Source organism: Pseudomonas sp. 2835 (assembly GCF_050435905.1).
GTDB lineage: Bacteria > Pseudomonadota > Gammaproteobacteria > Pseudomonadales > Pseudomonadaceae > Aquipseudomonas.
The window spans coordinates 1-56,687 of record NZ_JBNDLE010000013.1 but is presented as its reverse complement, the minus strand read 5'-3'; the positions used below and the strand labels follow the sequence as shown (position 1 = coordinate 56,687).

52 protein-coding genes and 2 pseudogenes (1 of these 54 running past the window's edge) are annotated in these 56,687 nt (G+C 63.7%); 30 read left to right on the top strand and 24 right to left on the bottom strand.

The window, feature by feature from the left end; genetic code table 11:
* The 5 genes in view from ABIE20_RS18610 to pilG are tightly spaced (at most 42 nt apart) and all read right to left on the bottom strand, a layout consistent with a single transcriptional unit that may run on beyond the window.
* Positions 1–5,258, bottom strand: the 5' portion of a protein-coding gene (locus tag ABIE20_RS18610; protein WP_429506452.1) for an Hpt domain-containing protein. Its footprint begins 52 nt before the window's first position; 5,258 of the gene's 5,310 nt are visible here — the first part of the coding sequence; its start codon is at positions 5,256–5,258; the stop codon falls past the left edge of the window.
* Between the two features lie 25 nt (positions 5,259–5,283).
* Entirely contained in the window at positions 5,284–7,329 is a 2,046-nt protein-coding gene (locus tag ABIE20_RS18605; protein WP_429506450.1) for a methyl-accepting chemotaxis protein, read from the bottom strand.
* A gap of 15 nt (positions 7,330–7,344) precedes the next feature.
* Positions 7,345–7,899, bottom strand: a complete 555-nt coding sequence (locus tag ABIE20_RS18600) for a chemotaxis protein CheW (protein WP_429506448.1) — start codon at positions 7,897–7,899, stop codon at positions 7,345–7,347.
* Entirely contained in the window at positions 7,896–8,261 is a 366-nt protein-coding gene (gene pilH / locus ABIE20_RS18595) for a twitching motility response regulator PilH (RefSeq protein ID WP_429506446.1), read from the bottom strand. Before pilH ends, ABIE20_RS18600 begins: the two co-directional genes overlap by 4 nt.
* Before the next feature lie 42 nt (positions 8,262–8,303).
* A complete protein-coding gene (gene pilG, locus ABIE20_RS18590) occupies positions 8,304–8,714 on the bottom strand; it encodes a twitching motility response regulator PilG (RefSeq protein ID WP_429506444.1) in 411 nt (136 codons plus the stop codon).
* Positions 8,715–9,028: 314 nt separating this feature from the next.
* On the opposite strand from pilG, the gene gshB reads away from it, so the two are divergent.
* The 16 genes from gshB (at position 9,029) to ABIE20_RS18510 (ending at position 24,700) form a co-directional block, all read left to right on the top strand.
* Positions 9,029–9,982: a glutathione synthase gene (gshB, locus tag ABIE20_RS18585; protein ID WP_429506443.1), complete on the top strand. Its 954-nt coding sequence runs from the start codon at positions 9,029–9,031 to the stop codon at positions 9,980–9,982.
* Between the two features lie 109 nt (positions 9,983–10,091).
* A complete protein-coding gene (locus tag ABIE20_RS18580) occupies positions 10,092–10,997 on the top strand; it encodes a TonB family protein (protein WP_429506441.1) in 906 nt (301 codons plus the stop codon).
* A gap of 139 nt (positions 10,998–11,136) precedes the next feature.
* Complete coding sequence (locus tag ABIE20_RS18575; RefSeq protein ID WP_429506440.1) at positions 11,137–11,628, top strand: hypothetical protein; 492 nt, start codon at positions 11,137–11,139, stop codon at positions 11,626–11,628.
* 156 nt (positions 11,629–11,784) lie between these two features.
* Positions 11,785–12,768: an ankyrin repeat domain-containing protein gene (locus ABIE20_RS18570; protein ID WP_429506439.1), complete on the top strand. Its 984-nt coding sequence runs from the start codon at positions 11,785–11,787 to the stop codon at positions 12,766–12,768.
* A gap of 71 nt (positions 12,769–12,839) precedes the next feature.
* Positions 12,840–13,409: a YqgE/AlgH family protein gene (locus tag ABIE20_RS18565; RefSeq protein ID WP_429506551.1), complete on the top strand. Its 570-nt coding sequence runs from the start codon at positions 12,840–12,842 to the stop codon at positions 13,407–13,409.
* A complete protein-coding gene (gene ruvX, locus ABIE20_RS18560) occupies positions 13,409–13,840 on the top strand; it encodes a Holliday junction resolvase RuvX (RefSeq protein WP_038997540.1) in 432 nt (143 codons plus the stop codon). The genes ABIE20_RS18565 and ruvX overlap by 1 nt, the downstream gene beginning before the upstream one ends.
* Before the next feature lie 62 nt (positions 13,841–13,902).
* Complete coding sequence (gene pyrR, locus ABIE20_RS18555) at positions 13,903–14,421, top strand: bifunctional pyr operon transcriptional regulator/uracil phosphoribosyltransferase PyrR (protein WP_429506438.1); 519 nt, start codon at positions 13,903–13,905, stop codon at positions 14,419–14,421.
* Positions 14,422–14,433: 12 nt separating this feature from the next.
* On the top strand, positions 14,434–15,438 hold the full coding sequence (locus tag ABIE20_RS18550; protein ID WP_010221491.1) for an aspartate carbamoyltransferase catalytic subunit: 1,005 nt from the start codon (positions 14,434–14,436) through the stop codon (positions 15,436–15,438).
* Positions 15,435–16,706 carry a dihydroorotase gene (locus ABIE20_RS18545; RefSeq protein ID WP_429506437.1) on the top strand — a complete coding sequence of 424 codons (1,272 nt, stop codon included), beginning with the start codon at positions 15,435–15,437 and terminating at the stop codon, positions 16,704–16,706. The genes ABIE20_RS18550 and ABIE20_RS18545 overlap by 4 nt, the downstream gene beginning before the upstream one ends.
* Positions 16,707–16,907: 201 nt before the next feature.
* Positions 16,908–17,438: an ATP-dependent protease subunit HslV gene (hslV, locus tag ABIE20_RS18540; protein WP_028945572.1), complete on the top strand. Its 531-nt coding sequence runs from the start codon at positions 16,908–16,910 to the stop codon at positions 17,436–17,438.
* Positions 17,439–17,515: 77 nt separating this feature from the next.
* The gene (hslU, locus tag ABIE20_RS18535; protein ID WP_045193855.1) at positions 17,516–18,853 is read left to right on the top strand and encodes an ATP-dependent protease ATPase subunit HslU; all 1,338 of its coding nucleotides are present in this window, start codon (positions 17,516–17,518) and stop codon (positions 18,851–18,853) included.
* Positions 18,854–18,950: 97 nt separating this feature from the next.
* Positions 18,951–19,328: a gamma-butyrobetaine hydroxylase-like domain-containing protein gene (locus tag ABIE20_RS18530; RefSeq protein ID WP_429506435.1), complete on the top strand. Its 378-nt coding sequence runs from the start codon at positions 18,951–18,953 to the stop codon at positions 19,326–19,328.
* A gap of 350 nt (positions 19,329–19,678) precedes the next feature.
* Positions 19,679–21,358, top strand: a complete 1,680-nt coding sequence (gene phaC / locus ABIE20_RS18525) for a class II poly(R)-hydroxyalkanoic acid synthase (protein WP_429506433.1) — start codon at positions 19,679–19,681, stop codon at positions 21,356–21,358.
* Between the two features lie 60 nt (positions 21,359–21,418).
* Positions 21,419–22,270 carry a poly(3-hydroxyalkanoate) depolymerase gene (gene phaZ, locus ABIE20_RS18520; RefSeq protein ID WP_038997548.1) on the top strand — a complete coding sequence of 284 codons (852 nt, stop codon included), beginning with the start codon at positions 21,419–21,421 and terminating at the stop codon, positions 22,268–22,270.
* Between the two features lie 119 nt (positions 22,271–22,389).
* Positions 22,390–24,072 (top strand): class II poly(R)-hydroxyalkanoic acid synthase, encoded by a 1,683-nt coding sequence (gene phaC / locus ABIE20_RS18515; RefSeq protein WP_429506431.1) that lies wholly within the window; start codon positions 22,390–22,392, stop codon positions 24,070–24,072.
* 13 nt (positions 24,073–24,085) lie between these two features.
* Positions 24,086–24,700 carry a TetR/AcrR family transcriptional regulator gene (locus ABIE20_RS18510; RefSeq protein ID WP_429506430.1) on the top strand — a complete coding sequence of 205 codons (615 nt, stop codon included), beginning with the start codon at positions 24,086–24,088 and terminating at the stop codon, positions 24,698–24,700.
* 116 nt (positions 24,701–24,816) lie between these two features.
* Here the strand turns inward: ABIE20_RS18510 and ABIE20_RS18505 are convergent, their stop codons facing one another.
* The 3 genes from ABIE20_RS18505 to ABIE20_RS18495 form a co-directional block, all read right to left on the bottom strand.
* A complete protein-coding gene (locus ABIE20_RS18505; protein ID WP_429506429.1) occupies positions 24,817–25,629 on the bottom strand; it encodes a phasin family protein in 813 nt (270 codons plus the stop codon).
* A 10-nt stretch (positions 25,630–25,639) separates the two neighbouring features.
* A complete protein-coding gene (locus tag ABIE20_RS18500) occupies positions 25,640–26,059 on the bottom strand; it encodes a phasin family protein (RefSeq protein ID WP_429506428.1) in 420 nt (139 codons plus the stop codon).
* Positions 26,060–26,272: 213 nt separating this feature from the next.
* The gene (locus tag ABIE20_RS18495; RefSeq protein ID WP_045193867.1) at positions 26,273–26,548 is read right to left on the bottom strand and encodes a polyhydroxyalkanoic acid system family protein; all 276 of its coding nucleotides are present in this window, start codon (positions 26,546–26,548) and stop codon (positions 26,273–26,275) included.
* Positions 26,549–26,672: 124 nt separating this feature from the next.
* Here ABIE20_RS18495 and ubiE point away from each other — a divergent pair, with 124 nt between their 5' ends.
* From ubiE to ABIE20_RS18440, 11 genes and pseudogenes are all read left to right on the top strand, one after another.
* Entirely contained in the window at positions 26,673–27,443 is a 771-nt protein-coding gene (ubiE, locus tag ABIE20_RS18490; protein ID WP_429506426.1) for a bifunctional demethylmenaquinone methyltransferase/2-methoxy-6-polyprenyl-1,4-benzoquinol methylase UbiE, read from the top strand.
* Positions 27,443–28,066 (top strand): ubiquinone biosynthesis accessory factor UbiJ, encoded by a 624-nt coding sequence (locus ABIE20_RS18485; RefSeq protein WP_429506424.1) that lies wholly within the window; start codon positions 27,443–27,445, stop codon positions 28,064–28,066. The genes ubiE and ABIE20_RS18485 overlap by 1 nt, the downstream gene beginning before the upstream one ends.
* Positions 28,063–29,670 carry a ubiquinone biosynthesis regulatory protein kinase UbiB gene (ubiB, locus tag ABIE20_RS18480; RefSeq protein WP_401288574.1) on the top strand — a complete coding sequence of 536 codons (1,608 nt, stop codon included), beginning with the start codon at positions 28,063–28,065 and terminating at the stop codon, positions 29,668–29,670. Before ABIE20_RS18485 ends, ubiB begins: the two co-directional genes overlap by 4 nt.
* 72 nt (positions 29,671–29,742) lie before the next feature.
* Positions 29,743–30,135 carry a phosphoribosyl-AMP cyclohydrolase gene (gene hisI, locus ABIE20_RS18475; RefSeq protein WP_429506423.1) on the top strand — a complete coding sequence of 131 codons (393 nt, stop codon included), beginning with the start codon at positions 29,743–29,745 and terminating at the stop codon, positions 30,133–30,135.
* Position 30,136: 1 nt separating this feature from the next.
* The gene (locus tag ABIE20_RS18470; RefSeq protein WP_010222337.1) at positions 30,137–30,472 is read left to right on the top strand and encodes a phosphoribosyl-ATP diphosphatase; all 336 of its coding nucleotides are present in this window, start codon (positions 30,137–30,139) and stop codon (positions 30,470–30,472) included.
* Positions 30,473–30,497: 25 nt separating this feature from the next.
* Positions 30,498–30,767: a twin-arginine translocase TatA/TatE family subunit gene (locus ABIE20_RS18465; RefSeq protein ID WP_045193875.1), complete on the top strand. Its 270-nt coding sequence runs from the start codon at positions 30,498–30,500 to the stop codon at positions 30,765–30,767.
* 3 nt (positions 30,768–30,770) lie between these two features.
* On the top strand, positions 30,771–31,154 hold the full coding sequence (tatB, locus tag ABIE20_RS18460; protein WP_429506421.1) for a Sec-independent protein translocase protein TatB: 384 nt from the start codon (positions 30,771–30,773) through the stop codon (positions 31,152–31,154).
* Positions 31,151–31,942: a twin-arginine translocase subunit TatC gene (tatC, locus tag ABIE20_RS18455; protein WP_045193879.1), complete on the top strand. Its 792-nt coding sequence runs from the start codon at positions 31,151–31,153 to the stop codon at positions 31,940–31,942. The genes tatB and tatC overlap by 4 nt, the downstream gene beginning before the upstream one ends.
* The gene (locus ABIE20_RS18450) at positions 31,939–32,646 is read left to right on the top strand and encodes a 16S rRNA (uracil(1498)-N(3))-methyltransferase (protein WP_429506420.1); all 708 of its coding nucleotides are present in this window, start codon (positions 31,939–31,941) and stop codon (positions 32,644–32,646) included. The genes tatC and ABIE20_RS18450 overlap by 4 nt, the downstream gene beginning before the upstream one ends.
* Before the next feature lie 24 nt (positions 32,647–32,670).
* Positions 32,671–33,786, top strand: a pseudogene (locus ABIE20_RS18445) (methyl-accepting chemotaxis protein); the annotation flags it as partial.
* The gene (locus ABIE20_RS18440; RefSeq protein WP_374045263.1) at positions 33,769–34,641 is read left to right on the top strand and encodes a methyl-accepting chemotaxis protein; all 873 of its coding nucleotides are present in this window, start codon (positions 33,769–33,771) and stop codon (positions 34,639–34,641) included. The pseudogene ABIE20_RS18445 and the gene ABIE20_RS18440, both read left to right, overlap by 18 nt.
* Positions 34,642–34,722: 81 nt before the next feature.
* On the opposite strand, the gene ABIE20_RS18435 is transcribed toward ABIE20_RS18440, so the two are convergent.
* The 14 genes from ABIE20_RS18435 to hutC all read right to left on the bottom strand — a co-directional run bounded on the left by ABIE20_RS18435 (position 34,723) and on the right by hutC (position 52,054).
* Positions 34,723–35,457: an amino acid ABC transporter ATP-binding protein gene (locus tag ABIE20_RS18435; protein ID WP_038999651.1), complete on the bottom strand. Its 735-nt coding sequence runs from the start codon at positions 35,455–35,457 to the stop codon at positions 34,723–34,725.
* Positions 35,450–36,412, bottom strand: coding sequence for an amino acid ABC transporter permease (locus ABIE20_RS18430; RefSeq protein WP_429506419.1), 963 nt, complete (start codon positions 36,410–36,412; stop codon positions 35,450–35,452). Before ABIE20_RS18430 ends, ABIE20_RS18435 begins: the two co-directional genes overlap by 8 nt.
* Before the next feature lie 76 nt (positions 36,413–36,488).
* Positions 36,489–37,289, bottom strand: coding sequence for a transporter substrate-binding domain-containing protein (locus ABIE20_RS18425; RefSeq protein WP_162195926.1), 801 nt, complete (start codon positions 37,287–37,289; stop codon positions 36,489–36,491).
* A gap of 251 nt (positions 37,290–37,540) precedes the next feature.
* The gene (gene mdoH / locus ABIE20_RS18420) at positions 37,541–40,114 is read right to left on the bottom strand and encodes a glucans biosynthesis glucosyltransferase MdoH (RefSeq protein WP_429506418.1); all 2,574 of its coding nucleotides are present in this window, start codon (positions 40,112–40,114) and stop codon (positions 37,541–37,543) included.
* Complete coding sequence (locus ABIE20_RS18415; protein ID WP_429506417.1) at positions 40,107–41,822, bottom strand: glucan biosynthesis protein G; 1,716 nt, start codon at positions 41,820–41,822, stop codon at positions 40,107–40,109. The genes mdoH and ABIE20_RS18415 overlap by 8 nt, the downstream gene beginning before the upstream one ends.
* A gap of 261 nt (positions 41,823–42,083) precedes the next feature.
* Positions 42,084–42,521, bottom strand: coding sequence for a D-aminoacyl-tRNA deacylase (gene dtd, locus ABIE20_RS18410; protein WP_429506415.1), 438 nt, complete (start codon positions 42,519–42,521; stop codon positions 42,084–42,086).
* Positions 42,518–43,489 (bottom strand): prolyl aminopeptidase, encoded by a 972-nt coding sequence (pip, locus tag ABIE20_RS18405; protein WP_123564864.1) that lies wholly within the window; start codon positions 43,487–43,489, stop codon positions 42,518–42,520. Before pip ends, dtd begins: the two co-directional genes overlap by 4 nt.
* Before the next feature lie 160 nt (positions 43,490–43,649).
* Positions 43,650–44,453 carry an N-formylglutamate deformylase gene (gene hutG / locus ABIE20_RS18400; RefSeq protein ID WP_429506412.1) on the bottom strand — a complete coding sequence of 268 codons (804 nt, stop codon included), beginning with the start codon at positions 44,451–44,453 and terminating at the stop codon, positions 43,650–43,652.
* A 10-nt stretch (positions 44,454–44,463) separates the two neighbouring features.
* A complete protein-coding gene (gene hutI, locus ABIE20_RS18395) occupies positions 44,464–45,669 on the bottom strand; it encodes an imidazolonepropionase (RefSeq protein ID WP_429506411.1) in 1,206 nt (401 codons plus the stop codon).
* Between the two features lie 15 nt (positions 45,670–45,684).
* Positions 45,685–47,088, bottom strand: coding sequence for an amino acid permease (locus ABIE20_RS18390; RefSeq protein WP_429506409.1), 1,404 nt, complete (start codon positions 47,086–47,088; stop codon positions 45,685–45,687).
* A gap of 112 nt (positions 47,089–47,200) precedes the next feature.
* On the bottom strand, positions 47,201–48,733 hold the full coding sequence (gene hutH, locus ABIE20_RS18385; protein WP_123564860.1) for a histidine ammonia-lyase: 1,533 nt from the start codon (positions 48,731–48,733) through the stop codon (positions 47,201–47,203).
* A 67-nt stretch (positions 48,734–48,800) separates the two neighbouring features.
* On the bottom strand, positions 48,801–50,480 hold the full coding sequence (gene hutU, locus ABIE20_RS18380; protein ID WP_429506408.1) for a urocanate hydratase: 1,680 nt from the start codon (positions 50,478–50,480) through the stop codon (positions 48,801–48,803).
* A 297-nt stretch (positions 50,481–50,777) separates the two neighbouring features.
* On the bottom strand, positions 50,778–51,347 hold the full coding sequence (locus ABIE20_RS18375; RefSeq protein WP_429506406.1) for a HutD/Ves family protein: 570 nt from the start codon (positions 51,345–51,347) through the stop codon (positions 50,778–50,780).
* Positions 51,344–52,054 (bottom strand): histidine utilization repressor, encoded by a 711-nt coding sequence (gene hutC, locus ABIE20_RS18370; RefSeq protein WP_184959372.1) that lies wholly within the window; start codon positions 52,052–52,054, stop codon positions 51,344–51,346. Before hutC ends, ABIE20_RS18375 begins: the two co-directional genes overlap by 4 nt.
* A gap of 143 nt (positions 52,055–52,197) precedes the next feature.
* Here hutC and ABIE20_RS18365 point away from each other — a divergent pair, with 143 nt between their 5' ends.
* Positions 52,198–53,562: a formimidoylglutamate deiminase gene (locus tag ABIE20_RS18365; RefSeq protein WP_429506404.1), complete on the top strand. Its 1,365-nt coding sequence runs from the start codon at positions 52,198–52,200 to the stop codon at positions 53,560–53,562.
* Between the two features lie 66 nt (positions 53,563–53,628).
* Here ABIE20_RS18365 and ABIE20_RS18360 read toward each other — a convergent pair whose 3' ends face one another.
* Both ABIE20_RS18360 and bamE read right to left on the bottom strand, forming a co-directional pair.
* Entirely contained in the window at positions 53,629–54,204 is a 576-nt protein-coding gene (locus ABIE20_RS18360; protein WP_429506402.1) for a lipocalin family protein, read from the bottom strand.
* Positions 54,201–54,455 carry an outer membrane protein assembly factor BamE domain-containing protein gene (bamE, locus tag ABIE20_RS18355; RefSeq protein ID WP_429506400.1) on the bottom strand — a complete coding sequence of 85 codons (255 nt, stop codon included), beginning with the start codon at positions 54,453–54,455 and terminating at the stop codon, positions 54,201–54,203. The genes ABIE20_RS18360 and bamE overlap by 4 nt, the downstream gene beginning before the upstream one ends.
* 234 nt (positions 54,456–54,689) lie before the next feature.
* Between bamE and ABIE20_RS18350 the strand changes: the two are divergent.
* Both ABIE20_RS18350 and ABIE20_RS18345 read left to right on the top strand, forming a co-directional pair.
* Positions 54,690–55,727 (top strand): annotated as a pseudogene (locus tag ABIE20_RS18350) (HAMP domain-containing protein); the annotation flags it as partial.
* Between the two features lie 24 nt (positions 55,728–55,751).
* Positions 55,752–56,582 (top strand): methyl-accepting chemotaxis protein, encoded by an 831-nt coding sequence (locus ABIE20_RS18345; protein WP_429506549.1) that lies wholly within the window; start codon positions 55,752–55,754, stop codon positions 56,580–56,582.
* Positions 56,583–56,687 lie beyond the last annotated feature (105 nt).

The window sequence follows — 56,687 nt, the reverse complement described above, 5'->3', positions numbered from 1 at the left end:
TGATAGGGCTTACCCAGGTAGTCGTTGACGCCGATGGCCATGGCCCGGTCGCGGTGTTTCTGGCCGGTACGCGAAGTGATCATGATGATCGGCAGGTCCTTGAGCTTGGGGTCGTGGCGGATCTGCGTGGCGACCTCAAAGCCGTCCATGCGCGGCATCTCGATATCCAGCAGGAGAATATCCGGGCGATGCTCCTGCAGCAGGGCCATGGCATCGACCCCGTCCTTGGCGGTCAGCACGTTCATGCCGTGGCGCTCGAGCAGGCGCCCGGTGACCTTGCGCACTGTCACCGAATCGTCCACCACCATCACCAGCAGCGGCCGCACCGGCTCGCTGCCGAGGTTGTCCCGGCGCTGGCCATCGCTGCCACGCTGATGCAACGCCAATTGCTGCTGCAAACCGCGCAACTGGCCGAGCAGATCGAGAATCAGCACCACCCGGCCATCGCCCAGCAAGGTTGCCCCGGACAAGCCCTGGACCGCGGCAAACTGCGGCCCCAGGCTTTTGACCACGATTTCGCGGCTGGCCGCCAGGCCATCGACCTGAACGGCATATTGCTGGTCGTGGGAGTGCACCAGCAGCACCGGCAGCGGCAGGCTCTGGCCCAACAGTTTCGGTTGCGCCGCGCCCTGCAGCAGCTCGCCCAGGTAACGCAGCTCGTAGCGGTGTCCGGCATACTGGTAGTGCGGCGGGTCGAGCTGGTAGCAAGCCTCGAGTTCGGCCGGCGGCACGCGGACGATGCCTTCGATGGTATTGAGCGGAATCGCGTACTGCTCTTCGCCGTAGTTCACCATCAACCCGCGGTTGATCGACACGGTGAACGGCAAGCGGATCAGAAAGCGCGCGCCCTTGCCCGGGTTCGACTCGATCACCATCGAACCACCCAGCTGCTTGACCTCTTCATGGACGACGTCCATGCCCAGGCCGCGGCCGGAAATCTGGGTGATCTTCTCGGCGGTTGAGAACCCGGGCTGCAAGATGAACTGCATCACTTCGTGATCGCTGAGCACCGCCGCGGGGTCGAGCAGGCCGCGCTTGATCGCCTTGCGCCGCACGGCCTCCAGCGGCACCCCGGCACCGTCGTCGGTCATTTCGATGACGATATCCGCGCCTTCATGCAACAGATTCAGCGAGATCAGCCCATGCTCCGGCTTGCCCGCCGCCAGGCGCGCCTCACGCGACTCCAGGCCATGATCGACGGCGTTGCGCAACATGTGTTCCAGCGGCGCCATCATGCGTTCCAGAACACTGCGATCCATCTCGCCCTCGGCATTGCCGACCACCAGTTCGACCTGCTTGCCCAGCTCGCTGGAGACCTGCCGTACCACCCGCTGCAAACGCGGCACCAGGCGCTCGAAGGGCACCATGCGGGTGCGCATCAGGCCCTCCTGCAGGTCGCTGTTGACCCGCGCCTGTTGCTGCAACAGGCTCTGCGCGTCATGGGCGCGCACACTCAAGGTTTCCTTCAAATCGAGCAGATCGGAGGCCGATTCGAACAACGCCCGTGACAACTGCTGCAGCTGCGAATGGCGGTCCATTTCCAGCGGGTCGAAATCATCGTAGGCCTGGCCGTCGCCATCGGCCTGGCGGCTGAGGATGCGTCCCTGGGTTTCGGTATCCAGGCGGCGCAACTGGTCGCGCATGCGCTCCAGGGTGGTTTCCATCTCGTTCAGGGCCACTTGCGCATCGTTGACCTGCTGCTCGATACGGCCACGGATGATCGAGTTCTCGCCGGCCAGGTTGCCCAGGTCATCGAGCAGTTCCGAGGCCACCTTGACCATGTCGCCGGCGCCGCGTTCAGGTGCGGTCACCGGCAGCTCCGGCGGCGCAGCGTCCGCGTGCGCCTGGCCGGCGGCGGTGTCGGCCAGTGCCGCGCTGCTGAAGTTGCGGATGTAGTCGATCAGTGCCGTGGCGGCGTGCAGCGGCTGTTGCAGGCGTACTGCATCGAGCATGTGCGCCAGGCGGTCGTGGCAGTTCTGCAGCAGGCTGAACAACGCCGGGCTCGGTTGCAACTGGCCGGCGGCGAGCAGCTCGTAGAGAAACTCCAGTTCGTGGGCCAGGTCGCCGATCGGCCCGATCTCGACCATCCGCGCACCGCCCTTAAGGGTGTGCAGGTCGCGCAGCAGGTTCTCTACCTCAACGCCATTACGCGGCTCGGCCTGCCAGCGCAGCAGGGCCGCGCTGGAGCTTTCGACCAGATCGAGGCTTTCTTCGAGGAAGATCTCCAGCAGCTCTTTGTCGCCGGCATCCTGCTGCGCTTCGACGGGTTTATCCACAGGCACAGGCGGCGGTGCGTCATGACGAAACTCGCGCAACGCCGCCAGCAGTTCGACCTGGGCCGCCGGTAGCTGGCCCTGCTGCAGTTGTTCAAGCATCTGCGCCAGTTGCTGATGGCTGCGCTTGAGCAGGGCAAACAGCTCGGCGCCGGGGCTGAAGCGCCGATCCACCAAACCTTCGTAAAGCAGTTCAAGCTCTTGCGCCAGCACCTCGAATGCACCCATGGCGGCCATCTGCGCGCCGCCCTTGAGGGTTTGCAGGTCGCGTGCCAACGACGACAGTGCCGAGGCGTTGTCGGTATCCAGCAGCCAGCGCGCCAGGGCCTGGTCGGCGCTGTCGAGTATGTCGCTGGCTTCATCGAGAAACAGCTCGACCATGGCCGGGGCCGGCGCCTGGGCCGCAAGTTCGGCGGTGGCACTGGCAAGCTCGGTGATCGCCCCGCCCTGGCTGCTGACCAGGCCCATGGCCGATGGGTCGAGGCCTTCATCAAGCAGCTCGCGCAAGGCCTGCAGGCGCTCCGGACGCGGATCGACTTCCTGGCCGGCGGCGATCTGATCGAGCATGTCGATCAGCGCTTCATGGGCGCTTTGCGCTTCGCTGAAGAACCGCGGGCTGACTGCCAGGCTGCTCTCCTCCACGGCGCCGTAGAGGTCGAGCAAGGCTTCGCACAGCTCATCCACCTGCCACAGGTCGGCCAGGTGCGCGCTCTGGCCAAGGGTGGTCAGTTCATCGAGCAGGGCATTGAGTTCCTGGCGTTCGCCCGGGTGCTCCTGCCAGCGTAAAAGCAACGACTCGGCGTCGAGCAGGATGTCCATGCCCTGAGCCAGGAAGCTGGCGATCAGTTGCGGGTCGCGCTTGACCCGCAGGCCCTGGCTTGGCGCCTCGTGCAGCGCTTGCAGGCGCGCATCGACCACCTGATGGACGTCGGCAATCAGCGTCGCGGCCCCGGCAATCGGCGCCAGAGGCGAACTGGAAAGCTGCTGCACGCCACGGCGCAGCAGCGGCTCGGCGGTTTCCAGCAGGTAGATTTCTTCCAGGTCGAAGGCCAGCTGATGGGCCTTGAACTCCCGCGCCAGCAAGTCCAGGGCGCCGGCCAGCTCGGCAATCGGCACGACCCCGGCCATCGCCGCACTGCCCTTGAGGGTGTGCAGGGCGCGCTGCAGGTTATCACTGACCGCCAGCGGCAGCTGCTTGTCGGCCTCGTGCAGGAAGGCTTCGAGACTGTCCAGGTGGCCCAGGGCTTCGTTGCGGAAGATCTCCAGCAATTGCGGGTCGATGGCTTCGCTGGCCTCGCTCTCGCTGCGCGGATCATTCATGGCCAGGGCATGCAGGTGCGCGGCCAGTTGTTCAACGTCCGGATGCGCTGGCGCCAGTGCCTGGGCAAACTCGCCGAGCAAGCCAGGCAGCGTGTCCAGCGCTTGCTGCAAGGCAGCCAGCGGCGCCGCACCGATTTCCACCCGGCCTTCGAGCACCCGGTTGAGCAAGTGCTCCGCCGCCCAGGCCAGTTCAGCCAGCACCTGGGCGCGGACCATGCGGCCGCTGCCCTTGAGGGTGTGCAGGCCGCGACGCAGTTCGATCAGGGCGTCGCGATCGCTGCCGTCGGCTTGCCAGCGCGTCCACATCTGATTGAGCAATGGCAGCAGTTCATGCGCCTCTTCGAGGAATATCTCCCGCAGTTCATCGTCGATCGGCGCTTCTTCAGCGGCAATCACCACTGGCGCCTCTGCCACGGGCTCCGGCTCAAGGCGATAACCCAGTGCTGCCAGGCTGTGCTGGGCCGCCTCGAGAAACCGCAAAGGATTGGCCTGGGGGTCGGCAATCAGCCATTGTAGATAACACTCGCAGGCGCTCAAGGCTTCGGCCAGATGGCTCAGGGCCGCAGGATCGGCAAGGGTTTCGCTGCCCAGCAGCTGTTCATGCACATAGTCGCCGCACTGCCCGATCAATGCCGCTGCGCGCGGCAACATCAGCATCGCCAAAGCACCACGCACCTGTTGCAGCAAGTTCGGCAATGGCTGCAGGCGCTGAGGCTGCCAGCCGGCGTCGAGGCAATCGCCGATCAGGTCCTTGACCTGCTGCATTACGGCGAAGGCCTCTTCCAGCACCAACTGGCGAATCTCGGCCAGGTCAGTGCCCGGCAGCGGGCTCTGGATGTTCTGCTCCAGCGGCCCGACCATGCCGGCCAGGGTGGCCTCGACATACAGTAGCGCGCCGGCGATATCCATCAGCAGTGCATCGGCAGGCTCGCGCTGGCCCTGGGCCAGGCTTTGCAGCACCAACACCTGGTCGATGATCACCCGCCGCGGCTGGCCAAAGCCGAGGACCGCCAAGGTGTCGGCGATCTGGCGCAGCGGCGCCAGCAACGGCTCCAGTTCATCCAGGTGCTGGCGGTCGCCGCGCACGAACTGGTCGAGGCGTTCCTTGACCCGCTTGAGGTCTTCGCACAGGGCGGCGACCACCGAGCGCAGGGCATCGCGATCCGGCCCGGCTTGCAGGCGATCACGCCAGGTGCCCAGGTACAGGTCGAGGTTGGCCAGCTCTTCGGCGTCGGCCGGGCTGCTGGTCAGCAGGCTGTCTTGGGCCAGGGCTGCAGCGCCGCGCTCGGCACGCAGCTGGTTGAGCACCGGCAGCACCACCAGCGGCAGGTCGCGGCGGGCGCTACGCAGGCGCTCCAGGTACAGCGGTAATTGCTCCAGGCCGCGAAACAGCGCACCCAGCGCTTCACCGCGCTGGCTGGCACGGCCCTGGCGCAAGGCCAGGCCCAGTTGTTCCATTTCTTCGGCGAGCAGCGCCGCGCCGTTGAGTTCGAGCATCAGCAGGCAGCCACGCACCTGATGCAGTTGTTCGACGAAACCGTCGAGCACCGCTTCATCGCCGGGCTCGGCGGCAAAGTGTTCAAGGGTCAGGCGCGCCTGGCCCAGGCAGTCGGCGATTGCCCCTCTGACCCAGGCCAGCGCCACCGTATCGTGCCGATCCGCCATAACTGCTCCCATCACCATGATGCCCTCAACGCGGCGGCGTCGGCGGCAGGGTAAAACCGGACACCGAGCGGCGCATTTCGCTGGCCATGCGCGCCAGGTTGCCGATGCTCTCGGCGGTGGCGGTGGAGCCGGCCGAGGTTTGCGAGGTGATCTGCTGGATCACCGACATGGTATGCGAGATCTGACCGGCCGAAGAGGTCTGCAGCTGGGCGGCATCGGAGATACTGTGAATCAGGTCGGCGAGGGTCTGCGATACGCCCTCGATTTCCGCCAGCGCCACCCCGGCATCCTGGGCCAGGCGTGCACCGCGCACCACTTCGGCGGTGGTCTGTTCCATGGAAATCACCGCTTCGTTGGTGTCGGCCTGGATGGTGCGCACCAGCGCTTCGATCTGGCGGGTGGCCGACGACGAGCGTTCGGCCAGGCGCTGCACTTCGTCGGCAACCACGGCAAAGCCACGCCCGGCCTCACCTGCCAGCGAAGCCTGGATCGCTGCGTTGAGGGCGAGAATGTTGGTCTGGTCGGCAATGTCGTCGATCAGGCTGACGATATCGCCGATTTCCTGAGACGACTCGCCCAGGCGCTTGATCCGCTTGGCGGTGTCCTGGATCTGTTCGCGGATGTTGTCCATGCCGTTGATGGTGTTGTGCACCACCTCGTTGCCCTTGTTGGCGATGGCCACCGAACGCTCGGCCACTTTCGCCGACTCGTAGGCGTGGGTGGAGACCCGGTCGATGGACTCAGCCATATCGCCCACCGCCACCGAGGCATCGCTGATCTGCTGGGCCTGGTGCTCGGAGGCCTTGGCCAGCTGGCGCGCAGTGTTCTGGGTGTCCTGCACGGCGGCGGCGACTTCCTCGGCGCTGAGGTTGATGGTCGCCACCAGGTCGCGCAACTGGTCGATGGAATAATTGATCGAATCGGCGATGGCGCCGGTGAAGTCTTCGGTCACCGACACGGTCACCGTCAGGTCGCCATCGGCAAGGTCTTCGATTTCGTCGAGCAGGCGCATGATCGCCTGCTGGTTGCGCTCGTTCTTCTCGGCGGTTTCGCGCAGCTGCCGATGGGTGGTACGCACCATCACCAGGCCGATGAGGATGATCGACGCCAGTGCCAGCAGGCCCAGCACGTAGCCGCCGACGGTATCCAGGGTGCGCCCACCCGCCAGGTTTTCAAACCCGGTGGCCAGGCGCGAGGCTTCATCGAGCAGGGTTTGCGACAGGCCGAAGATGCTCCCGGCAGCTTCGCGCACCCGGAACAGTTCAGGCGAGGTTTCGAGGATCTCGTCCACGGAGCCTGCGACAAACTGGAACAGCTCGGCGATCTCGGCCAGGCGCGCGCGGGCGTCCGGGTCCTGCACGCGGGTCACCTGGATGGTGTCGTTGCCGCCGAGCATGGCTTCGAGCACCTGGCCGAAACGGCTGGCGTCGCGGCCGAAGGCATCGGCGGCCTGCACGGCGGTGTCGTCGCCGGCCAACACGGTGTTCACCGAGCCAAGAATACGCTCAGCCAGCAGCGACTGGCGCTGGGCCACGGCCACCTGGCTGGCCGGCGCACCGCTTTGCAAGAGAATCTCGACGACCTTCTCGTATTCCACCTGCAACTGCGGCACGGTTTCAGCCAGGGTCGCGGCAACCTGGTGCAACGACAGCACGGTCTGCTCGCTGGCCAGAATGGTGTCGGTGTTTTTGCGCAGGTTTTCCCAGTCGCGCAGCACCGCGTCCATTTCCTTGCGCACCGCCGGCGGCGCCGCGGGCAGGCCGGTGCTGGCATCGCCCTTTTTCAGGTAGCCCCAGCGCTGCTCGAAGTCGTTGCGCGCCTCGCTCAGCAGGCGAAAAGCCACCGCTTTGCCCGCCGCCGCTTCGGTGGCGTTCTTGGCGATGCGCTGGGACAGCACGCGCAGTTCACCGGCATGGCCGATGTACTGCTTGTCGTAGTTGGCCTGGGTGTTGAGGTAGGCGAAGTTGGCAAACAGCAGGATGATCGACAGGATCAGCACCACGAACAGCGCCGCGATCTGCGCGCTGCTGCGGGAACCCTGGGGCGATGGAGCCGTCTTGGTCGTGGTCACGGAGGTGGCGTTCCTTTACAGCGCGACATCGAGGAAACCCGGCGCCTGGGCCAGGGCGAAGGGGCTGAAGATTGCCCAGCTGCGCTCACGCTGGAAATGCCCCTGGACAAAAGGCGCGGCAGCACTGAGCAACGGCGTCGGCGGCGACAGATCGAGGCTGTGCAGCGGAAAATGCTGCAAGCCCAGCACTTCATCGACCAGCAGCCCGGCAAACAGCTCGTCATGGTCCAGCACCAGCACCCGCCGCTGCTTGCGCGCAGCCGACAGGCCCAGGCCGAAAAAGCCGCAGAGGTCCATCACCGGCAGCAACCGGCCACGCAGGTTGGCGACGCCGCTGACCCACGCCTTGACCCCAGGGATGCGGCTCAGGCGCGGTTCGTGCAGCACTTCGGCGACTTCGCCCATGGGCGCGACGAACCACTGCTCGGCGATGCGAAAGCCGATGCCGCTCCAGCTCTGCAGGCGGGTTTCCTGCAACGGCAGGTCGGCGGCCAGCAGCCGGCAGCGCCGGTCGATGTCCAGCAGCAGCTCGAAGGCCGTCAGCGACTCACCCATGGGCCGGGTGGTCAACCTTTGAGCACGTCGTTGAGCTTCCTGATCAGGGTGTCTTCGTCCACCGGCTTGGTCAGGTAGTCCTTGGCGCCCTGGCGCTGGCCCCAGACCTTGTCGGTCTCCTGGTCCTTGGTGGTGACGATGATCACCGGGATATGCGCGGTTTCCGGGGTCTTGCTCAACTGGCGAGTAGCCTGGAAGCCGTTGACCCCGGGCATGACGATGTCCATCAGCACCGCGTCAGGCTGTTCCTGGCGGGCCAGGGCCACGCCGTCGGCACCGTTCTTGGCCTGGATAACCTGATGCCCGTGTTTTTCGAGCATACCGGTCAGTTTGTACATTTCGGTCGGCGAATCGTCGACGATCAGAACTCGGGCCATGCTGTTCCCCATGAAGGAATAGACGCCTGCGGCGACGCAGCGTCAGGGTGCGTGTTGTTCTTCTGTGGCGAATCCGGGCACATGGGCCTTGATTGCGTCCAGCAGTTCTTCCTTGCTGAAAGGCTTGGTCAAAAATTGATCAGAGCCGACGACGCGGCCACGGGCCTTGTCGAACAGGCCATCGCGGGACGACAGGAGAATCACCGGCGTGTCCTTGAACGTGCTGTTCTGCTTGATCAGGGCGCAGGTCTGGTAACCGTCCAGACGCGGCATCAGCACGTCGACGAAAATGATCTGCGGCTGGTGGTCGATGATCTTGGCCAGGGCATCGAAACCGTCGATGGCCGTGATGACCTCACATCCTGCTTCACTGAGCAATATCTGGGCGGTGCGGCGAATCGTCTTGGAGTCGTCGATCACCATCACCTTCAATGCCGCGCCGGGCTGTTCCATAATTGCTCTACCATCGCTGCTCGCTATGAGCGGCAAGCTACAAGTTTCAAGCGGCAAGAAAAAGCAGGGTGAACGCGGTGTGCTTTTTCTTGTGGCTTATGCCTTGTGGCTTGCAGCTGGAGACGGCCGTGCAGGCCACGTGCCAGGCCTTTTTAGCACACTCTGGGGGGTGCATTCCATCGGCCCGCGCCGACGCCCGGCGCAGCACCGGCCAGGATGCGTTTTTCCCTTGACCGCCAGCGCTGCGAGCGCCACCCTGACGCCACTTTTCATTCGAGCCAATGCGGCCCATTGCCGCTGAGAGGATTTAGCCCATGAGCGTTCGCCTCGGGATTGTCATGGACCCCATTGCGCGCATTTCCTATAAAAAGGACAGCTCGCTGGCCATGTTGCTGGCCGCCCAGGAGCGCGGCTGGTCGCTGTTCTACATGGAGCAGCAGGACCTCTACCAGGGCGCCGGCCAGGCCCGTGCACGCATGCGCCCGCTGAAAGTCTTCGCCGACCCGGAGCACTGGTTCGAGCTGGATGCCGAACAAGACAGCGCCCTGAGCGAGCTGGATGTGATCCTGATGCGCAAGGATCCACCGTTCGACATGGAGTTCGTCTACAGCACCTACCTGCTGGAGCAGGCCGAAGCCGCCGGCGTGCTGGTGGTCAACCGTCCGCAAAGCCTGCGTGACTGCAACGAAAAACTGTTCGCCACGCTGTTCCCGCAGTGCACGCCGCCGACCCTGGTCAGCCGCCGCGCCGATATCCTGCGCGAATTCGTCAACCAGCAGGGCGACACTATCCTCAAGCCGCTGGACGGCATGGGCGGCACCTCGATCTTCCGTCATCGTCCGGGCGACCCGAACCTCTCGGTGATCCTCGAAACCCTGACCGCCAACGGCACCCAGCAAATCATGGCGCAAGGCTACCTGCCGGCCATCAAGGACGGCGACAAGCGCATCCTGATGATCGACGGCGAGCCGGTACCTTTCTGCCTGGCGCGCATTCCGGCCTCGGGCGAAACCCGTGGCAACCTCGCCGCCGGCGGCCGTGGCGAAGCCCGCCCGCTGACCGACCGCGACCGCTGGATTGCCGCACAGGTCGGCCCGACCCTGCGCGAGAAGGGCCTGCTGTTCGTTGGCCTGGACGTGATCGGCGAGCACTTGACCGAAATCAACGTCACCAGCCCGACCTGCATCCGCGAGATCGACAACGCCTTCGGCACCCAGATCGGCGTGCAGTTGATGGATGCCATTGATCGCAAGCTCAAGGCGCGCTGACAGCCGACGCGGAGCAACCGTGCAGAGTGGGGTATCATGCCGGTCGTTTTTATGACCTGGGCACCTGCTCTGGCGGTTTTCCCCGGTTTTTGCAGCTGCTGGATACCTGATGACGCTTCCTGCTGACATCCCTGCCGACTTCTCTCCACCCCGCGTACGCCCGGTGGATCGCCTGGGTTTTACCCTGTTCCTGGCGGCGTTGCTGCACCTGGTGCTGATCCTCGGTGTCGGCTTCACCTTCGCCAAGCCCGAAGAAATCCGCCGGACCATGGAAATCACCCTGGCCACCTTCAAAAGCGAGAAAGCGCCGCAGAAGGCCGATTACCTGGCCCAGGACAACCAGCAAGGCAGCGGCACCCTGGACAAGAAAGCGGTGCCGAAAACCACCGAAGTAGCGCCCTTCCAGGACAGCAAGATCAACAAGGTCACACCGCCGCCGGCCGCCAAGCCCGAAGTGCAGCCGCAACCGACGCCGCCCAAGGCAGTGGTCGCGACCAAGGCGCCGAAGCCGGACAAGGTCGAAACCCGGCCCAAGGAAGCCAAGCCGCAGCCCAAACCCAAGGCCGCGACCCCGGACTTCGACAGCTCGCAGCTGTCCAGCCAGATCGCCAGCCTCGAAGCCGAACTGTCCAACGAACAGCAGCTGTACGCCAAGCGCCCGCGCATCCACCGGCTCAACGCCGCCTCGACCATGCGCGACAAGGGAGCCTGGTACAAGGACGAGTGGCGCAAGAAGGTCGAGCGTATCGGCAACCTCAACTACCCCGACGAAGCCCGGCGCCAGCAGATCTACGGCAGCCTGCGGCTGATGGTGTCGATCAACCGCGACGGTTCGCTGTATGAAGTGCTGGTGCTGGAGTCCTCCGGCCAGCCCCTGCTTGATCAGGCCGCCCAGCGCATCGTGCGCCTGGCCGCACCGTTCGCACCGTTCACCGGCGACCTGGCCGATATCGACCGGCTGGAGATCATCCGTACCTGGCGTTTCGCCCGCGGCGACCGTTTGCAGAGCAATTGATTCGCGCGCCTTGGGCAGAACTGAAAATACTTAGGGATAACACGAAAACCTATCACTGCCACCTGATAAAACTGACAGTTTCGGTATTGCTTTCAGCGGGTCAATATCACTAGGTAAATCACCAAACCAGGAGATTGCCATGACTATTACCGGTAAGCCTGCTACCGAAAAATTTACGTACAACCTTAAACTCGCCTCAGGTTATTTTAATATAACCGTAAAAGATGGCCTCAATGAAAAAGTGTACGAGGACGATAACGTCTATATCTTTCGGCCGGGCGACGCGAGCCTTATTTATTGCGTTTTCAGCGAGGGGCCTTTTGATCCGAGCGGAACCTACCCTGCCCTTTGGATTTCGACGGGCTCTGCGCTGGAACAAGGTAACTACCCAATAAGCCCTACGCCCGGCGAGCATGAGTTCTTGAGTTTGTGTGCAACTTACAGAAACGGACAAGTAGGAGGCAGCCACCCTGGCACAGGAACGCTGAGTATCAAAGCCTTGTCCAACCAGCCTGAGTTACTTCACATCGAAGGGAATGGCCACTTCGACTACCCACTGGATGATCGCGAGATAAACGTTGTCATTAATTCGTTTACCGCTCAATACCACCCAGCTATTTTTCGTTTCTGAAAACACAGCCGCTCGCCCCGTCTGCACTGGCCGCTGACTGCCCATCCGGCAGTCAGCGCCCAGTACAATCGATTTAAGGTTTAGCCTGATGGCAAAACAATAGCCATTTTGCGATGATGCGCGCCCGTATATCTCCCTCAAGAAAGGATTCTGTTGATGTCGCGCATCAATTTCGCCCGCAAAACAGCCGCCCTCGGCCTGGCCCTGGCGGCCTGCGTCCTGCCTGCTGCCGCCTTCGCCGACGCCGCCGAGCTGTCGCAGAAGCTGTACAACGAAGTTGGCGAGTACAAGTACGACGAAACCCCGGCGCGCCTGGCCAAGATCCAGGCCCTGCTCGACCAGGGTGCCGATCCGAAAGGCCAGCCGATGTTCCTGGCCGCCTCCTACAAGATCGTCGCACCGTTCGAGCTGTTCCTGCCAAAGATCGGTGACGTCAACACGCCAATTCAGGAAAACGGCGAAACCCTGCTGCTGTTCGTCCTCAACCAGGCCGAGCAATCGAAGGCCTCCGAAGCCGACCTGCGCATGGTCAAGGGCCTGATCAAGGCCGGCGCCGACGTCAACGTGCTGGCCCAGGGCGATTCCGCTACGCCGCTGAACACCGCGGCAGTCAAGGGCTCCGCCGAACTGATCAAGCTGCTGCTGGCTTCCGGCGCCGATGCCAAGGCGGTCCGGCCGAATGGCTTTACCCCATTGACCGGACCAGGTGCCTCGAACCTGGAGGTAATCAAGCTGCTGGTCGCTGCCGGCGCCAATCCGTACCAGGTAACCCTGACCGGCTCAACGCCGCTGCACCATGTTTGCGAGCGTGCCTTTGAAATGAACGGCCAGCCCGACCCGCAAGCGGCCGAGCGCATCGCCCTGCTGCTGAAAAAAGGCAGCTCGATCGATGCCTACCACGAGCAGCACGGCACCTTCCCGGTCGGTACGCCGCTGGAAGAAGCCGCCCGCACGGACAACCCGGACTGCGTTGCCGCGCTGATCAAGGCCGGCTCCAGCCTGAAGGCCCCGGCGTTCCCGGAGAGCTACCTGGCCAAGTACCCGCAGGCCAAGCAGCAGACCGTCCAGGAGTACGTGCTGTCGGCCGCTGAAGAGTCGCCAACCCTGTACACCGAAGAAGTGGTCAAGCTGTTCAAGTAACCCCGCAGTAAAGCTGACAAGGTGACGCCAGCACCTTGTCAGCGTGGCCACTCACCGCCACACTATCAGGCATGAAGAACCTCAGCCCGGATTACCTCAAGCATCAGTTCCTGATTGCCATGCCACACATGGCCGACCCGAACTTCGCGCAGACCTTGACCTACATCGTCGAGCACAACGCCAATGGGGCGATGGGGCTGGTGGTCAATCGGCCGCAGGACCTCAACCTGGCCGATATCCTCGAACAGCTGCGCCCGGACGTCGAACCGCCGGCCAGTTGCATTCAAGTTCCGATCTACATGGGCGGCCCGGTGCAAACCGACCGCGGCTTCGTCCTGCACACCAGCGAGCGCAGCTTCCAGGCCACCGTCGAACTCGACGGCCTGTCGCTGACCACCTCCCAGGACGTGCTATTCGCCATCGCTGACGGCCTAGGCCCCAAGCAGAGCCTGATTACCCTCGGTTATGCCGGCTGGGAAGCCGGGCAACTGGAAGCGGAGCTGGCCGACAACGCCTGGCTGAACTGCCCGTTCGACCCCGAGATCATCTTCGGCATGGCTTGCGAGCAGCGCCTTGCCGCCGCCGCCGCGAGCCTGGGGATCAACCTCAGCCTGTTGACCAGCCAGGCGGGGCACGCCTGATGGCCGAAGTCCGCCTACTGCTGGGTTTTGACTACGGCAGCCGCCAGATCGGCGTCGCCGTCGGCCAGGTGATCACCGGCCAGGCCCGCGAGCTGTGCACCCTCAAGGCGCAGAACGGCACGCCGGACTGGGCCCAGGTGGAAAAACTGATCAAGGAGTGGAAACCCGATGCCCTGGTGGTCGGCCTGCCCTTGAACATGGACGGCAGCCCCAGCGAGATGAGCGAGCGCGCCGAAAAATTCGCCCGCCGCCTCAATGGCCGTTTCAATCTGCCGGTGCACACCCACGACGAACGCCTGACCACCTTCGAAGCCAAAGGCGAGCGCATGGCCCGTGGCGGCCAGCGCGGCAGTTACCGCGACAACCCGGTAGATGCCATTGCCGCCGCCCTGCTGCTGCAGGGCTGGCTGGAGGCCAATACCGGGGCCTGAGACCCGATCATCGCATTCAAGCCGGGCCAGCGCACCGCTCCCCGGCCTCTTGAGGAGCAAGCATGAGCCTACCCAATCCCGCCGAACTGATCCGGCAGATGGCCGTCGACCTTCGCGCCCATCTGGCCCGGCGCGCCATTACCGAACCGCGTTTCATCGGTATCCGCACCGGGGGTGTCTGGGTCGCCCAGGCACTGCTCGAAGAGCTGGGCAGCGACGCCGCCCTGGGCACGCTCGACGTTTCCTTCTACCGCGACGACTTCAGCCAGAACGGCCTGCACCCGCAGGTGCGCCCGTCCGACCTGCCGTTCGAGATCGAAGGCCAGCACCTGGTGCTGATCGACGACGTGCTGATGAGCGGGCGCACCATCCGCGCCGCCCTCAACGAGCTGTTCGACTATGGCCGCCCGGCCAGCGTGACCCTGGTCTGCCTGCTCGACCTGGATGCCGGCGAATTGCCGATCCGGCCGAATGTGGTCGGCGCAACCCTGTCGCTGGCCGCCCATGAACGGGTAAAATTGACCGGACCCGCACCGCTCGCCCTCGAGCGCCAGGACCTCGCCTCCGCTTCCGCCCTTTAAGAGTCCCCCGCGATGACGCCAATCGACGCCAAGCGCCCGCTGCAGCTCAATGATCAGGGCCAGCTGCGCCACTTTCTCTCGCTCGACGGTTTGCCCCGCGAACTGCTGACCGAAATCCTCGACACCGCCGACTCGTTCCTCGAAGTCGGCGCCCGGGCCGTGAAGAAGGTCCCGTTGCTGCGCGGCAAGACCGTCTGCAACGTGTTCTTCGAGAACTCCACCCGCACCCGCACTACCTTCGAACTGGCCGCCCAGCGGCTGTCGGCGGACGTCATCACCCTGAACGTGTCGACCTCCTCGACCAGCAAGGGCGAAACCCTGTTCGACACCCTGCGCAACCTCGAGGCCATGGCCGCCGACATGTTCGTCGTGCGCCACGCCGACTCGGGCGCCGCGCACTTCATCGCCGAGCACGTGTGCCCGGAGGTGGCGATCATCAACGGCGGTGACGGCCGCCACGCCCACCCGACCCAGGGCATGCTCGACATGCTCACCATTCGTCGGCACAAGGGCGGCTTCGAGAACCTCTCGGTGGCCATCGTCGGCGACATCCTGCACTCGCGGGTGGCGCGCTCGAACATGCTCGCGCTGAAAACCCTGGGTTGCCCGGACATCCGCGTGATCGGCCCGAAAACCCTGCTGCCGATCGGTATCGAGCAGTACGGGGTGAAGGTCTACACCGATTTGGAGCAAGGCCTCAAGGACGTCGACGTGGTGATCATGCTGCGCCTGCAGCGCGAGCGCATGGCCGGCGGCCTGCTGCCCAGCGAAGGCGAGTTCTATCGCCTGTTCGGCCTGACCACCGCGCGCCTGGCCGGCGCCAAGCCGGATGCCATCGTCATGCACCCGGGCCCGATCAACCGCGGCGTCGAGATCGAGTCGGCAGTGGCCGACGGTGCCCACTCGGTGATTCTCAACCAGGTCACCTACGGTATCGCCGTACGCATGGCGGTGCTGTCCATGGCCATGAGCGGGCAGACCGCGCAACGTCAATTCGAGCAGGAGAACGCCCAGTGACCCTCAGTATTCTCGGCGCCCGGGTCATCGACCCCCTGAGCGGCCTGGACCAGACCACTGACCTGCACATCGATGCCGGCAAGATCATCGCCATCGGCGCCGCCCCGGCAGGCTTCAAGCCCGCCCGCAGCATCGACGCCCAGGGCCTGGTGGCCGCCCCCGGCCTGGTCGACCTCAACGTCGCCCTACGCGAGCCCGGCTACAGCCGCAAGGGCAGCATCGCCAGCGAAACCCGCGCCGCCGCTGCCGGTGGCGTCACCAGCCTGTGCTGCCCACCGCAGACCAAGCCGGTGCTGGACACCTCGGCAGTGGCCGAGCTGATTCTCGACCGTGCCCGCGAAGCCGGGCACAGCAAGGTCTACCCGATCGGCGCCCTGAGCAAAGGCCTGGAAGGCGAGCAACTGGCCGAGCTGATTGCCCTGCGCGACGCCGGCTGCGTGGCCTTCGGCAACGGTCTCAATGCCTTTGCCAACAACCGTACCCTGGCCCGCGCCCTGGAATACGCCGCAACTTTCGACCTGACGGTGATCTTCCATTCCCAGGACCGTGACCTGGCCCAGGGCGGCCTGGCTCACGAAGGCGCCATGGCCAGCTTCCTCGGCCTCCCGGGCATCCCGGAAACCGCCGAGACCGTGGCCCTGGCGCGCAACCTGCTGCTGGTCGAACAGACCGGCGTGCGTGCCCACTTCAGCCAGCTGACCAGCGCCCGCGGCGCGCGGTTGATCGCCCAGGCCCAGGAGCTGGGCCTGCCGGTAACCGCTGACGTTGCCCTGTACCAGCTGATTCTCACCGACGAAGCGCTGCGCGACTTCTCCAGCCTCTACCATGTGCAACCGCCGCTGCGCACCCGCGCCGACCGCGACGGCCTGCGCGAGGCGGTGAAGTCCGGGGTGATCCAGGCCATTTCCAGCCATCACCAACCCCATGAGCGCGATGCCAAGCTGGCGCCATTCGGTGCCACCGAGGCGGGTATCAGCAGTGTCGAACTGTTGCTGCCACTGGCCATGACCCTGGTGGAAGACGGCCTGCTCGACCTGGCGACTTTGTTGCAACGTTTGTCTGCAGGACCTGCAGCAGCGCTGCGCCTGCCAGCCGGCGAGCTGAAGGTTGGTAGCGCTGCAGACCTGGTGCTGTTCGACGCCAAGGCCTCGACCCTCGCCGGCGAGCAGTGGCGCTCGAAGGGCGACAACTGCCCGTTTATCGGCCACTGCCTGCCGGGCGCGGTGCGTTATACCTTGGTCGATGGGCACATCAGCCACGAAGCCTGATATCCGGGGCCGCGTTGCGGCCCCATCGCCGGCAAGGCCGGCTCCCACAGGTCCTGTATGCACCGATCCTTGTGGGAGCCGGCCTTGCCGGCGATGGGGCCCTGAAGGATTACCACTCATCCTTCAAGGTTGAAATCCTTCCCACCACCCCCATATGAGTCTGCATCAGGCATTTTCGCCCCGCTGCGTGGAGACTCTCCCTTGACCACTATCGTTTCAGTTCGCCGCCACGGCAAAGTCGTCATGGGCGGCGACGGCCAGGTTTCTCTCGGCAACACCGTGATGAAAGGCAACGCCAAGAAAGTCCGCCGCCTGTACCACGGCCAGGTCATCGCCGGTTTCGCCGGTGCCACCGCCGACGCCTTCACCCTGTTCGAACGCTTTGAAGGGCAACTGGAAAAACACCAGGGCCATCTGATCCGCGCCGCCGTGGAGCTGGCCAAGGAATGGCGTACCGACCGTTCCCTGAGCCGCCTGGAAGCCATGCTGGCCGTGGCCAACAAGGACGCATCCTTGATCATCACCGGCAACGGTGACGTGGTCGAACCCGAAGACGGCCTGATCGCCATGGGCTCCGGTGGCGCCTACGCCCAGGCCGCCGCTCGCGCCCTGCTGCAAAAGACCGACCTCTCGGCCCGCGAAATCGCCGAGACCGCGCTGAATATCGCCGGTGACATCTGTGTGTTCACCAACCACAACCTGACCATCGAGGAGCAGGACCTGGCCGAGTAATTCAGCTGTTCTGGCGCCCGGCCCCGGTGGCCGGGCTTTTCCACGCTGACTTATCGAGCCCAAGGACCATCACTATCATGTCCATGACCCCCCGCGAGATCGTCCACGAACTCAACCGCCATATCATCGGCCAGGACGACGCCAAGCGCGCCGTCGCCATCGCCCTGCGCAACCGCTGGCGGCGCATGCAGCTGCCGGCCGAGCTGCGCGTTGAAGTAACGCCCAAGAACATTCTGATGATCGGCCCGACCGGCGTCGGCAAGACCGAAATCGCCCGTCGCCTGGCCAAGCTTGCCAACGCACCGTTCATCAAGGTCGAAGCGACCAAGTTCACCGAAGTCGGCTATGTCGGCCGTGACGTCGAGTCGATCATCCGCGACCTGGCCGATGCGGCGATCAAGATGCTCCGCGAGCAGGAAATCATCCGCGTCGGTCACCGCGCCGAAGACGCCGCCGAAGAGCGCATCCTCGATGCCCTGCTGCCACCGGCGCGTACCGGCTTCAATGAAGACCAGGTCGCCAGCCAGGACTCCAACACCCGCCAGCTGTTCCGCAAGCGCCTGCGCGAAGGCCAGCTGGACGACAAGGAAATCGAGATCGAAGTGGCCGAGGCCGTGGGTGTCGATATTTCCGCGCCGCCGGGCATGGAAGAAATGACCAACCAGCTGCAGAACCTGTTCGCCAACATGGGCAAGGGCAAGCGCAAGAGCCGCAAGCTCAAGGTCAAGGAAGCGCTCAAGCTGGTACGTGACGAAGAAGCTGGCCGTCTGGTCAATGAAGACGAGCTCAAGGCCAAGGCCCTGGAAGCGGTCGAGCAGCACGGCATCGTGTTCATCGACGAAATCGACAAGGTTGCCAAGCGCGGTAACGTTGGCGGCGCCGATGTCTCCCGTGAAGGTGTGCAGCGCGATTTGCTGCCGCTGATCGAAGGCTGCACGGTGAACACCAAGCTGGGCATGGTCAAGACCGACCACATCCTGTTCATTGCCTCCGGTGCCTTCCACCTGAGCAAGCCGAGCGACCTGGTACCCGAGCTGCAAGGCCGCCTGCCGATTCGCGTCGAGCTCAAGGCCCTGAGCCCGGAAGACTTCGAGCGCATCCTCAGCGAACCGCACGCCTCGCTTACCGAGCAGTACCGTGAGCTGCTGAAAACCGAAGGCCTGAACATCGAGTTCGCCGCCGACGGCATCAAGCGCCTGGCCGAGATCGCCTGGCAGGTCAACGAGAAAACCGAGAACATCGGTGCCCGTCGCCTGCACACCCTGCTCGAGCGGCTGCTCGAAGAGGTGTCGTTCAGCGCCGGCGACCTGGCCAGCGCCCACAGCGAAGCGCCGATCCGCATCGACGCCGACTACGTCAACAGCCACCTGGGCGAATTGGCGCAGAACGAAGACCTGTCTCGCTACATTCTCTAAAGCGGCAAGCTTCAAGCGGCAAGCTGCAAGTTAAGTGCGCTGGACGCCTTCTCTTGTAGCTTGTAGCTTGCAGCTTGTAGCCCAAGAGCCCTTATCCATGACCAGACTCCCCAGCGGCATCAACCTGCACAAAGCCTCCAAGACCCTCACCCTGACCTACGGGCCAGATGAGGTGTACAACCTGCCCGCCGAATTCCTGCGCGTGCACTCCCCCTCCGCCGAGGTCCAGGGCCACGGCAATCCGATCCTCCAGTACGGCAAGCTCGGCGTTGGCCTGAGCGGGCTCGAACCTGCCGGCCAGTACGCACTGAAACTGACCTTCGACGATGGCCACGACAGCGGCCTGTTCACCTGGGAATACCTCGAGCAACTGTGCTTGCGCCAGGATGAGCTTTGGGCGGACTACCTTGGCGAGCTGGCAAAAGCCGGCAAATCCCGCGACCCCAACGAGTCGATCGTCAAGCTGATGCTCTAGTTCGGGCCCTCCAGGGTTTAGAGCGCATTTTCTAATTCTATTTGCTTGAATGCCTGCACCACGGCCAATGAGTGGCCGTCTTGCGCAATACCAAAAAGTCGGGTAACCAATGGATCTGGCAAGTTCCCTGCATCGGATTTAATGCAGGGTCGGGCTGGTATGTAGAGGTCGCGAGCGAAAGCAGGCAGTCTTCTCACGCAGAAAAAACCCGCAGGGCTCATCGTCGTTTGCATCCGGCCGCAGGACCGCAGTTCGTTATCACTGGTCACCCGAGCAGCAGTACCGGGCGTTCGTCTGTGTAACGCGCACAGTCAAACCGGTACTCGTCTCAGGACAACGGAGCGTCGTAGATGAGTAACAAGAATAACGATGACCTGCAGCGCCAAGCCTCGGAAAACACCCTGGGTCTGAACCCGGTGATCGGCTTGCGCCGCAAGGATTTGCTGACTTCTGCTCGAATGGTCCTGCGCCAGGCCATTCGTCAACCGCTGCACAGTGCCAAGCATGTCGCCCATTTCGGCATGGAACTGAAGGATGTGATCTTCGGCAAGTCGAGCTTGCAGCCGGAGAATGACGACCGTCGTTTTCACGATCCGGCCTGGAGCCAGAACCCGCTGTATCGCCGCTACCTGCAAACCTACCTTGCCTGGCGCAAAGAACTGCACGACTGGATCGATACCAGCAACCTGTCCGATCAAGACATCAGCCGCGGCCACTTCGTCATCAACCTGATGACCGAGGCCATGGCGCCGACCAACACCGCAGCCAACCCGGCGGCGGTCAAGCGCTTCTTCGAAACCGGTGGCAGGAGCCTGCTCGACGGCCTGTCGAACCTGGCCAAGGACATGGTCAACAATGGCGGCATGCCCAGCCAGGTGAACATGGACGCCTTCGAGGTGGGCAAGAACCTCGGTACCAGCGAAGGCGCGGTGGTGTTTCGCAACGACGTGCTGGAACTGATCCAGTACCGGCCGATCACCGAGCAGGTGCTGGAAAAGCCGCTGCTGGTGGTGCCGCCGCAAATCAACAAGTTCTACGTCTTCGACCTCAGCCCGGAAAAGAGCCTGGCGCGCTTCTGCCTGCGCTCCAACGTGCAGACCTTCATCGTCAGCTGGCGCAACCCGACCAAGTCCCAGCGCGAATGGGGTCTGTCGACCTACATCGACGCGCTCAAGGAAGCGGTCGACGTGATCCTGGCGATCACCGGCAGCAAGGACCTGAACATGCTCGGCGCCTGCTCCGGCGGCATCACCTGTACCGCGCTGGTAGGCCACTACGCGGCGCTGGGGGAAAAGAAGGTCAACGCCCTGACCCTGCTGGTCAGCGTGCTCGACACCACCCTCGATACCCAGGTGGCGCTGTTCGTCGACGAGCAGACCCTCGAGGCCGCCAAGCGCCATTCCTACCAGGCCGGTGTGCTCGAAGGCCGCGACATGGCCAAGGTATTTGCCTGGATGCGGCCCAACGACCTGATCTGGAACTACTGGGTCAACAACTACCTGCTGGGCAACGAGCCGCCGGTGTTCGACATCCTGTTCTGGAACAACGACACCACGCGCCTGCCGGCCGCCTTCCACGGCGATCTGATCGAAATGTTCAAAAACAATCCACTGCTGCGCCCCGATGCACTGGAAGTGTGCGGCACGCCGATCGACCTCAAGCAGGTGACCACCGATATTTTCAGCGTGGCCGGTACCGCCGATCACATCACGCCATGGCAGTCGTGCTACAAGTCGGCACAGCTGTTCGGTGGCAAGGTCGAGTTCCTGCTGTCCAACAGCGGCCACATCCAGAGCATCCTCAACCCGCCGGGCAACCCCAAGGCGCGGTACATGACCAACAGTGAAATGCCCGCCAGCGCCCTCGACTGGCAAGAGAACTCGACCAAGCACACCGACTCCTGGTGGCTGTACTGGCAGACCTGGCTGGCCGAGCGTTCGGGCAAGCTGAAAAAGGCCCCGGCCAACCTTGGCAACAAGGCCCATGTGGCCGGTGCCGCAGCGCCAGGGACTTACGTTCACGAGCGTTGATAGCGAACACCGCCGCAGCTCGCAAGGGCTGCGGCGTTTACAAACCACAGGGCTTCGCGCATGCCGCAACCGTACATTTTCAGGACCGTCGACCTGGATGGCCAGACCATCCGCACCGCCGTCCGACCCGGCAAGCCGCACTTGACGCCCTTGCTGATCTTCAATGGCATCGGCGCCAACCTGGAGCTGGTGTTCCCGTTCATCCAGGCCCTGGACCCGGACCTGGAGGTGATTGCCTTCGACGTGCCGGGGGTCGGCGGTTCATCGACCCCGCGCCACCCCTACCGCTTCCCGGGCCTGGCCAAGCTCACCGCGCGCATGCTCGACTACCTCGACTATGGCCAGGTCAATGTCATTGGCGTGTCCTGGGGCGGGGCGCTGGCCCAGCAGTTCGCCCATGACTACCCCGAGCGCTGCAAGAAGCTGGTGCTGGCCGCCACCGCTGCAGGCGCAGTGATGGTCCCGGGCAAGCCCAAGGTGCTGTGGTTGATGGCCAGCCCCAGGCGCTATGTGCAGCCGTCCCACGTGATCCGCATCGCCCCGCAGATCTACGGCGGCGGCTTTCGCCGTGACCCGGACCTGGCCCTGTCGCACGCGGCCAAGGTGCGTTCCGGGGGCAAGCTCGGGTACTACTGGCAACTGTTCGCCGGGCTTGGCTGGACCAGCATTCACTGGCTGCACAAGATCCAGCAGCCGACCCTGGTGCTGGCCGGTGACGATGACCCGTTGATTCCCTTGATCAACATGCGTCTGCTGGCCTGGCGAATTCCCAATGCCCAGCTACACATAATCGACGACGGCCACTTGTTCCTGATCACCCGGGCCGAGGCCGTCGCCCCGATCATCATGAAGTTCCTCCAGCAAGAGCGCCAACGCGCCGTCATGCACCCTCGGCCCGCCCCCAGCAGCTGAGACGCCTGCCACACCCGAGCCCATGGCAGGATGCCAGGCAACCCGAGTGCGCGGCGTGAGGTTGGTGTCGCTCTTGCATTGATGTGTTTGTTGATGGCCTGACGACGGAGTGTTGCCTGATGAAAGACAAACCCGCTAAGGGATCGCTACCGGTCCCCGCCAACTATATGAACGTGCAGAGCGCAATCAGCGGTCTGCGCGGCCGCGACCTGTTGTCGACCTTACGCAGCGTCAGCCGCCATGGCCTGCGCCACCCGCTGCATACCGCCAAGCACATGCTCGCCCTGGGCAATCAGCTGGGCAAGGTGCTGCTGGGTGAAACGCCCTACCAGCCCGGCCCCCGCGACAACCGCTTCAAGGACCCCACCTGGAGCCAGAACCCGCTCTACAGCCGCGGATTGCAAGCCTACCTGGCGTGGCAGAAGCAGACCCGCCTGTGGATCGACGAGAGCCAGCTGGCGCCGGATGATCGCGCCCGTGCGCACTTTCTGTTCACCCTGCTCAACGATGCCGTTTCGCCGAGCAACTCGCTGCTCAACCCGCTGGCGGTCAAAGAGCTGTTCAACTCCGGCGGCCTGAGCCTGGTGCGCGGCATCAATCACCTGCTCGACGATTTGCGCCACAACGACGGCCTGCCTCGCCAGGTCAATCCGCAGGCCTTCGAGGTCGGCCGCAACCTGGCCACCACGCCGGGTTCGGTAGTGTTTCGCAACGAGCTGCTGGAGCTGATCCAGTACAAGCCGATGAGCGAAAAACAGTACGCCAGGCCGTTGCTGATCGTGCCGCCGCAGATCAACAAGTTCTACATCTTCGACCTGAGCCCGGCCAACAGCTTCGTCCAGTACATGCTCAAGAACGGCCTGCAGACCTTCATGATCAGCTGGCGCAACCCCGACCCGCGCCACCGTGAGTGGGGCCTGTCGAGTTATGTCGAAGCGCTGGAGGAAGCGCTCAACGTGTGCCGGGCGATCACCGGCAGCCGCGAGGTCAACCTCATGGGCGCTTGCGCCGGTGGCCTGACCATGGCCGCGCTGCAGGGCCATTTGCAGGCCAAGCGCCAATTGCGCCGGGTCAGCAGCGCCACCTACCTGGTCAGCCTGCTCGACAGCCAGATCGACAGCCCGGCGAGCCTGTTCGCCGACGAGCAGACCCTCGAAGCGGCCAAGCGCCGCTCCTACCAGCAAGGCGTGCTCGATGGCCGCGAGATCGCCCGGGTGTTCGCCTGGATGCGCCCCAACGACCTGATCTGGAACTACTGGGTCAACAACTACCTGCTGGGCAAGGCGCCACCGGCGTTCGACATCCTTTACTGGAACAACGACAACACCCGCCTGCCGGCAGCGCTGCATGGCGACCTGCTGGACTTCTTCAAGCACAACCCGCTGGCCCATGCCTCAGGCCTTGAAGTGTGCGGCACGCCGATCGACCTGCAGAAGGTTAACGTCGACAGCTTCAGCGTTGCCGGCAGCAACGACCACATCACCCCCTGGGACGCGGTGTACCGCTCGGCGGCCCTGCTTGGCGGCGACAAGCGCTTCATCCTCGCCAACAGCGGCCATGTGCAAAGCATCATCAACCCGCCGGGCAACCCCAAGGCGCACTATGTCGACAACCCGCGCCTGAGCAGCGACCCGCGCGCCTGGCTCTACGATGGCAAGCAGGTCGAAGGCAGTTGGTGGCCGCAGTGGCTTGAGTGGATTCAGGCACGCTCCGGCCCCCAGCGCGAAACCCTAATGGCCCTCGGCAACCAGAACTACCCTCCCATGGACCCCGCGCCCGGCAGCTACGTGCAGGCGCGCTGAACAAGAAGAACGGATGAAAACCCGCGACCGTATCCTCGAATGTGCCCTGCAACTGTTCAACCGCCAGGGCGAGCCGAATGTCTCGACCCTGGAGATTGCCAACGAGATGGGCATCAGCCCGGGCAATCTCTACTACCACTTCCACGGCAAGGAGCCGCTGGTGCTGGGGTTGTTCGAACGCTTCGAGGACGAGCTCACACCGCTGCTCGACCCTCCACTGGGAGTGCGCCTGGATGCCGAGGACTACTGGCTGTTCCTGCACCTGATCGTCGAGCGCATGGCCCAGTACCGTTTTCTGTTCCAGGACCTGTCGAACCTGACCGGGCGCCTGCCCAAGCTGGCCCGTGGCATGCGCAACCTGCTCAACGCCCTCAAGCGCACCCTGGCGGCGTTACTGGCCAGCCTCAAGGCCCAGGGCCAGGTCCTCAGTGATACGCGGGCGCTTGGCCAACTGGTGGAACAGATCACCCTGACGCTGCTGTTCTCGCTCGATTACCAACGGGTACTGGCCCGCGAAGGTGAAGTCGGGGTGGTGGTTTACCAGGTGATGATGCTGGTGGCGCCGCACCTGGAGGAGGGATCGCGGTATGCGGCGCAGCAGTTGGCCTTGAGGTATCTGGATGGCTGACCTTAGGGCTGCTTCGCAGCCCTTTCGCCGGCAAGGCCGGCTCCCACAACCCCGGTACAACACCAGAATGAAAACGCCCGGCACAAGGCCGGGCGTAGACTGACAGCCGCCTGAAATCAGGACTGGCTAGTCGGGCTTGCCGATGGCGACGACAGTGGAGCGACCGGTGCAGCAGTGGCTGCTGGAGCCGGGCTTGGCGCCGGTGCAGCGCTGGCCGCAGGTGTCGCCGGCTTCGCTGCTGCAGGTTTAGCTGCTGGCTTGGCCGCTGGCTTCTTCACTGCCGGCTTCTTCGCCGCAGCCGGTTTGGCCGCAGGCTTGGCTGCTGGCTTAGCTGCAGGTTTGGCTGCTACCGGCTTGGCTGCTGGCTTGGCCGCAGGTTTTGCCGCTGCGGTTTTCGCCGCTGGTTTGGCTGCAGGTTTTGCCGCTGCCGTTTTAGCTGCAGGTTTAGCCGCCGCTTTCGGTGCAGCCTTGGCCAATGGCTTGGCTGCGGTCTTGCTCGCTGCCGGTTTCTTCGAGATAGGCGTAACCGATGCACCGGTCAGCTTCTCGATCTGCTTGGTCAGCGTATCGACCTTCGAATGCAGCGCCTTGACCTCACTGCGGCTCGGCACGCCAAGGCGCGAGATCGCACTGTTCAGGCGCTTGTCGAAAGCACCTTCGAGTTCGTCCCATTTGCCCAGTGCGCGCTCCTTGACGCCGCTGATGCGCGAGGTAGCCGACTTGGCGGTTGCCTTGGCCGAGTCGACCGAACCCTTGGCCAGTTTTTCAGCTTTCTCACCTTCCTTGACCAGGCCGTCAAATACCTTGCTGCCATCCTGATCGATTTTGGAGTAGATACCCAAACCAGCCAGCCAGATCTTGCGGGAATACTTCTCGATCCCCCCGACCCAGGAGCTGCCTTCTTTTTCAGTATTCTTCTTGCCAGCCATCCCGCTCTCCTTATTGTTTACGTGCGACACGTTCAAGCAATGCCGTGAGCTCATCGAGCTTGACAGAGAGTGTCTCCACGTCATGTTTAGACGGAATGCCGATGCGATTCAAGGCGCTTGCGACCCGTGTGTCGAAAGCCTTTTCGATTTTGTCGAGTTGAACCTCGACCTTGCCCTTCACGCTGGTCAGTTCGCTCTTCACCGAATCGATCTCGGAGTTGGCGGCATCGACCTTGGCATCGAGGTTTTTCTTGCCGCGTTTTTCTACCGATTCACCGGCCTTGACCAGCTCTTTCAGGTAGTCGGCACCTTCCTGGCCGACCCGGGTGTAAGCCCCCAGGCTTGCCAGCCAGATCTTGCGCGCGTAGCCGCGCACCTCACCCAACGTGCGCTGGGCGTCGTCTTTTTTCTTCAGGATTACTTTGGCCATGCTCTACACCTCACGCTCTGAACGGAAAGGGAGGAACTGCCCAGGGAAGTTGGGCTTGAGCACAAGGTAGGGGGAAAAATTAGAATTGGCACACTAATAAAGGGGCAGCGGCAAGCTTCAAGCGGCAAGAAAGGGCAGCGGTGACCTTGAAACTGTCGTGCCCCTCCCATTCACCGCGAACCACTTGCAGCTTGCAGCTCCCCACTTGAGCCGCTAGGCGAGCGCCTTATCCAGCGCTCGCTCGATCTCGCTTTTGATGGTCCCGCTCATCATCGACAGCATCATGCCCAGCTTCAGCTCGACCTTGATGCTGTCCTCGCCAATCTGCACGCTGCCGTTGGCGCCACTGCGCTTGACCTCTACACGGTCGCCGTTCCAGCTGGCCTTGAGGTCGTATTCGCGGGCCAGCTTGTCGACCAGGGCTTCGGCCTTTTGCCGGGCCGCGTCGCGGCCCAGGCTGTGTTTGCGTTCAACGCTGATCTGGGTCATTCATTCAATCCTGGGTTCGAAGGCATACTTATATTATGCCCGCGCCCCACCTGCGACACACCCCGCCAAGACAAATCCGACCGTACGCCCTAGAATGGCCAGTAATTTTTTCCGGTGAAGCGATATGAACGATCAGCGCAAAGGCGACCACGCCGAACCCACCACCCACTTCGGCTACAAAGACGTGCCGGAAAGCCAGAAGGCCGAGAAAGTCGCCGAGGTGTTCCACTCGGTGGCGGCCAAGTACGACCTGATGAACGATGTGCTCTCCGGCGGCATGCACCGCCTGTGGAAGCGCTTCACCATCGAGCTGTCGGGCGTGCGTCCGGGTAACCGGGTGCTCGACATCGCTGGCGGCACGGGCGACCTGGCGGCCAAGTTCTCGCACCTGGTTGGCCCGACTGGCCAGGTGGTACTGGCCGACATCAACGAGTCGATGCTCAAGGTTGGCCGCGACCGCCTGCTCGACCGCGGCGTGGCTGGCAACATCGAGTTCGTCCAGGCCGACGCCGAAAAGCTGCCGTTTCCGGACAACCACTTCGACTGCGTGACCATCGCCTTCGGCCTGCGCAACGTCACCCACAAGGAAGACGCCATCCGCTCCATGCTGCGGGTGCTCAAGCCCGGCGGCCGCTTGCTGGTGCTGGAGTTCTCCAAGCCGACCAACAAGCTGATGTCCAAGGTCTACGACGCCTACTCGTTCGCCTTCATGCCGCTGGCTGGCAAGCTGATCACCAACGACTCGGAAAGCTATCGCTACCTGGCCGAATCGATCCGCATGCACCCTGACCAGGAAACCCTCAAGGCGATGATGGTCGAGGCCGGCTTCGACCGCGTCACCTACCACAACATGACCAGTGGCATCGTTGCCCTGCACCGGGGAATCAAGCCCTGATGCTCCTGGCCGGCCTGCTCGCCAGCGTCGAACACGGCCTCAACCGTGTTTTGCGCCTGGACAGCACAGCGCTGCCGCGCCTGCGCCCGCTCGACGGCAAGGTGATTGCCATCGACTGCCGCCAGCCGGCCCTGCAGCTGTTCATCCTGCCCAGTGACGAAGGCCTGATGCTCGCCACGCACTGGGCCAATGAGGCCGACTGCACCCTGCGCGCGCCGGCCAGCAGCCTGCTGCGCCTGGCCCTGAGCCAGGACAAGAGCGCCGTGCTGCACAGCCCGCAGGTCGAGCTTGAAGGCGACAGCGCGGTGCTGCTCGACCTGGTCGCGGTACTGCAAGACCTGGAGCTTGACTGGGAGTTCGAAGTGTCCCGCTGGCTCGGCCCGGTCGCCACGCAACTGCTCAGCGGCCACTTGCGCAGCCGCGCCAACTGGACCCGCCAGGGCCTGGCGGCGCTCAACCAGAACCTTTCCGAGTACCTCGCCGAAGAGGCCCGGACCCTGGTCGGCCAGCGCGAAGCCGAAGCCCGTTTCAGCGAACTCGACACGCTCAAAGTCGACATTGAACGCCTTGAGGCGCGCATCGAGCGCCTTGTCCGATCCCTTGATACCAGCGATAACGCATGAAGCTGCTTGCCGTCCGCCGTCTGTTGCGCATCCAGCGCGTCGTGATCCGTTACCGTCTCGATGATCTGCTGTTCGCCCTGCCCCTGCCCTGGTGGCTGATGGGCCTGCGCTATGCCATGCCCTGGCGATGGCTGCCGCGCAAAGAGCTGCAGCTTAGCCGTGGCGCGCGCCTGCGCCTGGCGTTGCAGGACCTGGGGCCGATCTTCATCAAGTTCGGCCAGCTGCTTTCGACCCGTCGCGACCTGCTGCCCGAAGACATCGCCGACGAGCTGATGCTGCTGCAGGACCGGGTTCCGCCATTCGACCCGCAAAAAGCCATCGCCTTGATCGAAGAACAGCTCGGGGCGAAGATCAGCGAGGTATTCAGCCGCTTCGACGTCGAGCCATTGGCTTCAGCCTCTGTTGCCCAGGTGCACGCGGCCAAGCTCAAGAGCGGTGAAGAGGTGGTGGTCAAGGTGGTGCGCCCGGGCCTCAAGCCGATCATCGCCCAGGACCTGGCCTGGCTGTTCCTGATCGCCCGCGGTGCCGAACGGGTTTCGGCCGATGCGCGCCTGCTGCACCCGGTGGAAGTGGTCAACGACTACGAAAAAACCATCTACGACGAACTCGACCTGTTGCGCGAGGCAGCCAACGCCAGCCAGCTCAAGCGCAACTTCGAAGGCTCGGAAATGATGTACGTGCCCCAGGTCTACTGGGACTGGTGCCGGCCCAAGGTGCTGGTGATGGAGCGCATCTACGGTATCCAGGTCACCGACCTTGCGACCCTGGCCGACCAGCGCACCGACATGAAGATGCTCGCCGAACGCGGCGTGGAGATCTTCTTCACCCAGGTGTTTCGTGACAGCTTCTTCCACGCCGACATGCACCCCGGCAACATCTTTGTCAGCACGGTCAAGCCGTGGAGCCCGCAGTACATCGCCATCGACTGCGGCATCGTCGGCAGCCTGACCCCCGAGGACCAGGACTACCTGGCGCGCAACCTGTTTGCCTTCTTCAAGCGCGACTACCGCCGCGTGGCGCAGTTGCACATCGATTCGGGCTGGGTACCGGCGCAGACCAAACTCAACGAATTCGAAGCGGCGATCCGTACCGTGTGCGAGCCGATCTTCGAAAAACCGTTAAAGGATATTTCCTTCGGCCAGGTGCTGATGCGCCTGTTCCAGACCGCGCGGCGCTTCAACATGGAAGTCCAGCCGCAGTTGGTGCTGCTGCAAAAGACCCTGCTCAACATCGAAGGCCTGGGTCGCCAGCTGTACCCGGACCTCGACCTGTGGAGCACCGCCCAGCCGTTCCTCGAACGCTGGATGCGCGAGCGGGTCAGCCCCAAGACCCTGCTGCAGAACCTGCATGGCCAGGTCGAGCAGATCCCGCACCTGGCCGGCATGACCCGCGACCTGCTCGAACGCATGTCGCAGCCGCACCTGTCCGACCCGCCTGCGCCCTGGCAGCACAAGAGCGATCACTGGGCCCTGCGCCTGCTCGGCGCCGGCCTGCTCGGCGGCGGCGCCACCCTGGCTGCCGGTGCGGTGAGCCTCAGCGCCCCTGCTGCCTGGCCGGCCTGGTTGATGCTGGCCGCCGGCCTCTACCTGATCGTGCGTCGATAGCCAGCCGGGCCGCTGGCTGGCACACTAGCGCAAGGGTTCGGCGAAGGATCGAACCCGGCTTTGGAGTCGAAGATGAAAGACTGGCTGGACGAGATCAACTGGAACAGCGATGGCCTGGTACCGGCTATCGCCCAGGACCACAAGACCGGGCGCGTGCTGATGATGGCCTGGATGAACCGCGAGTCGCTGGCGCTGACCGCCGCTGAGCAGCGGGCCATCTACTGGTCACGTTCGCGTGGCAAACTGTGGCGCAAGGGCGAAGAATCCGGCCATGTGCAGAAGCTGCACGAAATGCGCCTGGACTGCGACGCCGACGTGATCATCCTGATGGTTGAGCAACTGGGTCATATCGCCTGCCATACCGGCCGCGAAAGCTGCTTCTACCGGGTCTTCGAGCATGGTGAGTGGAAGACCGTCGACCCGGTCCTCAAGGACCCGCATGCCATCTACAGCGCAGGACACTGACATGAGCGACACCCTGACCCGCCTGGCCGAAGTACTGGAAGCACGCAAAGGCGCCGAGCCCGACAGCTCGTACGTGGCCAGCCTGTATCACAAGGGCCTGAACAAGATTCTGGAAAAGCTCGGCGAAGAGTCGGTCGAGACCATCATCGCCGCCAAGGACGCCGCCCATAGCGGCGACTGCAGCGATGTCATCTACGAAACCGCCGATCTGTGGTTCCATAGCCTGGTCATGCTCGCCCAACTGGGCCAGCACCCGCAGGCGGTGCTGGACGAGCTGGACCGCCGCTTCGGCCTGTCCGGGCACGCCGAGAAAGCAGCGCGTCAGCCGTCGGCCTAACTGAATTATTTCGAGGGATTGCATCATGGGTATTTTTGACTGGAAACACTGGATCGTCCTGCTGGTCGTGGTGGTACTGGTGTTCGGCACCAAGAAGCTGAAGAACTTCGGCAGCGACCTGGGCGAGTCGATCAAGGGCTTCAAAAAAGCCATGAACGAAGAAGAGTCCAAGCCGGCCGAGCAGACGCCACCGCCAGTGCAACCGGTCCAGCCCCAGGCCGCTTCGCCGCTGAACCAGCCGCAGACCATCGACGGCCAGGCCCACAAGGTCGAAGAACCGATCAGGAAAGATTGATCAATGTTCGGGATCAGCTTCAGCGAACTGTTGCTCGTGGGCCTGGTGGCCCTGCTGGTGCTCGGCCCCGAGCGCCTGCCGGGTGCCGCGCGCACCGCCGGGCTGTGGATCGGCCGGCTCAAGCGCAGCTTCAATGCGATCAAGCAGGAGGTCGAGCGCGAAATCGGCGCCGATGACATCCGTCGCCAGTTGCATAACGAGCACATCCTTTCCATGGAGCAGGAAGCGCGCAAGATCCTCAACCCCAACAGCGTCACGCCCGAGCCGCCGGCAACCCCGGCAGCCACCAGCGAAAGCGCCCCGGCGCCCGCCCCGGCCAGCAGCGAAACAACGCCGCCGCTTGCCAGCGCGCCCACCGAACCGACACAGCCCCCGCGAGCCCCATGAGCGATATTCCGGAAAACGACCAGCCGATGCCGCTGGTTTCGCACCTCACCGAGTTGCGTACACGCCTGCTGCGCTGCGTCGCGGCCATCTTCCTGATCTTCGCCGGGCTGTTTTCCTTTGCGCAGCAGATCTACACCCTGGTCTCGGCGCCATTGCGCGCGCACTTGCCGGCCAACGCGACGATGATCGCCACCGACGTCGCCTCGCCATTCCTGACGCCGTTCAAGCTGACCATGATCGTCTCGCTGTTCCTGGCCATTCCGCTGATCCTGCAACAGATCTGGGGCTTCATTGCGCCGGGCCTGTACCGCCATGAAAAGCGCATCGCCATACCTTTGCTGGTGTCGAGCATCATCCTGTTCTACGCCGGCATGGCATTCGCCTATTTCCTGGTGTTCCCGCTGATCTTCGGCTTCTTCGCCAGCGCCACTCCCGAAGGGGTGTCGATGATGACGGACATTTCCAGCTACCTGGATTTCGTCATGACCCTGTTCTTCGCCTTCGGCGTGGCCTTCGAGATCCCCGTGGCAGTGGTGCTGCTGGTGTGGATCGGCGTAGTCGATGTGAAGTACCTGAGGAAGATCCGCCCGTACGTGATCATCGGTTGCTTCGTGGTCGGCATGATCCTCACTCCGCCGGACATCTTCTCGCAAACCCTGCTGGCGGTGCCGATGTGGTTGCTGTTCGAGATCGGCGTGCTGTTTGGCGGGCTGATCCGCAAGCGCAGCGAGCACCCACAAGACGCTGCCGACGACCATAACGACCAGCCGCCAGCGACCCAGCCGTGAACCTGCTGTTACTCGAAGAAGCCGACTTCATCGCGGCCGACCGTGTGGTGCTGGCTGACCGGCGCTTTACCCACATGCAGGAAATCCACCGCGTGGCAGTGGGCGACAGCCTTCGCGTCGGGCGTATCGGCGGGCTGATGGGCCAGGCCGAGGTCTTGCGCCTGGAAGGCCATGAAGCAGAACTCAAGGTCAGCTTCGACCAGCCTCCTCCGGCCAAGCTGCCGCTGACCCTGGTACTGGCGCTGCCACGGCCGAAAATGCTACGTCGGGTGTTCCAGACGGTCGCCACCATGGGCGTGCCGAAGGTCATCCTGGTCAATAGCTACCGGGTCGAAAAGAGCTTTTGGCAAACGCCGTTCCTCGAGCCCGAGGCGATCCGCGAACAGCTGATTCTTGGCCTTGAGCAGACCCGCGACACGGTGCTGCCTGACGTCATCATCGAAAAGCGCTTCAAGCCCTTTGTCGAAGACCGCCTGCCAGCCATCAGCGCCGGCACCCTAGGCCTGGTCGGCCACCCTGGCCAGTACCCGCCCTGCCCGCGTGGCCTCAACCAGCCGGTCACCCTGGCCATCGGCCCGGAAGGCGGCTGGATTCCCTACGAGATCGACCTGCTGGGCAAGGCGGGCCTGAACCCGGTACAACTCGGCGAGCGCATCCTGCGCGTCGAGACAGCGGTCACCGCGCTGTTGGCACGCTTGTTCTGACTTCAGTTTTGCCGCTCCAGGCCGATGCATTGGCACCAGAACAATAATCGCCTCTGCCGATCGCAATGGAGTCCCACCATGTACCGTTGGTTAGCCCAGCACCTGGGCAACGTGAGCGTCAATCTCAAACTCGGCATCGGCTTCGGCCTGGTCCTGCTGCTGACCCTGGCCATTACCCTGACCGGCTGGCAGGGCCTGAACGGCATCACCGAGCGTGGCGACACCCTGGGCGGCATCTCCCAGGTGCACCAGGCCACCCTGGAGCTGCGCATTGCCCGCCAGGGCTTCCAGCTCAAGGGCGACGAGGCGGCGGCACAGGCGCTTGGCAATGCCCTGGCCGCCCTTGAGCGCCAGCTGCAAACGGTGGAGAAACGCATCGTCCTGCCGGAAAACCACCGGCGCATCGAGCAACAGCAAGAAGCCGTGCGCCAGTATCACCAGGCCCTCGACAGTGCCGATAAGGCCAGCAAGCAGCGCGAAGCCGCCCGCGCGATACTGGGCAGCAGCGCCGACGAGGCCGCCGCGCTGATCGCCCAGGTCGAACAACAACTGCTCGGCGGCAAGGACCTGAACCTGTTCAACAGCGTGGTCGGCGCCAGCAAACTGCTGCAACAGGCACGCTTCCAGGTACGGGGCTACACCTACAGCGGCAAAGCCGAATTCCAGCAGACCGCGCTTGAGGCCATCGAACAGGCCACCTCGCAACTCAAGACCCTGGCTGAAGTACTGCCGGCCAGCTACACCAGCAACTTCAACCAGGCCGCCCGCGCCCTGGGCAACTACCGTGGCGCCGTGGTCGAGTTTGGCAATGCGCAAAGCGCCTCCGAGCAGGCCGCCCAGCACATGATTGCCCTGGGCGGAACCCTGATCGAACAAAGCCAGCAACTGACCAGCACCCTCACCGCCCTGCGCGACGCCGAGTCGCAGCACGCCAAGTCGATGCTGACCCTGGCTACCGTGCTGGCGTTGCTGTTCGGCCTGCTCGCCGCCTGGGCGATTACCCGGCAGATCGTCATCCCCCTGCGCCAGACTCTCAACGCCGCCGACCGCGTCGCCAGTGGCGACCTGCGCCACGACCTCAAGGTCGATCGCCGTGACGAGCTGGGCCAGTTGCAGCGCAGCATGCAGCGCATGACCGTAAGCCTGCGCGAATTGATCGGCGGCATCGGCGACGGCGTCACCCAGATCGCCAGCGCTGCCGAAGAGCTGTCGGCGGTCACCGAGCAGACCAGCGCCGGGGTCAACAATCAAAAGGTCGAGACCGACCAGGTCGCCACCGCCATGAACGAAATGGCCGCCACTGTGCAAGAGGTCGCGCGCAATGCCGAGGAAGCCTCCGAGGCTGCGGTGATGGCCGATCAGCAAGCCCGCGAAGGTGATCGGGTGGTTGGCGAAGCCATCGCCCAGATCGAGCGCCTGGCCAGTGAGGTCAACCACTCCAGCGAAGCCATGGGCCAGCTCAAGGCCGAAAGCGACAAGATCGGCAGCGTGCTCGATGTGATCAAGTCAGTGGCCCAGCAGACCAACCTGCTGGCCCTCAACGCCGCCATCGAAGCCGCCCGCGCCGGTGAAGCCGGGCGTGGCTTTGCCGTGGTCGCCGATGAAGTGCGCAGCCTGGCGCAGCGCACCCAGCAGTCCACCGAAGAGATCGAGCAATTGATCGCCGGCCTGCAGAACGGCACCCAGCAAGTGGCCACGGTCATGGACGCCAGCCGCGGCCTGACCGACAGCAGCGTCGAGCTGACCCGCCGCGCCGGCACCTCGCTGGAAACCATCACCCGCACGGTGTCGTCGATCCAGGCGATGAACCAGCAGATCGCCGCTGCTGCCGAGCAGCAGAGCGCAGTGGCCGAAGAGATCAACCGTAGCGTGATGAATGTGCGCGATGTGTCGGACCAGACCTCGGCCGCCAGTGAAGAGACCGCGGCGTCGAGCGTTGAGCTGGCGCGGTTGGGGACGCATTTGCAGACGCTGGTCGGCAAGTTCCAGCTGTAGAAAGCATCGCGGGTCAAGCCCGCTCCTAGCGGTCTGGTGGGAGCGGCGGTGCGGCGATCCGACTTGACCCGCGATGGGGCCCTAAAGCACTTGGCGCAAAAACGCCTGGGCGCGCAGGTCCTTGGGCGAGGTGAAGAACGCCTCTGGCGGCGAATCTTCCAAAAGCTTGCCGTGATCGAAGAACAGCACCCGATCCGCCACTTCCCGGGCAAAGCCCATTTCGTGGGTGACGCAGACCATGGTCATGCCTTCCAGGGCCAGGGTCTTCATCACATCAAGCACTTCGCCGACCATTTCCGGGTCGAGCGCCGAAGTCGGCTCATCGAACAGCATCACCTTGGGGTCCATGGCCAGGGCGCGGGCGATCGCCACCCGCTGCTGCTGGCCGCCGGACAGGCGTGATGGGTACTCGTTGGCCTTCTGGGCGATACCGACCTTCTCCAGCAGCGCCCGGGCCTTGGCCTCGCGCTCGGCCTTGCCGCGCTTGCGCACGACTTTTTGCGCCAGGCACAGGTTCTCCAGCACGGTCATGTGCGGGAACAGGTTGAAATGCTGGAATACCATGCCGACTTCGCGGCGGTAGGCGTTGACGTCGGTCTTCGGGTCGGCCAGTTGCAGGCCGTCGATGGCCACGGTGCCTTCATCGAACGACTCCAGGCCGTTCAGGCAACGCAGGAAGGTCGACTTGCCCGAACCCGAAGGGCCGAGCACTACCAGCACTTCGCCCTTGGCCACGTCGGTGCTGACGTGATCGACCGCGCGCACCACCTGCCCACGGGTGTCGAAGACTTTTACCAGGTCACGGACTTCAATCACTTTGCGCAAGCCTCCGCTCAAGCCGGCTGGCCATGTGCGACAGCGGCAGGTTGATCAACAGGTACAGGCCAGCGACACAGAACCAGATCTCGAAAGTCGAGAACGAAGTGGTGATCGCCTCGCGACCGCTTTTGGTCAGTTCGGTGATGGCGATCACCGAGACCAGCGAGGTGTCCTTGACCAGGCTGATGAACTGCCCGGCCAGCGGCGGCAGCACGCGTTTGAAGGCTTGCGGCAGCACCACGTGGCGCATCGACTGGCCAGCGCTCAGGCCCAGCGAACGGGCCGCTTCACCCTGGCCCTTGGCAATCGACTGCACCCCGGCGCGGACGATCTCGGCGACATAGGCGCCAGTAAACAGCGCCAGCGCCGCCACCCCGGCAAACTCCCGGGACAGGTTGAGCACGGTGCCGATGAAGAAGTAGAAGATGAAGATCTGCACCAGCAGCGGCGTACCGCGCACCAGCTCGACGTAGACCGTCGACAGGTCGCGCAGGGTCGAGTTGTTCGACAGCCGGCAGAGCCCGGCAAACAGGCCGATCAACAACCCCAGCACACCGGAGGCGACCGAGATCCACACGGTGGTCCACAGGCCCCAGGCCAGCGGGCCGGCGGCCCAGTGATGGGTAACGCCGATCAGGTCGCCTTCGGCCACGTCGTCGCCGCGCGACAGTTGCACGCTGGCCTGCTCGACCTCGAAGACCTGCTCGCCACCGCTTTCGTCACGGACGGTGACGCTGGCCATGTCGCCCTTGCTGACGATGGCTTCGATGGTGCCGTTTTCAGTCACGCGCTGGGCGACTTCGGCCTGGTAGGCAAAGTATTGCGGTACCCGGTTCCAGCGCCACTCGTAGGAAATCATCGAGGTCGCGTAATACAGGCTGATCGCCAGGCCGATCAGGACCAGCGCGGTCAACCCGTGCCAGGGCCACTGGGCTTTCTTGTGTTTGATCACGAGGGTACTTCCGTAAAAGCGAACGCGCAGGGCCAGCCTGCGCGTCGGGTTTCAAGCCAGGCGTAGGGCCGTGGCCTTATTCCATGTCCTTGAGCCAGGCGGTGTCCTTGAACCACTTGTCGTGGATTCGATCGTAGGTACCGTCGTGCTTGATCTGGTGCAGGAAGTTGTTGATGAAGTTGAGGCTGTCGTAGTCGCCCTTCTTCAGGCCGAAGGCCAGCGGTTCGAAGGTGAACGGCTTGTCGAGGAACAGCAGCTTGCCGGCGCCGGCCTTGTTGACTGCCACGACGTTGTAGGGCGCGTCGTAGACGAAAGCGTCGGCCTTGCCGTTGACCACGTCCATCACCGCTTCCTGCTCGTTGTCGTAACCGTGGTACTTGGCCTTGCCGATCAGTTTCTTGGCGACCATTTCGCCGGTGGTGCCGAGCTTGGAGGTCAGGCGGTACTTCTCGTTGTTCAGGTCTTTGTAGGACTTGATCTCGTCAGCCAGTTCCTTGCGGATCAGCAGGGTCTGGCCGACCACGATGAAGGGTTCGCTGAAGTTCAGCTTGAGGTTGCGTTCCTGGGTCAGGGTCATGCCGCTGCCGATCATGTCGAACTTGTCGGTCATCAGCGCCGGGATGATGCCATCGTAAGCGGTGGAAACCATCTCCAGCTTGACGCCCATGGACTTGGCCATGGCCTTGAGGATATCGACCTCGAAGCCGATGATCTCGCCGCGCTTGTTGGTCATCTGGAACGGCATGTAGGTCGGGTCCATGCCGACACGCAGGGTGCCGCGCTTGACCGCGTCATCGATGGCACCAGCCGCCTGTGCGGCACTTACCGCAACCAGCGCCGTGACGCCGACCAGCAGCATCGACAGATACTTCTTAATCATCACCAGATCCCCTAGCAGGAAAGCTCGAATTTTATTTTTGGCGCGAACCGTCCTATCCAGACGGGTGCGAGATATTCGGGGAGGGATGCTAACGCATGAACGGCACGGTACATATAGCCGAAGATGACTTTGTTACGCATTGATGCCAGAAAAAGCATCGCCGGCAACCCCGGCTCCCACAAGGTCAGTTGTGCATACAACCCTGTGGGAGCCGGCGTTGCCGGCGAATGCTTGAACCGGTCAGAGGATCAGGCGCTGGCCATCGAAGGCTGTGCCACAGGCTCCGGATGCAGCGGCAGCAGCGGCGAGTGCGGATCGTTGGCGATCGACTGGCGCCAGACACTCAGCCAGGCCTCGTTCTGCCCATCCCAGACCGCCGTGTGCAGACGCGCCAGGGCGACCGGGTCGCTGAGCAGGGCCAGACGGGTGTTACCGTCCAGGCCACTCGGGCCGTCCTCCAGGGCCTTGGCGATACGCTCGGCGCGCAGTGCCTCGATCGGCGCCGCGACGCCGTGGCGAGCGGTCGCCAGGGCGCAGGCCAGGGCGTTCTGCTGCGGGTCGACCACGGCACGCACGAAGCCATCGTGCATGGCGTGCCAGCGGTTCTCGTGGGTGTACTGGTCGGTGGCCAGCAGCTCCTGCGGCGTGGCGTATTCCTCAGGGATCAGGAACAGGCTCTCGTCCTTGGCCCGCAGGCCCAGGTGCACGCGGCTGGAAATAACCGATACCGGAATCGACAGCATCAGCGAACCGACAATCGGCACCAGCCACCACAGGAAGCTCGGATTCAGCCAGGCCACCAGCAGTGCCCAGGCCACGCCCAGCAGGGTTTGCGGACCATGGCGACGTACCGCTTCGCTCCACGGGGTGGAGTCGTCGTCACGCTGCGGCGAGTTCCAGGTCGCAGCCCAGCCGAGGAATGCGGCGAGCACGAAGCGGGTGTGGAAGATCATCCGCACCGGCGCCAGGAGCATGGAGAAGAGCATCTCCAGCAGCATCGATACGGTGACCTTGAAGCGCCCGCCGAACTCTTTCGCACCCTTGGCCCAGATCAGGATGACGCTGAGCAGCTTGGGCAGGAACAGCAGCACGATGGTGGTGGAGAACAGCGCGATGGCTTTTTCCGGGTGCCACTGCGGCCACAACGGATAGAGCTGGCGCGGCTCGAGGAAATACTGCGGCTCCATCAGGGTGTTGGTCGCCAGCAACGCGGTCGACAGCACCAGGAAGAAGAACCACAACGGCGCCGACAGGTACGACATCACCCCGGTGAGGAACACCGCACGGTGTACCGGGTGCATGCCTTTGACCAGGAACAGGCGGAAGTTCATCAGGTTGCCGTGGCACCAGCGCCGGTCGCGCTTGAGCTCGTCGAGCAAGTTCGGCGGCAGTTCTTCGTAGCTGCCCGGCAGGTCGTAGGCAATCCACACGCCCCAGCCGGCCCGGCGCATCAGCGCTGCTTCAACGAAGTCGTGGGAGAGGATCGCACCGGCAAACGCGCCCTTGCCCGGCAACGGCGCCAGGGCGCAGTGCTCGATAAAGGGCTTCATGCGGATGATTGCGTTGTGGCCCCAGTAGTGCGACTCACCGAGCTGCCAGAAGTGCAGGCCGGCGGTGAACAGCGGGCCGTAGACGCGGGTGGCGAACTGCTGCATGCGCGCATACAGGGTGTCCATGCCCGAGGCTTTCGGCGCCGTCTGGATGATCCCGGCGTCCGGGTTGGCCTCCATCAGGCGTACCAGGCTGGTCAGGCATTCGCCGCTCATCACGCTGTCGGCGTCGAGCACCACCATGTAGCGGTAGTCGCCACCCCAGCGACGGCAGAAGTCGTCGAGGTTGCCGCTCTTGCGTTTGACCCGGCGGCGACGGCGGCGATAGAAGATCCGCCCGAAGCCCTTGGACTCGCGGCAGACTTCCAGCCAGGCCTGTTGCTCGGCCACGGCGATGTCGGTGTCGTTGGTGTCGCTGAGCACGAAGAAGTCGAAGCGGTCGAGGTCACCGGTGGCGGCTACCGACTCGAAGGTCGCCCGCAGGCCGGCGAACACCCGCGGCACATCTTCGTTGCAGATCGGCATGACGATCGCGGTGCGGGCACCGGCTTCGATCGGCTCGTTGCCGGCACTGCTGCCGGAGATGCGGTATTTGTCACGCCCGGTGAGCAGCTCGAGAAAGCCCATCAACGCGGTCCAGAAACCCGCCGAGACCCAGCAGAAGAGAATCCCGAAGAGGATCAGGATGCTGGTCTGCAGCGCATAAGGCCAGACTTGCGTGGCGGTTTGCAGCAGCGGCTGGTGCATGACTTCGTCGAGGTCGACGAACGACCAGCCCTGGTACGGCAGGATGCCCTTCATGTACCAGCCGGCGACGATGGTCTGGCCGAGCATCAGCGCCAGCAGGATGTAGCGGCGCATCGAGCCGACCCAGCGCCAGCGCGCCTTGGGCAGCTCGCGTTTTTCCGGGGCCGGCGCGTTGGTACGGCCGGTCAGGCGGCGCCAGGCACGGATCAGGATGTTGGTCCGCCACGGCTCGGGGATTACCCGGGTGCGACGGATCGGCGGCGTGGCCTTCAGGCACACCCGGCCGCTGCCATCCACCGCGAGCATCTCGGCGTCTTGCAGCTCTTCGGCGCAGGTCACGTGCAGGCGCTCGCCCACCGAGGCCTGGACGGCCTCGGCAGCGTCGGCGCCCGGCTGGGCAGACAGGCGTTGATGCAGCTCGCTGAACGAGGCGCAGCGGGCGAGTTCCGCGCGCTGCTCGTCGCTCAGGGGCAGGTGGGCCAGGTATTCGCTGAGCGATTCTGGCCGGGTATGGGCATTACTCATCGGCAGGCAACTGATAGCTCCAGGTCTCGGTCAGCACCTGTTCGGTGGTGGCCGGTGCCCCGGTGGTGGACGCCGCGTCGGCGGCAGGTTGCTCGGCAGGCTTGTCGGCCTTGGCGTGTTTGGCCGCGGCTTTGTCCTGCTTGCTTGGTTTGGCAGGCTTGGCCGGCTCGACCGGAACGTCACGCAGCAGCGCCGCGCGCATTTCCACAGACTTGCTCGGATCCTTGACCTTCAACCGCAGGGTCAGGCGCCAGCCTTTGATTTCCGGGTTGTAACGCAGGTTGTTCTCGACCACTTCGGCATTGTCGCCAACGCTGACCTGGCTACGCACTGCGGTGTCTTCCGGCAGTTTGGCCAGCACCGGGCCCTCGAAGTCGACCAGGAAGGCAACGCTACCATCGGGCTGGCGGATCAGGTTGGACTGCTTGACGTCACCGGTCGAGCGCAGGGTCTGCTTGACCCAGCCCAGGTTCGGCGAGTGGAACTCGGACTCGTCGATGGTCCAGTGCAGGCGGTAGGCGTACTCGAACGGGGTACCTGGCTCCGGCAGTTTCTCCGGGCTCCAGAAGGCCACGATGTTGTCGTTGGTTTCGTCGGCAGTCGGGATCTCGACCAGATCGACAGTACCCTTGCCCCAGTCACCGACCGGCTCGATCCAGGCGCTTGGACGCTTCTGGTAGTTGTCGTCGAGGTCTTCGAACTGGCTGAACTCGCGCTGGCGCTGCAGCAGGCCGAAACCACGCGGGTTCTCGACGCTGAAGTTGCTCACGGCCAGGTGTTTCGGATTGTTCAGCGGGCGCCACAGCCACTCGCCGTTGCCGGCGTGGATCGACAGGCCTTCAGAGTCGTGCAGGGCCGGACGGTAGTTGAGCACCTTGGACGGCTGATTGCCGCCGAACAGGAACATGCTGGTCAGCGGGGCGATGCCCAGGCGGCTGACGTGGTCACGCAGGAATACCTTGGACTGCACGTCGACAATGGTGTCGCTGCCCGGACGCAGGGTCAGGCGGTAGGCGCCGGTGGAGCGCGGCGAATCGAGCAGCGCGTAGATCACCAGTTGCTTGTCGGTCGGTTTCGGGCGCTCGACCCAGAACTCGGTGAAGCGCGGGAACTCTTCGCCCGACGGCAGCGCGGTGTCGATCGCCAGGCCACGGGCGGACAGGCCATACACATGGCCCTTGCCGACCACGCGGAAATAGCTGGCGCCCAGCAGGGTCATGATTTCATCCTGCTTGTCGGCCTTGTTGATCGGGTAAAGCACACGGAAACCGGCGTAACCCAGTTGCTCAGTGGCCTTGGCGTCGAACTGCAGGTCGCCGAAATCGAAGCGGCTCGGGTCGTACTTGATCTCTTTCACCGCCTTGGCGGTGACTTCGTTGATCTTCACCGGGGTGTCGAAATGCATGCCCTGATGGTAGAAGGACAGCTTGAACGGCGTCTTGTCCTTGGCCCACTCGGCTTTTTCGTTGAGGAAGCGGATTTTCTGGTAGTCCGCGTACTTCATGTCACGGAACACTGCCGGCAGATTGCTTTTCGGCGCTTCGTACTTTTGTCCGGCAAGATCCTTCGCCTTGGCCGCGACATCGTCAAGGTTGAACGCCCAGAGCTGGCCTGCGCCGAGCAGGCTTACCAGCGTTGCGCCTGCCAACAGCGCCGTGCGCAGCCGATTGCCAGGAGTTCTTGGTGCATTACAGGGACTTACAATCACGAGCAACCCTCGCCGAAAACAGATCATAAAACCAACGGCCAGCGACATATGCCAGGTTGGCGAGCACTGTTCGGACTCCGAAAGGGCGCAATGATTCCCCAAACGGTTCCGGACAGTCTCAAGTCAGAGTGAAACGAACCTGCGAACGCAGGCCCACATAGCGCGCGATTATCCAGCAGGCCGCGTTACAACGCATCAGGCTGAACAAACTATTTATGCTACAAAACCGCTTGTTTTCCCGCAAACAGGGGTTTTTTGCCATCAGATTTGTAACATAAATGTTACCGGGCCATCATTGACCAGGTGCACCTGCATGTCAGCCCCGAACTGACCACTGGCAACCGTCGCGTGCAGCCCTTGCGCCTGGGCCAGCAAATAGTCGAAAAGCTCGGCGCCAAGCGCTGGCGGCGCAGCAGTCGAGAAGCTCGGGCGCAGGCCGCTCTGGGTATCGGCGGCCAGGGTGAACTGCGACACCAGCAGCAGACCGCCACCGATATCCTTGAGCGACAGGTTCATCTTGCCCTGTGGGTCGCTGAACACCCGGTAATTGAGCAGCTTGTGCAATAGTTTGTCGGCATGCGCGCGGGTATCGCCGGGCTCGACCGCGACCAGCACCAGCAGGCCCTGGTCGATCGCGCCAACGGTTTTACCCTCGACATTCACCCGCGCGCCACGCACGCGTTGCAGCAAGCCCTTCATGCTTCTTCCAGGGGCAGGTCGAGCAGGCGCCGGGCCATCTGGTCGGCGGCGCGCACCAGGGCGTCGGTGATGCCGGGCTCCGAGGCCGCGTGGCCGGCGTCGCGAATCACCTTAAGCTCACTGTTCGGCCAGGCCTGGTGCAGCTCCCAGGCGTTGTCCAGCGGGCAGATCACGTCGTAACGGCCATGCACGATCACCGCCGGCAGGTGGGCGATCTTCGGCATGTCGCGGATCAGCTGGTCCGGTTCAAGGAAGGCATTGTTGGTGAAGTAGTGGCATTCGATCCGGGCAATCGACAGCGCGCGCTGCGGCTCGGAGAAGCGATCGACCACCAGCGGGTTGGGCCGCAGGGTCGCGGTGCGCCCTTCCCAGGTCGACCAGGCCTTGGCCGCATGCATCTGGGCAATCTGGTCGTTGCCGGTCAGGCGCTTGTGGAAGGCCTTGACCAGGTCGCCGCGCTCTTCGGCCGGGATCGGTGCGATGTAGTCCTGCCAGTAATCGGGGAACAGGCGGCTGGCGCCGGCCTGGTAGAACCATTCGATTTCCTGCGGGCGACACAGGAAGATGCCACGCAAAATCAGCCCATGCACGCGCTCGGGGTGAGTCTGGGCGTAGGCCAGGGCCAGGGTCGAACCCCAGGAGCCGCCAAACAGTACCCACTTTTCAATACCCAGGTGCTTGCGAATGCGCTCCAGGTCTTCGACCAGGTGCCAGGTGGTGTTGTTTTCCAGGCTGGCATGCGGGGTGGAACGGCCGCAGCCGCGCTGGTCGAAAGTGATGATGCGGTACAGGTTGGGGTCGAAGTAGCAGCGGCTCTGGGCATCGCAGCCGGCACCCGGGCCACCATGGATGAACACCACCGGCAGACCTTCCGGCGAACCGCTTTCATCGACATACAGCACATGCGGTGCTTCCACGGCCAGATCGTGCCGGGCGTAGGGTTTGATCTGCGGGTACAAGGTCTGCATTACGCACTCCGTGTGGGAATTATTCTGCCGTTGGGCATCATAAACCTGAATTGCGCTTTGAGCATGTACCTGTGATGGCTTTGGGGCCTCATCGCGGGGCAAGCCCGCTCCAACGAGAACTGTGGGAGCGGGCTTGCCCCGCGATGCAGGCGCCGCGCAATCAGCGCGAATAGCGCTCCTTGCCCCACGCCAGCACCGTCTCGAGCAACTGCTTCAACACCACCTGGGTCGGCGCCGCCAGGTGCTCGCGGTACTCGAACGGCTCGACCTCTTCCATGTAGGTGCTCTGCGCCAGCTCCAGCTGCACCGCATGAATGTTGTTAGCCGGGTCGCCATAGTGGCGAGTGATATGCCCACCCTTGAAGCGGCCATTAAGCACGTGACTGTACTGCTCAAATTTTGCACAAACACCTTGCAGCCGTTCGGCCAACTGCGGATCACAACTGGCGCCATTGAAGGTGCCGAGGTTGAAGTCCGGCAGCTTGCCGTCGAACAGGTGTGGGATCAGCGAGCGGATCGAGTGGGCATCCCACAGCAAGGCGTAGCCGAACTGCTCGCGCAGGCGCGCCAGCTCGCTGCGAAGGGTGTCGTGATAGGGCCGCCAGATGGCTTCCAGGTACCCCGCCCGCTCCTGCGCCGAGGGCGCCTGGCCATCCTTGAACAACGGCTCGCCCTCAAACAGCGTGGCCGGGTACAGGCCGGTGGTGGCACCGACGTACAGCGGCTTGTCGTCGTCGGGGCGGTTCAGGTCGATGACGAAACGCGAGTACTCGGCCGCGACCACACTCGCGCCCAGGCCTTTGGCAAACTCGTACAACCGCGGAATGTGCCAGTCGGTGTCCGGCAGGCTTTGCGCCTGCTCGACCAGGCCGTCCTGCACCGCCGGGGTCAGCTTCAAACCGGCGTGGGGCATGCTGATCAGCAGCGGCAGCGTGCCCTGGTGAAAATTCAGTACCTTGTCCATACGCCCTCTCTCAATTGGAAATTTCATCGCCCAGGCGCACTACCCGCTTGGGCAGGTCGCCGCCGAGCCAGTAGGCCAGGTCGGCCGGTCGTTCGATTTGCCAGGCGATAAAGTCGGCAACCTTGCCCACTTCCAGCGAACCATGGCTGTCGCCCAGGCCCAGGGCGGTTGCCGCGTGCAGGGTGACGCCGGCCAGAGCTTCTTCCGGGGTCATGCGGAACAGGGTACAGGCCATGTTCAGCATCAGCCGCAGCGACAGCGCCGGCGAAGTACCGGGGTTGAGGTCGCTGGCAATGGCGATTTTCACCCCATGCTTGCGCAGGGCATCCATCGGTGGCAACTGGGTTTCGCGCAGGAAGTAGAACGCACCTGGCAACAATACCGCCACGGTCCCGGCCGCCGCCATGGCAATGGCGTCGTCTTCGGTCATGAACTCCAGGTGATCGGCCGACAGCGCCTGGTAGCGCGCCGCGAGGCTCGAACCGGCCAGCGACGACAGTTGCTCGGCATGCAGCTTGACCGGCAGCCCCAGTTCACGGGCCTTGATGAACACCCGCTCGACCTGGGCCGGCGAGAACGCCAAGTACTCGCAGAAGGCATCCACTGCATCCACCAGGCCCTCGGCGGCCAGGGCCGGGAGCATTTCGTCGCAGATATGGCTGATGTAGTCGTCAGCCTGATCCTTGTATTCCGGTGGCAAGGCGTGGGCTGCCAGGCAGGTGCTGCGCACGGTCAGTGGCAGCTCCTCGCCAAGGCGGCGGATAACCTTGAGCAGCTTGCGCTCGCTGGCCAGGTCAAGGCCGTAGCCGGACTTGATCTCCAGGGTGGTGACGCCATCATGCATCAGCGCCTGCACGCGCTGGCGGGCGCTGGCGAACAGTTGGTCCTCGCTGGCCGCGCGGGTCGCGCGCACGGTGCTGGCGATACCGCCACCCTGGGCGGCGATCTCGGCATAACTGACGCCTTGCAGGCGCTGCTCGAACTCGCCGCTGCGGTTGCCGCCAAACACCGCGTGGGTGTGGCAGTCGATCAACCCCGGGGTGACCCAGGCGCCGCCCAGGTCCACGGTTCTGTCAGCGACCAGGACCGGCAGCTGCTGGCGCGGCCCGATCCATTCGATATGGCCGGCGCTGGTGACGATCGCCGCATCCTCGATGATCGAGTAGGTGCCTTGCGCCATGCTTGCCACATGGCAATGCTGCCAGAGGGTTTTCATCCAGAGTCTCCTTGATCAGAGTTGAGAAGGTTCCTGCACCAGCGGTTGCTCGGCGGCAACCACCTGCGGCTTGCACCAGAGCTTGTAGGCCACCACCAGGAACAGTACCCAGACCACGCCCACCAGCAGCGCGGCTTGCGTATCAGGGAAGTACCCGAGTACGCCGAAGACGAACAGCATGAAGGCGATCGCCGCCGCCGGACCATAAGGCCAGAACGGTACCGGGAATTTCAGCTGGGCGACTTCTTCGCGGCTCATGCTGCGGCGCATGGCGACCTGGGTCACCAGGATCATCAGCCACACCCAGACAGTTGCGAAGGTGGCGATCGAGGCGATCAGCAGGAACACGTTCTCCGGGATCAGGTAGTTGAGCACCACACCGCCGAGCAACGCCGCGCCCATGACCAGCACGGTCATCCACGGCACGCCATGCCGGGAGATCTTGGCAAAGCCTTTGGGCGCCTGCCCTTGCTGGGCCAGGCCGTACATCATGCGCCCGGCGCCGAAGATGTCGCTGTTGATCGCCGAGACCGCGGCGGAAATCACCACGATGTTCAGCACGGTCGCCGCCGAGCCAATCCCCAGGTTGCTGAAGATCTGCACGAACGGGCTGCCCTGGCTGCCGATTTGCGGCCATGGGTACAGGCACATCAATACAAACAGGGTCAGCACATAGAACAGCAGGATGCGCATCGGCACGGCGTTGATCGCCTTGGGGATGACGCGCTGCGGGTCCTTGGCTTCACCGGCGGTGATGCCGATGATCTCGATACCGCCGAAGGCAAACATCACCACGGCGAACGAAGCGATCAGGCCACCAATGCCGTTAGGCATGAAGCCGCCATGCTCGAACAGGTTACTGATACCCACGGCATTGTCGGCACCGGCATTGCTCAGGCCGAAGGCCATGATGCCGAAGCCGGCGAGGATCATTGCGACGATGGCGCCAACCTTGAGCAGCGACAGCCAGAACTCCATCTCGCCGAACACCTTGACGTTGCACAGGTTCAAGCCGCCGATCAGGAAGACGATGCCCAGCACCCAGATCCAGCGCGCCACTTCCGGAAACCAGAAGCCCATATAGATGCCGAAGGCAGTGACGTCAGCGAGGCAGACGATGATCATTTCAAAGGCATAGGTCCAGCCGAGGATAAACCCCGACATCGGCCCCAGGTAGGTGCTGGCGTAGTGGCCGAACGAGCCGGACACGGGGTTGTGCACAGCCATTTCGCCCAGCGCGCGCATGACCATGAAGACTGCTGCTCCACCGATCAGGTAGGCCAGCAGCACTGCAGGGCCGGCCATCTGGATGGCCGAGGCGGAACCGTAGAACAGCCCTGTACCGATCGCAGAGCCCAGCGCCATGAAACGAATGTGTCGCGCGGTCAGCCCGCGCTTGAGTCCTTGAGCTTCTTGCATGTCACGTCCTTATTCTTGTTCTGGTCGTGAGAATGAACGGGCGCGCCAATCGCGGGGCAAGCCCGCCCCCGAGGTGGGAGCGGGCTTGCCCCGCGAAGGGCCCCGGGAGCAATTACAGGCTAGGCAGGACCTTGGCCGGCAGCAGGCCGGTCAGGCGCCCTTCGGCCAGCAGTGCGATAGCCGCCTCGATGTCCGGGGCGAAGAAGCGGTCTTTGTCGTAGTAGGCAACCTTGCTGCGCAGGGTTTGACGCGCCTGTTCCAGCTTCGGCGAGGTTTTCAGGCCTTCGCGCAGGTCCAGGCCCTGGCAGGCGGCCAGCCATTCGATGGCAAGGATGCCGCGTACGTTGTCGCTCATTTCCCACAGGCGCTTGCCGGCAGCCGGGGCCATCGACACGTGGTCTTCCTGGTTGGCCGAGGTCGGCAGGCTGTCGACGCTGTGCGGGTGCGCCAGGGCCTTGTTCTCACTGGCCAGGGCCGCAGCGGTAACCTGGGCGATCATGAAGCCGGAGTTGACCCCGCCATTGGCAACCAGGAACGGCGGCAGCTGGGACATGTGCTTGTCCATCATCAGCGAGATGCGGCGCTCGCTCAGCGAACCGATTTCGGCGATGGCCAGGGCCATGTTGTCGGCAGCCATGGCCACCGGCTCCGCGTGGAAGTTACCACCGGAGATCACATCACCTTCGGCGGCGAACACCAGCGGGTTGTCGGACACGGCGTTGGCTTCGATCACCAGTACTTCGGCAGCCTGGCGGAACTGAGTCAGGCAGGCGCCCATGACCTGTGGCTGGCAACGCAGCGAGTACGGGTCCTGGACCTTGCCGCAGTTCTCGTGGGAAGCGGAGACTTCGCTGCCATCACCCAGCAAGTCGCGGTAGCACGCGGCGGCATCGATCTGGCCGCGCTGGCCACGGGCTTGGTGGATGCGCGCATCGAACGGCGAACGCGAACCCAGCACCGCTTCGACGGTCAGGCCGCCAACCGACATGGCTGCGGCGAACAGGTCTTCACCTTCGAACAGGCCGCGCAGGGCAAAGGCGGTGGACGCCTGAGTACCGTTGAGCAGCGCCAGGCCTTCTTTGGCCGCCAGGGTCAGCGGCTCAAGGCCGGCAACCGCCAGGGCTTCGGTGGCCGACAGCCATTGGCCGTTGTGGCGCGCCTTGCCTTCACCCAGCAGTACCAGCGACATGTGCGCCAGCGGGGCGAGGTCGCCGGACGCGCCGACCGAACCTTTGAGCGGGATGTGCGGATAGACCTCGGCGTTGATCAGCGCGATCAGGGCGTTGATCACCTTGCGGCGGATGCCGGAAAAACCACGGCTCAGGCTGTTGACCTTGAGCACCATGATCAGGCGCACCAGGGCATCGTCGATCGGCTGGCCGACGCCGGCGGCGTGGGACAGCACCAGCGAGCGCTGGAGGTTTTCCAGGTCGTGGCTGGCGATACGGGTCGAGGCCAGCAGGCCGAAACCGGTGTTGATGCCGTAGGCAGTGCGGTTTTCCGCGAGAATCTGCTCGACACAGGCGACGCTGGCGTCGATCTGCTGGTCAGCGCTGGAATCCAGCTTGAGTTTTACCGGCTGCTGGTAGATCGCACGCAGCTGAGCCAGGGTCAGGGTGCCAGGCTTCAGGGTCAATTCAGTCACGTTAATGCTCCGTACTCGTGAGGCGTAGGCGCCTGCATAGATATCAGTATCAACCATTTACCGCAGATCAGCGCGTGATCATCGGCAGGTTCAAGCCTTGTTCCTTGGCGCAGTCGATGGCGATCTGATAACCGGCATCGGCGTGACGCATGACACCGGTAGCCGGGTCGTTGGTCAGTACCCGGGCGATTCGTTCGGCAGCCTCGTCGGTACCGTCGCAGACGATGACCATGCCCGAGTGCTGGGAGAAGCCCATGCCCACGCCACCACCGTGGTGCAGGGAGACCCAGGTCGCGCCGCTGGCGGTGTTGAGCAGGGCGTTGAGCAGCGGCCAGTCGGAGACGGCGTCGGAACCGTCCTGCATCGATTCGGTTTCACGGTTCGGGCTGGATACCGAGCCGGAGTCCAGGTGGTCGCGGCCGATGACGATCGGCGCCGACAGCTCGCCGCGGCGGACCATTTCGTTGAACGCCAGGCCCAGCTTGGCGCGCTGGCCCAGGCCGACCCAGCAGATACGCGCTGGCAGGCCCTGGAAGCTGATGCGCTCGCGGGCCATGTCCAGCCAGTTGTGCAGGTGGGCGTCGTCCGGGATCAGTTCCTTGACCTTGGCGTCGGTCTTGTAGATGTCTTCGGCGTTGCCCGACAGCGCCGCCCAGCGGAACGGACCGATACCACGGCAGAACAGCGGACGAATGTAGGCCGGTACGAAGCCTGGGAAGTCGAAGGCATTGGTAACGCCCTCTTCCTTGGCCATCTGGCGGATGTTGTTGCCGTAGTCGAAGGTCGGCACGCCCTGCTTCTGGAACTCGAGCATGGCTTGAACGTGGACGGCCATCGATTGCTTGGCGGCCTTGACCACCGCAGCCGGTTCGGTCTGCGCGCGATCGCGGTATTGCTCCCAGGTCCAGCCGGCTGGCAGGTAGCCGTTGAGCGGGTCGTGGGCGCTGGTCTGGTCGGTGACCATGTCCGGGCGCACGCCACGCTTGATCAGCTCTGGGAGGATTTCGGCGGCGTTGCCCAGCAGGGCAATGGAGATGGCCTTGCCTTCGGCGGTGTATTTGGCGATGCGCGCCAGGGCGTCGTCCAGGTCATTGGCTTGCTCGTCGACATAACGGCTGCTCAGGCGGAAGTCGATGCGGCTCTGCTGGCATTCGATGTTCAGCGAGCAGGCACCGGCCAGGGTCGCCGCCAGTGGCTGGGCGCCGCCCATGCCGCCCAGGCCCGCGGTCAGTACCCACTTGCCCTTGAGGCTGCCGTTGTAGTGCTGGCGACCGGCTTCGACGAAGGTTTCGTAGGTGCCCTGGACGATGCCCTGGCTGCCGATGTAGATCCAGCTACCGGCGGTCATCTGGCCGTACATGGCCAGGCCCTTGGCATCCAGTTCGTTGAAGTGTTCCCAGTTGGCCCAGTGCGGTACCAGGTTGGAGTTGGCGATCAGTACGCGCGGGGCGTTGCTGTGGGTCTTGAACACGCCGACCGGCTTGCCCGACTGCACCAGCAGGGTTTCGTCGTCGTTCAGGTTGGTCAGGCTCTCGACGATCTTGTCGTAGCATTCCCAGTTACGCGCGGCACGGCCGATACCGCCGTACACCACCAGCTCTTTCGGGTTCTCGGCGACTTCCGGGTCGAGGTTGTTCATCAGCATGCGCAACGGTGCTTCAGTCAGCCAGCTTTTGGCGGTTAGCTTGTTGCCGCGCGCTGCGCGGATTTCGACGTCACGGAATTTCTTGAAGTTGTTGTCAGTCACGGAAATGGCTCCTAAGCGATCGGTCCAGAGCAACCCAGGCATTGGGTGGGTCATGGCACTTATACAAACACATCTTTACTTGTATGTACAAGCATAGGCAATTGAAGTGCCAACTCCATTGCGCGTCGCATTTCCAGACGCCAACGCAGGTGCTAGAGCCCCGCGATGTGCGGGCTGTGGCGAAATAAAAAAAATTTTGAGGGATGAGCGGTCAAGCAAACGGGACCCGTGGCGTTGCACCATTTTGGGTCAATCGGTAACAGCCCCGGCCGAGAGACTCGGCGGGGCGTAACAAACTTAACGCGGACTGAGCTCGATCAGACAGCAAAGCCCCTGGATGTTCAGGGTCTGCAGGCCTTGGTTGGCGTCCAGGTGCAGGCAGTCATAGCGCCCGAGCAACTGCACACCGGTGTCCAGCGCCACCTCGACCTGGGCAGCCACGGCAAACAGCAGCAGGGTCGTGGCCGAACTGAACACCCGCTGACTGCCATCGAGCCATTGCAGGCGCGCGTGGTAACGCTCGGGAGAGTAAATCAGGTTGAAATCGCGAATCGAACTGCCAAGCAGGCTGCAACTGACCTGGCTCTCGCCACTGAAGGCAAAGGCATCGAACGGCAATAAAGGGCGCGTCGGCTGGCCATCGACCTGCAGGCGCATACCCTCGCCCTCGAGCACGGTGATGATCCGCTGATAACCGGCAAAGCTGGAAAAACCACCGGACTCGCTGATGTCGGCAATCGACAGGCGCCAGCCGAAGCCGTCCAGGCCGACGCCGGCGTCGCGGGTGATTTCTTCGGTGCTGCCGCCGCCGTTCTTCCATGGCATGCGGGGGTAGTCTTTGGCGCGTAATACCTGCAACTGGCTCATTTGCTGAAGCGTCCTTCCAAGCGATGACGGGATCCGGGATGAATCAGACGAGCGGCAGTCACTGGCTGGCGCCCCGACCAGGTGCGGCGGCGGATCAGCAGGCACGGCTCGCCCGGTTCGATTTGCAGCAGGCGGCATTCATCCGGGTCGGCAAGAATCGCCTCGACCACGTGTTCGCCCTCGGTCAAGGGTGCGACCTGGGACAGGTAGGCGTAGGGCGTTTGCCGGGTGAAGTCCTGCTGGAGGTATTCGGGCGCTACCGCGGCATTAACGAAGCGGTCTTCGATCTGCACCGCGACACCGTTCTCGTAATGCACGATCAGCGAATGGAACACCCGCTGGCCTTCACGCATGTCCAGGGCCAGGGCGCGCTCGGAACCGGCGGCCTCTTCGGCGAGGATGATCACCTGGCAGCTGTGCTCGTGGCCACGGGCGGCGATCTCGTCGGCAATGTTGTTGACCTCGAACAGCGCCGAACGGCTCTTGGGCTCGGCAACGAAGGTACCGACGCCCTGCATGCGCACCAGCAGGCCTTCGGCGGTCAGCTCGCGCAACGCGCGGTTGATGGTCATGCGGCTGAAGCCCAACTGGTTGACCAGTTCGCTTTCAGACGGCACCCGGTGATGCGGCGGCCAGCTGCCATTCTGGATCTGCTGGGCGATCATCTGTTTGACCCGGGCGTACAGCGGCGCCGGACCCTCGCCCATCTGGGCAACCAGCGCGGAGACAGGAGGTGTCGGCACGGAAGATATCCTTGTTCGGTTGAATGAACCGTAGCTTGCCGGAGTTTACCCAGCAGGCAAACGTCTGTATATGTATATACAAATAATCACAATGAGGTGCCGTGCCGATGTCCGTCTTCTTTGCCGAACGTGCTTTGCTGCCTACAGGCTGGGCCGAAAACGTCCGAATCGAGGTCGGCGCTGACGGCCTGCTGACCCGCATCGAGGCCAACGCCTCGGCCGAAGGCGCCGAACACCTGGCCGGCCCACTACTGCCGGGCATGCCCAACCTGCACTCGCACGCGTTCCAGCGCGCCATGGCCGGGCTTGCAGAAGTGGCCGGCAACCCCAACGACAGCTTCTGGACCTGGCGTGAGCTGATGTATCGCCTGGTCGGCAAGATCAGCCCTGAGCAGCTGCAGGTCATTGCCCGCCAGCTGTACATCGAGATGCTCAAGGCCGGCTACACCTCGGTCGCCGAATTCCACTACGTTCACCACGACACCCAGGGCCAGGCCTACGCCGACCCGGCGGAGTTGTCGCTGCGTATCAGCGCCGCAGCGCGCACCAGCGGCATCGGCCTGACCCTGCTGCCGGTGCTGTACAGCCACTCGGGCTTTGGCGGGCAAGCACCGAACGAAGGCCAGCGGCGCTTTATCAACAGCACCGAACAGTACCTGAACCTGCAGGCCCGCCTGGCGCCGCTGCTCGCCGAACAACCTGCGCAGGCCCTGGGCCTGTGCTTCCACTCGTTGCGCGCAGTAACACCGGAGCAGATCGCCGAGGTCATGGCTGCCAGCGACAAGGCCTGCCCGGTGCACATCCATATCGCCGAGCAACAGAAGGAAGTCGATGACTGCCTGGCCTGGAGCGGGCGCCGGCCGTTGCAGTGGCTCTACGAAAACACCGACGTGGATCAGCGCTGGTGCCTGGTGCATGCCACCCATGCCGAGCCCGACGAAGTCGAACTGATGGCCCGCAGCGGCGCGGTCGCCGGCCTGTGCCTGACCACCGAGGCGAACCTGGGCGACGGCATCTTCCCGGCTGTGGATTACCTGGCCCGCGGCGGGCGCCTGGGGATTGGCTCGGACAGCCATGTGTCATTGAGCGTGGTCGAAGAACTGCGCTGGCTGGAATATGGCCAGCGCCTGCGCGACCAGCGCCGTAACCGCCTGTACCGTGGCGATCAGCCGATGGTCGGGCGCACCCTGTACGATGCCGCCCTGAACGGCGGCGCCCAGGCCATGGGCCAGACGATTGGCGCACTGGCGGTGGGCAAGCGCGCGGACTGGCTGGTGCTCGATGGCAACGACCCGTACCTGGCGACGGCCAGTGAAGACGGCATTCTCAACCGCTGGCTGTTTGCCGGCGGTGACCGTCAGGTGCGTGATGTGATGGTCAACGGCCAGTGGGTCGTGCGCCAGGGTCGTCATGCCCAGGAAGAAGAAAGCGCACGGGAATTTGCCGGAGTGCTGCGCAGCCTGTTGGGCTGATTACGCCATCGCGGGGCAAGCCCGCTCCTACACTGTCGGAGTTGGCTTGCTAGCGATTTGGGCATCTCAAGGCTTGTGCGCTGCCATGTCCTTGTCCGTCACCCGCCAGATCAGCCGCTGGGTGTCGTAGCCCTGCTGGCGCGCCTTGGCCAGCAGGCTTTCGCGCTGCAAGGCCGGAATGGTCGGGGTGCGCGAAAGTATCCACAGGTACTTGCGATCCGGATTGCCAACCAGCGCTGTCTGGTACTTGTCGTCGACATAAAGGATCCAGTAGTTGCCCTTGGCAACGCCCGGCAGCAGGGTCGAGAACCAGTTGTCGAACTCCACCCAGAGCTTGTCGGTCTTGCCCGGCACCTGCGCAGTGGCTGTGCCACTGGCCTCCTGCCATTCGCCTTGCAGGGTCTGGCACCGATTGAGCACACCGACATTGCCGTCCGCCTTGAGGTTGTAATGAGCCTCGGACTGGGCACAGTCGCGCTGGAAGAACATCGGCAGACGCGCCAGTTCAAACCACTTGCCCTGGTAGCGCTTGAGGTCGACGCTGCCGGCGGTCTTGGGCTCCAGCGAGCCTGCGCCGGTGCTGGCGCAGCCGCCGAGGATCAACCCGGCGCACAGCGCCAGCAGCAGATGTAACCGCTTCATTTGAGGCCCTGCCCGGAATACATCAGCACTTTGTCACCGGCGTACTGGACGCTGATAAAGGTCTTCTCGTCGCCCCAGGTGCAGCTGGACATGCCCAATGCACCCGAGCAATCAGCCGGCGCACCGAGCAGTTTCTCGACCTCGACCTTGGTCATCCCGGACTTGAGCTGTGAATAGTTTTCCTGGTTGATCTTGTTGCACGCAGTGAGGAACACGCACAAAGACAGCAGGGCGAGGGAACGCAACGACATGAAGGGTCACTCCTGGACATGAGGGTGCAGGCGCGATGGCCTACCGACAGCTTAGAAGGGAAAAAGCTCATCCGGTTCCCGAGCACCCCGGTTTTGTTGGCGTCAAAGCCCCGCCATTGGTCGACTGGTGAGTTCTGCGATTAATCTTTTACCCGTAACGGACGACACAGGAAGGCGCTGCGACCGATTGCCGCGCCCCACCCGTTGACCCGCCTTGTGCAGACAGACCTCGCAATGACAAAAAACCTGAAGTTCAGCCACAAGATTCTGCTCGCCGCCGCCCTGGTGGTCGCTGTCGCCTTCACCTGTTTCATCCTGTTCAACGATTACCGCCAGCGCCAGACCCTGCGCAGCAACACCGAAGCTTCAATGCAGGAACTGGGCAGCCTGACCAGCAGCAACATCCAGACCTGGCTGCAAAGCCGCATGCAGCTGCTGCAGTCGCTGTCGCAACAGATCGCCATCGATGGCGCCGGCAAGGACAGCCTGACCCGCAGCCTGAACCTGCCGGTGTACGGCAGCAATTTTTTGCTGACCTACTTCGGTGGCCAGGACGGCTACATGCAGTCGGTGCCGCTGGGCAATCGCGCCGCCGACTACGACCCGCGGGTGCGCGGCTGGTACAAGGCCGCCACCAGTGCCGGCCAGACCATCCTCACCGAGCCGTACATTTCCGCCTCGGCCAACAAGCTGGTGATCACCCTGGCCACCCCGGTGCAGCATCAGGGCCAACTGATCGGCGTCAACGGCGTCGACACCAGCCTGGACAGCATCAGCGCGATCATCAATGCGCTGAACTTCGACGGCCACGGCCAGGCCTTCATCGTCAACGGTGCGGGCAAGATCCTCGTCCATCCGCAAGCCGATCTGGTGCTGAAAAACCTCAGCGATGCCTATCCGCAAGCGACTGTGCAGGTCGGCAGCGGCCTGAAGGAAACCGAGCGAGATGGCCACAAGCAGTTCATCACCTTCACCAAGGTCAACGGCGTTCCCTCGGCAGACTGGTACGTGGCGCTGGAACTCGACCAGGACTTCGCCTTCGCCATGCTCAGCGAACTGCGCACCTCGGCGGTGGTGGCCACGGTAATCGCCGTGCTGATCATTATTGCCCTGCTCGGCGTGCTGATTCGCGTGCTGATGGAGCCGCTGCACGTGATGGGCCGGGCCATGCATGACATCGCCGAAGGCGAAGGCGACCTGACCCGGCGCCTGCGCATCCATGGCCAGGACGAATTCGGCAGCCTCGGCCAGTCGTTCAACCGCTTTGTCGAGCGCATCCACGAGTCGATCCGCGAAGTGGCCTCGGCCACCGGCCAGGTCAATGAAGTGGCGCTGCGCGTGGTCAGCGCCTCGAACGCCTCGATCCATAACGCCGACCAGCAGTCGAGCCGCACCAGCAGCGTCGCTGCCGCGATCAACCAGCTTGGCGCCGCCGCCCAGGAAATCGCCCAGAACGCCGCCCTTGCCTCGCAGCACTCCAGCGACGCGCGCAACCTGGCAGCGCAGGGCCAGCAGGTGGTCGAGCAGACCATCGAGGTGATGAACCAGCTGTCGGCGAAAATCAGCGACTCGTGCGGCAACATCGAGACGCTCAATGCCAACACGGTGAACATCGGCCAGATTCTCGAGGTGATCAGCGGCATTTCCCAGCAGACCAACCTGCTCGCGCTCAACGCCGCCATCGAAGCGGCCCGTGCCGGCGAGGCCGGGCGCGGCTTTGCCGTGGTGGCCGACGAGGTCCGCAACCTCGCCCACCGCACCCAGGATTCGGCGCAGCAGGTCCAGCGCATCATCGAAGAGCTGCAGGCCGGCGCCCAGGTCGCGGTCAGCACCATGACCGAAAGCCAGAGCCACAGCCAGCACAGCGTCGGCATCGCCAACCAGGCCGGCGAGCGGCTGGGCAGCGTAACCCAGCGAATCGGCGAGATCGACGGCATGAACCAGTCGGTGGCCACCGCCACCGAAGAGCAGACAGCCGTGGTCGAGTCGATCAATGTCGACATCACCGAGATCAATACGCTGAATCAGGAAGGGGTAGAGAACCTGCAGGCAACCTTGCGCGCCTGCAATGACCTGGAGAATCAGGCCAATCGTTTGAAGCAGCTGGTGGGGAGTTTCAGGATCTGATGTGAAGCTGATCGCGGGGCAAGTCGAGCGTCGCACCGCCGCTCCCACATACTCTGTGGGAGCGGCGGTGCGACGATCCGACTTGACCCGCGATGGCTTCAGCCT

Excerpts from the sequence above, each read along its gene's own strand:
- pilH (WP_429506446.1), bottom strand. The coding sequence starts at position 8,261 with ATGGCCCGAGTTCTGATCGTCGACGATTCGCCGACCGAAATGTACAAA.
- pilG (WP_429506444.1), bottom strand. The coding sequence starts at position 8,714 with ATGGAACAGCCCGGCGCGGCATTGAAGGTGATGGTGATCGACGACTCC.
- gshB (WP_429506443.1), top strand. The coding sequence starts at position 9,029 with ATGAGCGTTCGCCTCGGGATTGTCATGGACCCCATTGCGCGCATTTCC.
- ABIE20_RS18580 (WP_429506441.1), top strand. The coding sequence starts at position 10,092 with ATGACGCTTCCTGCTGACATCCCTGCCGACTTCTCTCCACCCCGCGTA.
- ABIE20_RS18575 (WP_429506440.1), top strand. The coding sequence starts at position 11,137 with ATGACTATTACCGGTAAGCCTGCTACCGAAAAATTTACGTACAACCTT.
- ABIE20_RS18570 (WP_429506439.1), top strand. The coding sequence starts at position 11,785 with ATGTCGCGCATCAATTTCGCCCGCAAAACAGCCGCCCTCGGCCTGGCC.
- ABIE20_RS18565 (WP_429506551.1), top strand. The coding sequence starts at position 12,840 with ATGAAGAACCTCAGCCCGGATTACCTCAAGCATCAGTTCCTGATTGCC.
- ruvX (WP_038997540.1), top strand. The coding sequence starts at position 13,409 with ATGGCCGAAGTCCGCCTACTGCTGGGTTTTGACTACGGCAGCCGCCAG.
- pyrR (WP_429506438.1), top strand. The coding sequence starts at position 13,903 with ATGAGCCTACCCAATCCCGCCGAACTGATCCGGCAGATGGCCGTCGAC.
- ABIE20_RS18550 (WP_010221491.1), top strand. The coding sequence starts at position 14,434 with ATGACGCCAATCGACGCCAAGCGCCCGCTGCAGCTCAATGATCAGGGC.
- hslU (WP_045193855.1), top strand. The coding sequence starts at position 17,516 with ATGTCCATGACCCCCCGCGAGATCGTCCACGAACTCAACCGCCATATC.
- ABIE20_RS18530 (WP_429506435.1), top strand. The coding sequence starts at position 18,951 with ATGACCAGACTCCCCAGCGGCATCAACCTGCACAAAGCCTCCAAGACC.
- phaC (WP_429506433.1), top strand. The coding sequence starts at position 19,679 with ATGAGTAACAAGAATAACGATGACCTGCAGCGCCAAGCCTCGGAAAAC.
- phaZ (WP_038997548.1), top strand. The coding sequence starts at position 21,419 with ATGCCGCAACCGTACATTTTCAGGACCGTCGACCTGGATGGCCAGACC.
- phaC (WP_429506431.1), top strand. The coding sequence starts at position 22,390 with ATGAAAGACAAACCCGCTAAGGGATCGCTACCGGTCCCCGCCAACTAT.
- ABIE20_RS18510 (WP_429506430.1), top strand. The coding sequence starts at position 24,086 with ATGAAAACCCGCGACCGTATCCTCGAATGTGCCCTGCAACTGTTCAAC.
- ABIE20_RS18505 (WP_429506429.1), bottom strand. The coding sequence starts at position 25,629 with ATGGCTGGCAAGAAGAATACTGAAAAAGAAGGCAGCTCCTGGGTCGGG.
- ABIE20_RS18500 (WP_429506428.1), bottom strand. The coding sequence starts at position 26,059 with ATGGCCAAAGTAATCCTGAAGAAAAAAGACGACGCCCAGCGCACGTTG.
- ABIE20_RS18495 (WP_045193867.1), bottom strand. The coding sequence starts at position 26,548 with ATGACCCAGATCAGCGTTGAACGCAAACACAGCCTGGGCCGCGACGCG.
- ubiE (WP_429506426.1), top strand. The coding sequence starts at position 26,673 with ATGAACGATCAGCGCAAAGGCGACCACGCCGAACCCACCACCCACTTC.
- ABIE20_RS18485 (WP_429506424.1), top strand. The coding sequence starts at position 27,443 with ATGCTCCTGGCCGGCCTGCTCGCCAGCGTCGAACACGGCCTCAACCGT.
- ubiB (WP_401288574.1), top strand. The coding sequence starts at position 28,063 with ATGAAGCTGCTTGCCGTCCGCCGTCTGTTGCGCATCCAGCGCGTCGTG.
- hisI (WP_429506423.1), top strand. The coding sequence starts at position 29,743 with ATGAAAGACTGGCTGGACGAGATCAACTGGAACAGCGATGGCCTGGTA.
- ABIE20_RS18470 (WP_010222337.1), top strand. The coding sequence starts at position 30,137 with ATGAGCGACACCCTGACCCGCCTGGCCGAAGTACTGGAAGCACGCAAA.
- ABIE20_RS18465 (WP_045193875.1), top strand. The coding sequence starts at position 30,498 with ATGGGTATTTTTGACTGGAAACACTGGATCGTCCTGCTGGTCGTGGTG.
- tatB (WP_429506421.1), top strand. The coding sequence starts at position 30,771 with ATGTTCGGGATCAGCTTCAGCGAACTGTTGCTCGTGGGCCTGGTGGCC.
- tatC (WP_045193879.1), top strand. The coding sequence starts at position 31,151 with ATGAGCGATATTCCGGAAAACGACCAGCCGATGCCGCTGGTTTCGCAC.
- ABIE20_RS18440 (WP_374045263.1), top strand. The coding sequence starts at position 33,769 with ATGCAGCGCATGACCGTAAGCCTGCGCGAATTGATCGGCGGCATCGGC.
- mdoH (WP_429506418.1), bottom strand. The coding sequence starts at position 40,114 with ATGAGTAATGCCCATACCCGGCCAGAATCGCTCAGCGAATACCTGGCC.
- dtd (WP_429506415.1), bottom strand. The coding sequence starts at position 42,521 with ATGAAGGGCTTGCTGCAACGCGTGCGTGGCGCGCGGGTGAATGTCGAG.
- pip (WP_123564864.1), bottom strand. The coding sequence starts at position 43,489 with ATGCAGACCTTGTACCCGCAGATCAAACCCTACGCCCGGCACGATCTG.
- hutG (WP_429506412.1), bottom strand. The coding sequence starts at position 44,453 with ATGGACAAGGTACTGAATTTTCACCAGGGCACGCTGCCGCTGCTGATC.
- hutI (WP_429506411.1), bottom strand. The coding sequence starts at position 45,669 with ATGAAAACCCTCTGGCAGCATTGCCATGTGGCAAGCATGGCGCAAGGC.
- ABIE20_RS18390 (WP_429506409.1), bottom strand. The coding sequence starts at position 47,088 with ATGCAAGAAGCTCAAGGACTCAAGCGCGGGCTGACCGCGCGACACATT.
- ABIE20_RS18375 (WP_429506406.1), bottom strand. The coding sequence starts at position 51,347 with ATGAGCCAGTTGCAGGTATTACGCGCCAAAGACTACCCCCGCATGCCA.
- hutC (WP_184959372.1), bottom strand. The coding sequence starts at position 52,054 with ATGGGCGAGGGTCCGGCGCCGCTGTACGCCCGGGTCAAACAGATGATC.
- ABIE20_RS18365 (WP_429506404.1), top strand. The coding sequence starts at position 52,198 with ATGTCCGTCTTCTTTGCCGAACGTGCTTTGCTGCCTACAGGCTGGGCC.
- ABIE20_RS18360 (WP_429506402.1), bottom strand. The coding sequence starts at position 54,204 with ATGAAGCGGTTACATCTGCTGCTGGCGCTGTGCGCCGGGTTGATCCTC.
- bamE (WP_429506400.1), bottom strand. The coding sequence starts at position 54,455 with ATGTCGTTGCGTTCCCTCGCCCTGCTGTCTTTGTGCGTGTTCCTCACT.